General features: G+C 72.7%; 51 protein-coding genes and 3 pseudogenes (1 of these 54 running past the window's edge). 18 read left to right on the top strand and 36 right to left on the bottom strand.

Annotated elements, in window-relative coordinates:
• A protein-coding gene (locus tag ACYF6T_RS32180) for an abortive phage infection protein (protein ID WP_461700884.1) crosses the window boundary here: on the bottom strand, positions 1-148 show its start. 944 nt of this gene lie to the left of the window's left edge; the window shows 148 of its 1,092 coding nt (coding positions 1-148); it begins with the start codon at positions 146-148; the stop codon falls past the left edge of the window.
• An 84-nt stretch (positions 149-232) separates the two neighbouring features.
• Between ACYF6T_RS32180 and bla the strand changes: the two genes are divergently transcribed.
• Positions 233-1,141: a class A beta-lactamase gene (gene bla / locus ACYF6T_RS32175; protein ID WP_461700913.1), complete on the top strand. Its 909-nt coding sequence runs from the start codon at positions 233-235 to the stop codon at positions 1,139-1,141.
• A 23-nt stretch (positions 1,142-1,164) separates the two neighbouring features.
• Here bla and ACYF6T_RS32170 read toward each other — a convergent pair whose 3' ends face one another.
• Genes ACYF6T_RS32170 through ACYF6T_RS32145 form a run of 6 tightly spaced genes read right to left on the bottom strand, consistent with a single transcriptional unit; the run spans position 1,165 to position 7,795 of the window.
• A complete protein-coding gene (locus tag ACYF6T_RS32170) occupies positions 1,165-2,244 on the bottom strand; it encodes a DUF6879 family protein (RefSeq protein WP_461700883.1) in 1,080 nt (359 codons plus the stop codon).
• On the bottom strand, positions 2,241-3,215 hold the full coding sequence (locus tag ACYF6T_RS32165) for an SCO2521 family protein (protein WP_461700882.1): 975 nt from the start codon (positions 3,213-3,215) through the stop codon (positions 2,241-2,243). The genes ACYF6T_RS32170 and ACYF6T_RS32165 overlap by 4 nt, the downstream gene beginning before the upstream one ends.
• A gap of 1 nt (position 3,216) precedes the next feature.
• Positions 3,217-4,182, bottom strand: coding sequence for an SCO2522 family protein (locus ACYF6T_RS32160; protein WP_461700881.1), 966 nt, complete (start codon positions 4,180-4,182; stop codon positions 3,217-3,219).
• Positions 4,179-5,096 carry an SCO2523 family variant P-loop protein gene (locus ACYF6T_RS32155; protein ID WP_461700880.1) on the bottom strand — a complete coding sequence of 306 codons (918 nt, stop codon included), beginning with the start codon at positions 5,094-5,096 and terminating at the stop codon, positions 4,179-4,181. The genes ACYF6T_RS32160 and ACYF6T_RS32155 overlap by 4 nt, the downstream gene beginning before the upstream one ends.
• Position 5,097: 1 nt before the next feature.
• Positions 5,098-6,951, bottom strand: coding sequence for an SCO2524 family protein (locus tag ACYF6T_RS32150; protein WP_461700912.1), 1,854 nt, complete (start codon positions 6,949-6,951; stop codon positions 5,098-5,100).
• Between the two features lie 31 nt (positions 6,952-6,982).
• Positions 6,983-7,795 (bottom strand): SCO2525 family SAM-dependent methyltransferase, encoded by an 813-nt coding sequence (locus tag ACYF6T_RS32145; protein WP_461700879.1) that lies wholly within the window; start codon positions 7,793-7,795, stop codon positions 6,983-6,985.
• 100 nt (positions 7,796-7,895) lie between these two features.
• Here ACYF6T_RS32145 and ACYF6T_RS32140 point away from each other — a divergent pair, with 100 nt between their 5' ends.
• Positions 7,896-8,378, top strand: coding sequence for a GNAT family N-acetyltransferase (locus ACYF6T_RS32140; RefSeq protein ID WP_461700877.1), 483 nt, complete (start codon positions 7,896-7,898; stop codon positions 8,376-8,378).
• A 3-nt stretch (positions 8,379-8,381) separates the two neighbouring features.
• Here ACYF6T_RS32140 and ACYF6T_RS32135 read toward each other — a convergent pair whose 3' ends face one another.
• Complete coding sequence (locus tag ACYF6T_RS32135) at positions 8,382-8,813, bottom strand: phosphatase domain-containing protein (RefSeq protein ID WP_461700876.1); 432 nt, start codon at positions 8,811-8,813, stop codon at positions 8,382-8,384.
• Between the two features lie 67 nt (positions 8,814-8,880).
• Positions 8,881-9,592 (bottom strand): annotated as a pseudogene (locus ACYF6T_RS32130) (FadR/GntR family transcriptional regulator).
• Between the two features lie 228 nt (positions 9,593-9,820).
• On the opposite strand from ACYF6T_RS32130, the gene ACYF6T_RS32125 reads away from it, so the two are divergent.
• The 5 genes and pseudogenes from ACYF6T_RS32125 to ACYF6T_RS32105 all read left to right on the top strand — a co-directional run bounded on the left by ACYF6T_RS32125 (position 9,821) and on the right by ACYF6T_RS32105 (position 16,326).
• Positions 9,821-11,416, top strand: coding sequence for an ABC transporter substrate-binding protein (locus tag ACYF6T_RS32125; protein WP_461700874.1), 1,596 nt, complete (start codon positions 9,821-9,823; stop codon positions 11,414-11,416).
• A gap of 4 nt (positions 11,417-11,420) precedes the next feature.
• Positions 11,421-12,380, top strand: coding sequence for an ABC transporter permease (locus ACYF6T_RS32120; RefSeq protein WP_461700873.1), 960 nt, complete (start codon positions 11,421-11,423; stop codon positions 12,378-12,380).
• A pseudogene (locus tag ACYF6T_RS32115) lies at positions 12,380-14,387 on the top strand (dipeptide/oligopeptide/nickel ABC transporter permease/ATP-binding protein). Before ACYF6T_RS32120 ends, ACYF6T_RS32115 begins: the two are co-directional and overlap by 1 nt.
• Positions 14,384-15,400 carry an oligopeptide/dipeptide ABC transporter ATP-binding protein gene (locus ACYF6T_RS32110; protein WP_461700872.1) on the top strand — a complete coding sequence of 339 codons (1,017 nt, stop codon included), beginning with the start codon at positions 14,384-14,386 and terminating at the stop codon, positions 15,398-15,400. The pseudogene ACYF6T_RS32115 and the gene ACYF6T_RS32110 overlap by 4 nt, the downstream one beginning before the upstream one ends.
• The gene (locus ACYF6T_RS32105) at positions 15,400-16,326 is read left to right on the top strand and encodes a dihydrodipicolinate synthase family protein (RefSeq protein ID WP_461700911.1); all 927 of its coding nucleotides are present in this window, start codon (positions 15,400-15,402) and stop codon (positions 16,324-16,326) included. Before ACYF6T_RS32110 ends, ACYF6T_RS32105 begins: the two co-directional genes overlap by 1 nt.
• Before the next feature lie 6 nt (positions 16,327-16,332).
• Here the strand turns inward: ACYF6T_RS32105 and ACYF6T_RS32100 are convergent, their stop codons facing one another.
• From ACYF6T_RS32100 to leuA, 6 genes and pseudogenes are all read right to left on the bottom strand, one after another.
• Positions 16,333-17,508, bottom strand: a complete 1,176-nt coding sequence (locus tag ACYF6T_RS32100) for a sialidase family protein (protein WP_461700871.1) — start codon at positions 17,506-17,508, stop codon at positions 16,333-16,335.
• Entirely contained in the window at positions 17,505-18,170 is a 666-nt protein-coding gene (locus ACYF6T_RS32095) for a response regulator (protein ID WP_461700870.1), read from the bottom strand. Before ACYF6T_RS32095 ends, ACYF6T_RS32100 begins: the two co-directional genes overlap by 4 nt.
• Entirely contained in the window at positions 18,167-19,372 is a 1,206-nt protein-coding gene (locus tag ACYF6T_RS32090) for a sensor histidine kinase (protein WP_461700869.1), read from the bottom strand. The genes ACYF6T_RS32095 and ACYF6T_RS32090 overlap by 4 nt, the downstream gene beginning before the upstream one ends.
• Before the next feature lie 22 nt (positions 19,373-19,394).
• Positions 19,395-19,718, bottom strand: a pseudogene (locus ACYF6T_RS32085) (MMPL family transporter); the annotation flags it as partial.
• A gap of 204 nt (positions 19,719-19,922) precedes the next feature.
• On the bottom strand, positions 19,923-20,618 hold the full coding sequence (locus ACYF6T_RS32080) for a TerB family tellurite resistance protein (RefSeq protein ID WP_461700868.1): 696 nt from the start codon (positions 20,616-20,618) through the stop codon (positions 19,923-19,925).
• A gap of 184 nt (positions 20,619-20,802) precedes the next feature.
• Positions 20,803-22,524 carry a 2-isopropylmalate synthase gene (leuA, locus tag ACYF6T_RS32075; RefSeq protein WP_461700867.1) on the bottom strand — a complete coding sequence of 574 codons (1,722 nt, stop codon included), beginning with the start codon at positions 22,522-22,524 and terminating at the stop codon, positions 20,803-20,805.
• 319 nt (positions 22,525-22,843) lie between these two features.
• On the opposite strand from leuA, the gene ACYF6T_RS32070 reads away from it, so the two are divergent.
• The 4 genes from ACYF6T_RS32070 to ACYF6T_RS32055 all read left to right on the top strand — a co-directional run bounded on the left by ACYF6T_RS32070 (position 22,844) and on the right by ACYF6T_RS32055 (position 26,807).
• Positions 22,844-23,917 carry a M4 family metallopeptidase gene (locus ACYF6T_RS32070; protein ID WP_461700866.1) on the top strand — a complete coding sequence of 358 codons (1,074 nt, stop codon included), beginning with the start codon at positions 22,844-22,846 and terminating at the stop codon, positions 23,915-23,917.
• A 21-nt stretch (positions 23,918-23,938) separates the two neighbouring features.
• Positions 23,939-24,205 carry a protealysin inhibitor emfourin gene (locus tag ACYF6T_RS32065; RefSeq protein ID WP_461700865.1) on the top strand — a complete coding sequence of 89 codons (267 nt, stop codon included), beginning with the start codon at positions 23,939-23,941 and terminating at the stop codon, positions 24,203-24,205.
• Positions 24,206-24,270: 65 nt separating this feature from the next.
• Positions 24,271-25,572, top strand: a complete 1,302-nt coding sequence (locus tag ACYF6T_RS32060; protein WP_461700864.1) for a GH1 family beta-glucosidase — start codon at positions 24,271-24,273, stop codon at positions 25,570-25,572.
• Positions 25,569-26,807, top strand: coding sequence for an MFS transporter (locus tag ACYF6T_RS32055; protein ID WP_461700863.1), 1,239 nt, complete (start codon positions 25,569-25,571; stop codon positions 26,805-26,807). The genes ACYF6T_RS32060 and ACYF6T_RS32055 overlap by 4 nt, the downstream gene beginning before the upstream one ends.
• A 33-nt stretch (positions 26,808-26,840) precedes the next feature.
• Here ACYF6T_RS32055 and ACYF6T_RS32050 read toward each other — a convergent pair whose 3' ends face one another.
• Positions 26,841-27,695: an NAD-dependent epimerase/dehydratase family protein gene (locus tag ACYF6T_RS32050; protein ID WP_461700862.1), complete on the bottom strand. Its 855-nt coding sequence runs from the start codon at positions 27,693-27,695 to the stop codon at positions 26,841-26,843.
• 119 nt (positions 27,696-27,814) lie between these two features.
• Between ACYF6T_RS32050 and ACYF6T_RS32045 the strand changes: the two genes are divergently transcribed.
• Positions 27,815-28,672: a helix-turn-helix transcriptional regulator gene (locus ACYF6T_RS32045; RefSeq protein ID WP_461700861.1), complete on the top strand. Its 858-nt coding sequence runs from the start codon at positions 27,815-27,817 to the stop codon at positions 28,670-28,672.
• Here the strand turns inward: ACYF6T_RS32045 and era are convergent.
• Positions 28,652-29,605 carry a GTPase Era gene (era, locus tag ACYF6T_RS32040; protein WP_461700860.1) on the bottom strand — a complete coding sequence of 318 codons (954 nt, stop codon included), beginning with the start codon at positions 29,603-29,605 and terminating at the stop codon, positions 28,652-28,654. The two genes, ACYF6T_RS32045 and era, sit on opposite strands and share 21 nt — an antisense overlap.
• A gap of 139 nt (positions 29,606-29,744) precedes the next feature.
• Between era and ACYF6T_RS32035 the strand changes: the two genes are divergently transcribed.
• Positions 29,745-31,070: an ammonium transporter gene (locus ACYF6T_RS32035; RefSeq protein WP_461700859.1), complete on the top strand. Its 1,326-nt coding sequence runs from the start codon at positions 29,745-29,747 to the stop codon at positions 31,068-31,070.
• A complete protein-coding gene (locus ACYF6T_RS32030; RefSeq protein WP_461700858.1) occupies positions 31,067-31,405 on the top strand; it encodes a P-II family nitrogen regulator in 339 nt (112 codons plus the stop codon). Before ACYF6T_RS32035 ends, ACYF6T_RS32030 begins: the two co-directional genes overlap by 4 nt.
• Here the strand turns inward: ACYF6T_RS32030 and ACYF6T_RS32025 are convergent.
• The 5 genes from ACYF6T_RS32025 to ACYF6T_RS32005 form a co-directional block, all read right to left on the bottom strand.
• Positions 31,299-32,315, bottom strand: coding sequence for a WxL protein peptidoglycan domain-containing protein (locus ACYF6T_RS32025; RefSeq protein WP_461700857.1), 1,017 nt, complete (start codon positions 32,313-32,315; stop codon positions 31,299-31,301). The genes ACYF6T_RS32030 and ACYF6T_RS32025 overlap by 107 nt on opposite strands.
• A 62-nt stretch (positions 32,316-32,377) precedes the next feature.
• Positions 32,378-33,697 (bottom strand): beta-xylosidase, encoded by a 1,320-nt coding sequence (locus ACYF6T_RS32020; RefSeq protein ID WP_461700856.1) that lies wholly within the window; start codon positions 33,695-33,697, stop codon positions 32,378-32,380.
• 178 nt (positions 33,698-33,875) lie between these two features.
• Positions 33,876-34,352 carry a hypothetical protein gene (locus ACYF6T_RS32015; protein WP_461700855.1) on the bottom strand — a complete coding sequence of 159 codons (477 nt, stop codon included), beginning with the start codon at positions 34,350-34,352 and terminating at the stop codon, positions 33,876-33,878.
• Between the two features lie 208 nt (positions 34,353-34,560).
• Positions 34,561-34,914, bottom strand: a complete 354-nt coding sequence (locus ACYF6T_RS32010) for a cytidine deaminase (protein ID WP_461700854.1) — start codon at positions 34,912-34,914, stop codon at positions 34,561-34,563.
• Between the two features lie 28 nt (positions 34,915-34,942).
• Positions 34,943-35,758 (bottom strand): helix-turn-helix transcriptional regulator, encoded by an 816-nt coding sequence (locus tag ACYF6T_RS32005; RefSeq protein WP_461700910.1) that lies wholly within the window; start codon positions 35,756-35,758, stop codon positions 34,943-34,945.
• A gap of 147 nt (positions 35,759-35,905) precedes the next feature.
• On the opposite strand from ACYF6T_RS32005, the gene ACYF6T_RS32000 reads away from it, so the two are divergent.
• Positions 35,906-37,345: an MFS transporter gene (locus ACYF6T_RS32000; RefSeq protein ID WP_461700853.1), complete on the top strand. Its 1,440-nt coding sequence runs from the start codon at positions 35,906-35,908 to the stop codon at positions 37,343-37,345.
• On the opposite strand, the gene ACYF6T_RS31995 is transcribed toward ACYF6T_RS32000, so the two are convergent.
• Genes ACYF6T_RS31995 through ACYF6T_RS31980 form a run of 4 tightly spaced genes read right to left on the bottom strand, consistent with a single transcriptional unit; the run spans position 37,307 to position 40,549 of the window.
• Complete coding sequence (locus tag ACYF6T_RS31995; RefSeq protein ID WP_461700852.1) at positions 37,307-37,666, bottom strand: MmcQ/YjbR family DNA-binding protein; 360 nt, start codon at positions 37,664-37,666, stop codon at positions 37,307-37,309. The two genes, ACYF6T_RS32000 and ACYF6T_RS31995, sit on opposite strands and share 39 nt — an antisense overlap.
• A complete protein-coding gene (locus tag ACYF6T_RS31990) occupies positions 37,663-38,970 on the bottom strand; it encodes a hemolysin family protein (RefSeq protein WP_461700851.1) in 1,308 nt (435 codons plus the stop codon). Before ACYF6T_RS31990 ends, ACYF6T_RS31995 begins: the two co-directional genes overlap by 4 nt.
• A complete protein-coding gene (ybeY, locus tag ACYF6T_RS31985; RefSeq protein ID WP_142151884.1) occupies positions 38,967-39,464 on the bottom strand; it encodes an rRNA maturation RNase YbeY in 498 nt (165 codons plus the stop codon). Before ybeY ends, ACYF6T_RS31990 begins: the two co-directional genes overlap by 4 nt.
• 14 nt (positions 39,465-39,478) lie before the next feature.
• A complete protein-coding gene (locus ACYF6T_RS31980) occupies positions 39,479-40,549 on the bottom strand; it encodes a PhoH family protein (RefSeq protein ID WP_461700850.1) in 1,071 nt (356 codons plus the stop codon).
• A 277-nt stretch (positions 40,550-40,826) separates the two neighbouring features.
• On the opposite strand from ACYF6T_RS31980, the gene ACYF6T_RS31975 reads away from it, so the two are divergent.
• On the top strand, positions 40,827-41,549 hold the full coding sequence (locus ACYF6T_RS31975) for an FAD binding domain-containing protein (protein ID WP_461700849.1): 723 nt from the start codon (positions 40,827-40,829) through the stop codon (positions 41,547-41,549).
• Positions 41,550-41,907: 358 nt separating this feature from the next.
• Here the strand turns inward: ACYF6T_RS31975 and ACYF6T_RS31970 are convergent, their stop codons facing one another.
• From ACYF6T_RS31970 to ACYF6T_RS31960, 3 genes are all read right to left on the bottom strand, one after another.
• Positions 41,908-43,038 (bottom strand): carbohydrate kinase family protein, encoded by a 1,131-nt coding sequence (locus ACYF6T_RS31970; protein WP_461700848.1) that lies wholly within the window; start codon positions 43,036-43,038, stop codon positions 41,908-41,910.
• A gap of 105 nt (positions 43,039-43,143) precedes the next feature.
• Positions 43,144-44,433 carry a glucarate dehydratase family protein gene (locus ACYF6T_RS31965; RefSeq protein ID WP_461700847.1) on the bottom strand — a complete coding sequence of 430 codons (1,290 nt, stop codon included), beginning with the start codon at positions 44,431-44,433 and terminating at the stop codon, positions 43,144-43,146.
• Positions 44,430-45,326 carry a 5-dehydro-4-deoxyglucarate dehydratase gene (locus tag ACYF6T_RS31960; protein WP_461700909.1) on the bottom strand — a complete coding sequence of 299 codons (897 nt, stop codon included), beginning with the start codon at positions 45,324-45,326 and terminating at the stop codon, positions 44,430-44,432. Before ACYF6T_RS31960 ends, ACYF6T_RS31965 begins: the two co-directional genes overlap by 4 nt.
• A gap of 195 nt (positions 45,327-45,521) precedes the next feature.
• On the opposite strand from ACYF6T_RS31960, the gene ACYF6T_RS31955 reads away from it, so the two are divergent.
• Both ACYF6T_RS31955 and ACYF6T_RS31950 read left to right on the top strand, forming a co-directional pair.
• On the top strand, positions 45,522-46,304 hold the full coding sequence (locus tag ACYF6T_RS31955) for an IclR family transcriptional regulator (RefSeq protein WP_461700845.1): 783 nt from the start codon (positions 45,522-45,524) through the stop codon (positions 46,302-46,304).
• A 198-nt stretch (positions 46,305-46,502) separates the two neighbouring features.
• Positions 46,503-47,699 (top strand): MFS transporter, encoded by a 1,197-nt coding sequence (locus ACYF6T_RS31950; protein WP_461700844.1) that lies wholly within the window; start codon positions 46,503-46,505, stop codon positions 47,697-47,699.
• Here the strand turns inward: ACYF6T_RS31950 and ACYF6T_RS31945 are convergent.
• From ACYF6T_RS31945 to ACYF6T_RS31915, 7 genes are all read right to left on the bottom strand, one after another.
• Positions 47,696-48,685 carry an adenosine deaminase gene (locus ACYF6T_RS31945; RefSeq protein ID WP_461700843.1) on the bottom strand — a complete coding sequence of 330 codons (990 nt, stop codon included), beginning with the start codon at positions 48,683-48,685 and terminating at the stop codon, positions 47,696-47,698. The genes ACYF6T_RS31950 and ACYF6T_RS31945 overlap by 4 nt on opposite strands.
• Before the next feature lie 20 nt (positions 48,686-48,705).
• On the bottom strand, positions 48,706-49,611 hold the full coding sequence (locus ACYF6T_RS31940; protein ID WP_461700841.1) for a ribonuclease Z: 906 nt from the start codon (positions 49,609-49,611) through the stop codon (positions 48,706-48,708).
• A 6-nt stretch (positions 49,612-49,617) separates the two neighbouring features.
• Positions 49,618-49,971 (bottom strand): histidine triad nucleotide-binding protein, encoded by a 354-nt coding sequence (locus ACYF6T_RS31935; protein WP_461700840.1) that lies wholly within the window; start codon positions 49,969-49,971, stop codon positions 49,618-49,620.
• A 45-nt stretch (positions 49,972-50,016) separates the two neighbouring features.
• Positions 50,017-53,250 carry a S41 family peptidase gene (locus ACYF6T_RS31930; RefSeq protein WP_461700839.1) on the bottom strand — a complete coding sequence of 1,078 codons (3,234 nt, stop codon included), beginning with the start codon at positions 53,248-53,250 and terminating at the stop codon, positions 50,017-50,019.
• Between the two features lie 45 nt (positions 53,251-53,295).
• Entirely contained in the window at positions 53,296-53,865 is a 570-nt protein-coding gene (locus tag ACYF6T_RS31925; RefSeq protein WP_461700837.1) for a hypothetical protein, read from the bottom strand.
• Between the two features lie 66 nt (positions 53,866-53,931).
• Entirely contained in the window at positions 53,932-54,678 is a 747-nt protein-coding gene (locus tag ACYF6T_RS31920) for a 16S rRNA (uracil(1498)-N(3))-methyltransferase (RefSeq protein ID WP_461700835.1), read from the bottom strand.
• Complete coding sequence (locus ACYF6T_RS31915) at positions 54,675-55,751, bottom strand: nitronate monooxygenase (RefSeq protein ID WP_461700834.1); 1,077 nt, start codon at positions 55,749-55,751, stop codon at positions 54,675-54,677. Before ACYF6T_RS31915 ends, ACYF6T_RS31920 begins: the two co-directional genes overlap by 4 nt.
• Positions 55,752-55,889 lie beyond the last annotated feature (138 nt).

Genomic DNA, 55,889 nt, shown 5'->3' with positions numbered 1-55,889 from the left:
TCTCGCCCGCGCCGACGGTGTAGACGACTCCCCGGTGCCGCAGACCGTGACGTCCGGTGGCCGCCGCCGGCCGGGACGCGGCGGCGAGCGCGGCGGCCGCCGTCCCCGCGAGGAACCGCGCCCTGGTGATCCCCTTCGTCTGCTCCATCCCCTCACTGTGCCGGGCCCGCACCCGCCCCGCCGTCCGCCGAAGGTCTACGGCCCGGCAACCAAGGAATGACGCCGGGCGTCGATCACAGACGAAGACGGACGCCCGAACACAGCGAAGGAGACCGCGATCCCAGCCCGACGCACCCTGCTCGCCGCAGGCACCGCCACCGCCGCCGTCCTGCTGACCGGCGCACCCGCGCACGCCGGCACCACCGACCCCTTGCGCGCACTGGAGCGCGCCCACGGCGCCCGTCTGGGTGTGTACGCGCACAACGTGCGCACCAGGCGCACCGTCGTCCACCGCGCCGACGAGCGCTTCCCCCTGTGCTCCCTGTTCAAGACGCTGGCCACCGCGGCCGTCCTGCGCGACCTGGACCGGCACGGCGAGGTGCTCGGCCGCCGGATCCACTACACCGAGGCCGACCTGGTGGACGGCTCGGACCACACCCGGGAGCATCTCGCCGACGGCATGACCGTCGCCGAACTCGCCGACGTGGCCATCCGCTACAGCGACAACACCGCCGGCAACCTGCTGCTGCGCGAACTGGGCGGCCCCACCGCGGTCACCCGGTTCGCGCGGTCGATCGGCGACCCGGTGACCCGGCTCGACCGCTGGGAGACGGAGCTGAACTCGGCCGAGCCGTGGCGGGTCAGGGACACCACGACCCCGCGCGCCATCGGACGCTCGTACGCCCGTCTCGTCCTGGGCGATGTCCTGGCCCCCGACGACCGCGCCCTGCTGACGCACTGGCTGCTGACCAACACGACCAGCGGCAACCGGCTGCGCGCCGGGCTGCCGGCGACCTGGACGGTCGCCGACAAGACGGGCGGTGGCTCCTACGGCGCCGACAACGACGTGGGCGTCGCCTGGACCCCGGACGGCACCCCCGTCGTGATCGCCGTCCAGGTGACCAAGGACCGGCAGGACGCGGAGCTGGACCACGCGCTGATCGCGCAGACGGCGGCCTTCCTGGCCGGCGTGCTGGGCTGAGCCGGCCTGCCGGGCCGCTCCCCTCAGCCGGCGGACCCCGTCGGTTCGTCCGTCGGCTGCGGGAAGCCCTGGTGCGGCAGGCGCAGTGTGGCGTCCCACAGGCGGGTGAACTGCCTGAGGCGGTGCTCCACGTGTCCGGGGCGGGCGTTGAGGGTGGTCTTGGCGTTGACGTCCTTGGTGTCCTGGTCGATCTCGTAGGACAGCTCCCGGTCGAAGAGGATGAAGTCGCACTTCGTGCCGAGCTGCGCCCAGGGCGGCAGTTCGGACAGGGCGACCAGGCGGGCGTCGATGCCCAGGGCGCGCTGGTTGCTGCACAGGGCGCGCAGTTCCGCGTCGATGTCCTCGGGGTTGTTGGCGAGGAACAGCCGCCGTATCTCCACTCCGCGGGCGATGGCGTCGCTCTGCGCCTCCAGGTAGCGGGAGGCGGGTTCGCTGCCCCAGAAGTCGTGGTCGACGGAGGTGCTGGTGGCGTCCAGGCTGTGCTTGATGCAGTGGGTGAGGCCGATGAGCCAGTCCTGGTTCTCGCCCAGGCAGTCGGCGCTGCGGCTGCTGAGGTTCTCCAGCAGGCCCGCGAGCCGTTCGATCTCCTCGCTGGCGAAGGTCTTCAGCGTCTCGTTGTTGAGCTTGCCGCACTCGGTGGCCCGGCGCGCCAGCCGGATGACGGCGTCCGAGCGCAGCACCGAGCGGTCGACGTTGCTGAACAGCTCGGTGGCCGCGTTGATGCGCCGGAAGCGGTCGTCGACCAGGTCGGTGAGCGCGTTGTGGTGGCTGACCAGGTTCTCCTTGACGTCCCGGATCAGGCCGGACTGGCTGGTCTCCATCTCCTCCAGGCGTTTTTCGAAGTCGACCAGGTACTGCACGATGAGCGCCGCGCCGCCGATGACGACGGAGGCGGTCAGGTTCCACACGTCGCTCTGCTGTTTCTTGTCGAGCGCGTTGGTGACCAGCAGGGCGATGACGAAGACCAGCGCGGTCACGATGATCTTCACCAGCACCGGAGGCACCCGCAGTCCCCTCGGCTCGGGCCGAGGGGGCGTCGGGGCGGCCGGCGGCATGGTCGTCGTGGTGCTGGGCGTCGTCGTGCTCGCCGGTGCTCCGTTCATGTCTTCTCCCCCGTCGGGATTCGCAGGATCGGAAGGGCGTTGAGCAGGGCCAGTCGGTCCCGGACCCGTTGGACGAGGCTGTCCCACTGGCGGGTGAACCCGGGGTCCTGTTCCAGCACGTCCCACAGGGCGCGCAGGGCGCGGTCGCCGCGGGCGCGGGGCATCCACAGGTGGATGAGGTGTTCCACGGCGGGACGCAGGGCGGCCACCGCGGTGGGGCCCTCGACCGGCCCGAGCCGCCCGTCCAGCAGGCGGACGACCGTGGTGAGCAGCCAGTCGTGCAGGGCGAAGTCCTCGCACAGCGCGGCGACGGCGGCCGGTTCGGTGCCGGCCGGCACCCGCAGGCGTACGGTGCGCAGGTCGTCCTCGGCGAGGGTGAACTCCTCGAGGGCGGGGCCCTCGCCGTCCGCCGCGGTCAGGGCGGCCCAGCGCAGGCGGGTGCGGCGGGACTTCTTGAAGGGCACCTGCTGGTCCAGCAGCGGGTGCCGGACGAGGGGGGTGAGCACGCTGTCGGCGATCAGGCCGAGGTCGAGCTCGCCGGGCCGGGCGCCGGCCAGCACGCCTTGGGCGGCCTCCTGTTCGGGGAGCTTGCCGAACGGCTCGACCACTCCGGGCCGTATCAGGTAGTGCCCCCAGGGCCGGCGCCGGTCGGGCCCCTCGGCGGGGGTGCGGAAGTGGGCGGTGGTCTGCAGGACGCGGCCCTCGGTGAGGGCGGCGCGGACGGCGACGGTGCCGACCACGCGCACCTTGCCGCCGTTGGAGGTGGGCAGGCGGCAGTCGACGCCGGTGAGGGTCTGCGGGGAGAGGGCGTAGAGGTTGGGGCGTTCGGAGACCAGGACGCGTTCGTCGGCGCGCAGCCGGAGGAGCTGGGCGGCGGCCCGGGCGTCCAGCGGCTGCAGCGAGGGCAGCAGGCAGGTGCGGACCTCGCCGCAGGCCAGGACCGTGGGTGCCGCGTCCGGCGGGGCCGTCATGTCAGGGCTCCGAGTAGAACGCGTAGGAGACGCGCTCGGCGATCGAGTCGGGGATCGGGAGGCGTTCCTGGGCGGCGCGGTCGGCGGCCTGGGCGACGGCGCCGGCGTCGACGTGGGTCTGGTCCAGGATGATCCGCACGGCGTGCTCGACGGGCAGGAAGCGGGCGGGCAGCACGGAGCAGGTGCGGTAGGCGCTGAAGGGGGGCGCGGCGGGGTTGAGGCGGACGAGGGGCGGTAACTCGTCCCAGTCGCGCGGGAATCCGCCGGGGCCGGCGTCGCGCGGGGTCAGCACCGGTTCGCCCTCGTTGCGCAGCAGGCCGAGGCGGGCCAGCTGCCAGACGGCGGCGAGGAGGGGGCAGGACCAGGTGCGCTCGCCGTCCTTGCCGTCGTCCCACAGCTCGACGTCCAGGAAGATCGAGTGCCGACGGGCGGCGGTCTCGACGGGCGGCTGCCAGGCGGGCGCCTGCCGCATGGCCTGCGGGGTGCGGGCGGCGGGGCTGCGGCGGCCGTTGGCGAGCCAGCCGCTCAGGCTCACCGGGGGGCGGGCGCCGTGGCTGCCGGGCGGGGGCGACTCGACGAGGCGGGCGGTGACGGCCTGGGCGAGCGGGACCTTGTCGGCGACGGCGCAGCCCGACTCGCGGGCCAGGTAGTCGATGGCGAGCCCGGCGCGTTCGGCCTCGGCGAGGACGAGCGGCAGCAGCTCGGCCGGGGTGGAGAAGCGGGTGAAGTAGTCGTCGACGAGGAAGCAGGTGCTGATCCTCGGGCGTTTGCCGCCGGCGCGGGCGGTGAGGTCGGCGCGGGCCGCCTCCGCCCAGGGCCGCACCCGCGCGAAGTGCTCGCGCAGTCGCTCGGCGCCGCCTTCGAAGTCCTCCATGTAGAGGTGCCCGAGCTCCAGGGAGAGGTGGGAGAGCGGCACGGCCTGGGTGCGGGGCTGTGCCGTGGTCTCCCGGAAGACTGCGTCCGTCACGGCTGCCCCCAGTGGATGTCGTCGGTCAGCCGGCGGGCGATCTCCTCCAGGGCGTCCAGCGTGTCCTTGGTGGCGATCTGGGTGCCGACGACCTCCTCCTCGGTGATGAGCTGCTCCTGCCATTGCAGGATGGGCTCCAGCGGTACGGTGCCCAGCAGCACGCTGTCGCCGACGCCCCGTTCGGCCGCGAGCCGGCGCAGGCGTTCGTCGGCCTTCTGCATCCACACGGACTGGGCGGGCGTCACCCGGGACCACAGCGAGGAGTCGGGGTCGGGTACGGCGGCCCGCACGAACCGGACCAGGGACCTGAGCCGTTCCCGGTCGTGCCCCTGGGTCGCGCCGCAGTCGAGCAGGCCCCGGTCGCCGAAGACCAGCCCGGCCGCGGCGATGACGTGCTGCCGGGTCCAGCGGTGGAAGACCACCCAGCGGGACTCGATGGCACGCAGCTCGGGCAGCGCGGTGACCTTGAGGATCATGTCCATCGCGTAGCTGCGGCCGGCGCTGAGGTCGACGAGGATCAGGTCGAACTCGCTCTCCAGGCGCAGCAGCAGGTCCGCGCAGCGCTGGACGGCGTCGTCGTCGACGGCGAACTCGCCGCCTCCTATGTCGCCGGGCAGCAGGACGAGCCGGCCGATGCCGGTGGGCATGCGGCGCAGTACGGGGTGTTCGGTGCGGCGCCAGACGTCGATGCGGGCCGGTTCGCCGCTGTCTCCGGTGAGGTAGTCGTGCAGTCCGCCGCTCTCGACGCCGCGCAGCACGTCGGGGACGTCGAAGACGGCGGGCGCGGTGGGCGAGCCGAAGTCGAAGTCGACGTAGGCCACGTCGTCGCCGGCCAGGGCCCGCTGGTAGGCGAGGTTGGCGCTGGTGACGGAGCGGCCGGTGCCTCCCTTGTCGGAGGCGGCGAAGACGAGCACGTCACACCTCCCCGGAGGCCGCGCCGCGGGCCTGGGCGAGGGTGTCGAGTTCGGCGAGGACGCTCAGCGCCAGGGCGCTCGCGGTGCCGGGCTGGCTGCCGGCGAGTTCGTCGGCGCGGCGCAGCCGGATCTCGATCTGGCGCAGGGACTTGACGAGGTCGCTGTCGGCGACGGCGGCCGACTGCATCTGCTCCTTGCCGAAGCGGTGGGTGGCCTCGGAGAGCAGGGCGGTGGCGAAGGCGGCGAGTTCGGGGCTGCGGATGGGCTCACGCGCGTAGAAGTTGTGCGCGACGACCATGCACTCGGTGAGGCGTTCGGTGATGCTCCAGGACACCGGGCCCTCGGGCTTGGGCGCGGTGGGGTAGACGGCGCTGGCGTCGTCCCACAGGTCGGTGCCCTCGCCGTCCTCGATGCGCCGCTGCCACAGGTGCTCGAAGGTGTCCTCGGCGAGCCTGAGCAGCCGGTCCTGGGTGGGGGTGGTGCGGGAGAGGGCCGCCAACTGGACCGTCCGTTTCAGCAGTTGGGCGGAGAAGTCGGTGACCGTCCACTGCAGGGGCGGGCCGAGGCGCTCGCTGCCCTGCAGGGGCAGGGTGATGCCGGGGCTGTGCAGGACCAGGGACGGGTCGTCGCGGGTCAGGGGGCTGGTGATGCGGCCGCGCTCGGCGAGGCGTTCCATCACGGAGACGGTGCGGGCGAGTTCCTCGTCGCCGGCGCGGCGGCGGACCAGGTCGTGGACGACGAGGGAGGCGACGGAGAGGGAGAAGTACTCGGATTCCAGGCGCTGGAAGGTGGTGCGCCAGGGGATGTCCTCCAGCGGCCAGCGCTCGCCGCTGAACCGGGCGATCTCGGACCAGTACTGCTGGGTGACCGTCCAGCGCAGGCGCAGCGCCTCGGCGAGCATCTGCTGCTCCTCGTTGAGCAGGCCGAGGGTGAGGGTGCGGTCGGAGGAGAGGTCCTGGATGCCGTCGAGGGCGACGACGGTGAAGTACAGGTAGGGCACGGGGTCGGCGACGCCGGGTGCCGTGGAGCCGAGGTGTTCGCCGGTGCCGCCGGCCTGCTCGACGGCGGGCGCGTCCTTGACCACGCCCCAGGCCCAGCCGCACTCGAACATCATGCTCTCGTCCCTGAGGCCGTCGGCGACGTCGATGCCGAGCGTGATGCGGTTGGCGATGGTGGCGCGCAGGGCGCGGAAGCGGGTCTGGAACTGCTGCAGGACGGCGCGTTCGGACAGCCGGCGCTGGCCGAGGGTGCGGCACAGGCGCCGGCCCTGGGTGGTGTCGGCGTCGAAGACGTTGACGGTGAAGGAGCGCAGCAGGCCGACCATGGCGGCGGTGAGCCGCTCGCTGGTGGCCCTGCGCAGGTCGTCGACGGCTTCCCGTACGTCGGAACGGACCGTGGTCTGCGCGAACTTGTCGAGGAAGCCGAGGGTGGCGAGGCAGAGGGTGACGGACATGGAGAAGGAGTCGACGACGCCCAACTGGCGTTGTTCCTCGGTGATGTCCTGCTGGGGGTCCTGGGAGGTGAAGTAGTAGCCGCCGGCGAAGGCGGGGGTGCCGTCGGGGGTGGTGTGCCGGCGCATGAACTCGCCGAGGGCGGTGACCAGGGCCGTCGGGATCTCGGTGCGCCCGCCGGCGGAGCGGAGGGCGCGCTGGACGTCCTTCTGGGTGGTGTCGGGCTCGTCGAGGCGGAACTCGGGGATCTCGGTGGCGGGGTACATCAGGCACAGGAGCCGCTCGGCGTCGGCGACGCTGCTGAGACCTCCCCAGTCGCCCCAGACCCAGCGGCCGCCGTCGAAGGAGTGGCGGGCGATCGCCTGCCAGATCTCCAGCAGATGGACTCTCGGCTTGATCTGCATCCCCATGCCCCTCCCACAGGTCGCGCCAGTATCAGCTTGTGGCGTCCCGCTTCCCGCAGGCCAGAATGATTCCCGTGTGGCCGGGCCGCACCATATGGCTCACTTCGCTCAGCCGTCGCGTCTCGACCTTCTCGGCGAAGTTGCGGAAGCTTTCCTTCACCTGTGCCTCGTCGACGTCGCAGGCCGGGAAATGACGGTTGCCGACGTCATACCCGGTGGAGCCCTCCATGAACGCGGCGGCGAAAGGCGCGCCGGGGGCGAGGATCCGCATGAAGCATTCGACCGCGCGACGGAACTCGTCGTGCGAGGTGGAGATGGATTCGGCCACGAAGAACATCGTTCCGATCTGCCAGCGGCCGTCGAGACGGCGAGAACCGAACAGTCCGCGGCGCCGCAGTCTGAACAGATCTCCCTTTTCGACGCGGGTCACGGTGCGGAATTTATCGGTCCACTCGCCGTCGATGCGGTCGTAGGCCTGGTCCTTGCGCAGGACCTCCCAGAAGCTGTCCCAGGCCGGGTCCACACGGTTTTGCTGGTCACGCAGGTAGCGGACGTTCTTGGGGGCGCGCTCGAAAAGGGTGATCTCCCGGCACCAGGGCAGCATGGTCATCGCGGGATAGAGATTGGCCCCTGCACCGATGTCAATACCCAGAACCGGTCGTTCTACATACTCGCCATGCTCGCGGAAATGATCGCTGAAGTGGTTCCGGACGAACGAGAGGATCTCCGCATCCGCGTCGAGAAGTGCGCGGTAATTCTGGTCGAGATAGGCGCTGGGGTCGAAGTCATCCCATGGTGCGTCGGCATTGAGCACGTGGGAGTCGACCGGAGCTCGGGAGGTCATGCTCCAACCTACCAGACGGAGACAGTCCAATTCACAATAACGTACGTGTTTGCGAGAGTGTCCAGGTCGACAAAATGACTTAGTTCTTTCTGGAGGCGCCATGACCGCACTGCCCGCGCGTCGAGCCACCCGCCGGCGACTTCGGCTCAGGCGCGTCACGGAGGCGGATCTCGACGCGCTGGCCCTGCTCGACCGGGAGACCTTTCCGGAGGAGCCGTATCCCTACTTCGTGCTCCGGCAGATGTACGACGTCTACCCCGACCACCTGCTCGTCCTCGACGACGGCACCGAGCTGAAGGGGTACGTGCTGGTGGGGACCGCGCCGGACCGGAGCCGGAGCTGGATCCTGGGGCTCGGCATCACGCGGGACGAGCGCGGGCGCGGGTACGGCCGGCGGCTGATGCTGAAGGTGCTGGAGATGCTGCGGGGCCTTCAGGTGCCGGAGGTGCTGCTGACCGTGGCGCCGTCGAACACGGCGGCGATCCAGCTCTACGAGACGCTGGACTTCAAGGCCGAGGACAGCGTCCGCGAGGACTACTTCGGCCCGGGTGCCGACCGGCTGGTGATGCGCCGCCGGCTGTGACGGTCAGCAGAAGCGGCGCACGTACGCCCGCTGCCAGGGCGTCTCCACCGCCCGCCGGTCGTAGTGCGCCCGTACGTACGCCACCGCCTCCCGCCCCGGCACCCCGTCCAGCACCGCCAGACAGGCCAGCGCCGTCCCGGTCCGCCCCCGCCCGCCCCCGCAGGCGACCTCGACCCGCTCACCGGCGGCCCGCTCCCACACCTCGACGAGGGCGGCGCGGGCGGCGGCAGGGTCGGCGGGGAGCCGGAAGTCGGGCCACCGGATCCAGCCGGACTCCCAGGGGACGGGCGCGGGCCGGCGCCCGAGCAGATAGAGCCCGTACGAGGGAAGGGGCTCGGCCGGGTCCAGCGGGCGCCGCAGACCACGCCCCCGCACGAGCCGCCCCGACGGCAACCGGAGCACGCCCGCGTTCCGCTCGCTCCACCGCTCCCCCATGCGCCCCTCCTCGACCGACGTGCCCCCATCGCACCACATCCGGCGCCCGGCGGGTCCGCCCACGGCCTCACCCGGACCCTCGGACCTCCTTCGAGGCGGTGGTGCCGACGTCGTGGAAGTGGATCGCCACGGCGCGGCGGGCGCTCTCGGCGTCGTGGGCGCGCAGGGCCGTGACGATGTCCCGGTGGCGGCGGGCCGTCACCTCGGCCGGCGGGTCGCCGGTGCGGCCGCGGGCGCCGGTGACGCGGCGGAACACCGTCCAGAACGCGCCGAACAGCTGCGGCACCAGCGCGTTGCCGAGCGGGGCGTACAGCAACTCGTGGAACCCGCGGTCGAGTTCGAGGAAGGGCAGCCTGGCCCGCCCCGCCGCCTCCATGCGGTCCACCACCGCCTCCAGCCGGTCCGGGTCGGCTTCCGTGAGCGTCGCGGCCACCCGGAGGATCAGCCCCTCCTCCAGCACCTCGCGCACCTGGAGGATCTCGGCGAGCGCGCCGGTGCCGTCGTCGTGCCGGGCGAGGGTGCGGAAGGTCGGACCGTCGACGAGCGGGGCGAGCGAGGCCCGGCCGACGCAGGTGCCGTGACCGTGCCGGATCTCCACGATGTCGAGGGCCTGGAGCGCCTTGAGGGCCTCCCGCACGGAGTTGCGGCCGACGCCGAGGTCCGCCATCAGCTCGGTCTCGGTGGGCAGCGGGGCGCCGGGGCCGACCCGCCGGTCGAGGCAGCTGGACGACCGCACGCCGGCTCCGGTGGTTCCTGGGCTCCCCGGCCATGCGCGGCATCGTGGGGGCGTCGGACATCCCACGTCCCACCTCTGGTCTGACGACGAGTCAATCCGGCCATTTCGCAACGCCATTGGTCCGACCTGTGACGGTTGCACCCATTCGTGTGTGATGCCTTGACCGTCCCATCGGCCCCACCTAGGGTCGCCGCTGAGCGCAGGACGTAGGACGTCGTACCTCCCGGGCGTACCTCCTCGCCGTATCTCCTCACCCTTCGCTGGAGGCACCGTGCACCGCCGGACCTTCCTGAAGTACACCGGCGCGCTGGGCGCGTCCGCCGCCGTCTCCGCGTCGCTCTCCGCCTGCTCCTCGGGGCCGCAGTCCACGAACGACACGGGCGGCGGCGGCAAGGACCGCACGCTGACGGCGGTCATCGGCTACGGCAACGACGGCTCCTGGGACCCCACCCAGACCGCGTCCGCCTTCTGCATGGCCGCCAACAACCACATCTACGAGGGCCTGCTCGACACCGACCCCATCTCCCGCGAGCCGTACGCGGCGCTCGGCACCGAGGTGCCCCGGGACCTCGACGCGACCTCTTGGAAGTTCACGCTGCGCGAGGGGGCGACGTTCCACGACGGCCACCCGGTCACCGCCGACGACGTCGTGTTCGTCTTCGACCGCATCCTCGACCCCGGCACCCAGACCCTCGCCAAGGGCTTCTTCGCGAGCTGGCTGAAGGAGGTCCGCAAGATCGACGACCGGAACGTCGAGCTGGTGCTCGCGTTCCCCTTCCCCGAAGGGGTTTCGCGGCTCACGCTGGCCAAGATCATGCCCCGGCACGTGTTCTCGCGGCCGGGCGCCTGGGACGACGCCGTCAAGGGCAGAGCGATCGGCTCCGGACCGTACCGGCAGACCGCGCACCACCCGAAGTCGAACACCACCTTCGCCGCCTTCGACGCCTACAACGGCCCGCGTCCGCCGGCGTTCCGGACGATGAACTGGCTGACGATCGTCGACGCCGCCCCGCGCGTGGCGCGGATCTCGGGTGCCGGCGCCGGCGCGCAGATCGCCGACAACATCCCCTACGCCAACATCGAGCAGCTCAGGAGCAGCGGTCTGTCCGTCGCCGGCGGGGCCGGGATGAACAACCTGTTCCTGATGTTCAACACCCGGCACAAGCCCTTCGACGACGTGCGGGTGCGGCAGGCGCTGCACTACGCCATCGACACCGAGAAGATGGTGCAGGTGGCCCTGAAGGGGCACGGCAGGCCGTCGTCGTCGTTCCTCAACGAGGGCAATCCCGCCTACCGCAGGGCCAGGACGGTCTACGACCACGACCCCGACCGGGCGAAGGCGCTGCTGAAGGCCGCCGGGGTGAGGAACCTGAAGATCGACCTCCTGGCCGTGAACGTGAGCTGGATCGTCGACTGCCTGCCGACCATCAAGGCGTCCTGGGACGCGATCGGCGTCCCGACGACCCTCTTCCCGCAGGAGACGACCGCTGTCTTCACCAAGATGGACCAGAAGCAGGACTACCAGGTGGTCGCCGCCGCCTCCAACCCCAACCAGTTCGGCCTCGACGCCGACCTGATCATGCACTACAACTACGGTCCCGCCAACCTCTGGATGGGCTACACCCGTTGGGCCGGCGACCCGGTCGCCAAGCGGCTGTTCAGGGACATGGACCGGGCCACCCGGGAAGCGGACCCGGAGAAGAAGAAGACGATGATCCAGGACTACATCGACATCGTCGCCGAACAGGCCGTGCTCTACCCCGTGGTCCACAACGAGCTGATGACGGCGTGGGACCCGAGGAAGCTCACGGGCATAAGGGCACAGCCGTATCCGGGCATCAACCTCCTCCAGGCCAAGTGGGTCTAGCGCGATGACCGCGGTCGTCCGCATCCTGCTCCGCCGCCTCGCCCTGCTGGTGCCGCTGATGCTCGGCATCGTGCTGTTCGTGTTCCTGGTGATGCGGTTCTCCGACGTCGACCCGGCCTCCGCGTTCTTCCAGGGCGCCAACCCCACCCCGCGGCAACTGCACGACTTCCGCGAGCGCAACGGCCTGCTGGACCCGCTGCCGGTGCGCTACGTCCACTTCGTCGGCGACCTGCTCCACGGCGACATGGGCACCAGCGCGCTGACCCGGGCGCCGGTCGTCGACCAGGTGACCACCGCGCTGCCGCTCACCCTCCAGCTGACCTTCCTGGGCCTGGGCGTCGCGGTCGTGCTGTCCCTGCTGGGCGGGGTGACGGCGGCGATCCACCGGGACCGGCTGCCGGACCAGATCATCCGCGTCGTCTCCCTGACCGGCGTCGCCGCGCCCGCCTTCTGGCTGGCGCTGCTGATGATCCAGTACCTGGCGGTCGACCTCGGCTGGTTCCCGACCGGCGGCTACATCAACCCGGCCGACTCCCTCACCGGCTGGCTGCGGACGATGGCCCTGCCGGCGCTCGCGCTCTCCCTGCCGGTGGCGGCCCAGCTGACGCGGGTGGTGCGGACGTCGGTGGTGGAGGAGCTGGACAAGGACTACGTCCGCACGGCGATCGGCAGCGGGCTGCCCCCGCGGGTGGTGGTGGGCCGCAACGTGCTGCGCAACGCGCTGATCAACCCGCTCACCGTGCTCGGCCTGCGCGTCGGCTACCTCCTCGGCGGCGCGGTCGTCATCGAGACGATCTTCTCGCTGCCCGGCATGGGCAAGCTGATGATCGACGCCGTCAAGAACGGCGACCCGGCCGTCGTCCAAGGCGTCGTGCTGACCACGGCGACCGGCTTCGTCGTCGTGAACCTCGTCATCGACGTCCTGTATCTGCTGGTCAACCCACGCCTGAGGGAAGCGTCCTGATGTTCACACGCGCCCGGCTCACCGAGGCCCTGGCCCGCCCCGGCGTCCGCCTGCGCGGCCTGCGCCGGCTGCCGCCGCCGTCCAGGGCCGCCGTCTGCTTCCTGGCGCTGGTGGTCCTGGTGGCCCTCCTCGCCCCACTGCTCGCCCCGGACGACCCGCTCGACCAGCAGGCCCCGGTCGACGGCACCGGGCATCCGTCCGGCGCGCACTGGATGGGCCAGGACAGCCTCGGCCGGGACATCCTCAGCCGGCTGATGTACGGCGCCCGCTGGTCGCTGGCCATCGGGCTCGGCGCGACGGCGCTGGCGCTGGTGGCGGGGGCGCTGATCGGCGCGGTCGCGGCGACCTCCCGCAGGGCCGTGGACGAGACGCTGATGCGCTGTCTGGACGTGGTGATGGCCTTTCCCGGCATCGCGCTCGCCGCCGTGCTGGTGGCCGTGTTCGGCGGTGGGATCACCGTCCTGATCTGCGCGATCGCGTTCCTGTTCACGCCCCCGGTGGCGAGGGTCGTGCGCGCCAACGTCCTGGACCAGTACGGCGAGGACTACGTCACGGCGGAACGGGTGATCGGCGCCCGCACGCACCACATCGTGCTGCGGCACGTGGCCGTCAACTGCCTCGCCCCGGTGCTGGTGTTCTGCACGGTCCAGGTCGCCGAGGCCATCGTCTTCGAGGCGTCGCTGTCCTTCGTCGGAGCGGGCGTACGGCCCCCCGACCCGTCCTGGGGCAGCGTCATCGCCGACGGCAAGAACATGGTGCTGACCGGGGGCTGGTGGGCCACCGTCTTCCCCGGGCTGCTGATCCTGGTGACCGTGCTGTCGCTGAACATCCTCTCCGAGGGCGTGTCGGACGCGTGGGCGGCCCCGCGGCCCGCCCCGGGAGGTGGCGGCGGGGCGGGCCGAGGACCGGCTCCAGGCCCCGGAACCGGGCAGCGGCGAGGTGCTCGCGCTGCCCGGCCTCGCGGAGGCGGCCGAGCGGCTGCGGACCCGGCGCGCCGCGGAGGCGGCCACGGGCCCCGCACCCCTTCAGGGTGCGGCACGACCCCCGGTTCTGGCCGTCGAGAACCTCGCCGTCGGCTTCCCCGACCGGCACCACGGCGTCGACATCGTCGACGGCATCGGCTTCGAGGTGTACCCCGGTGAAGTCCTGGGCCTGGTCGGCGAGTCGGGGTGCGGGAAGTCGCTGACCGCGCTCGCGGTCATGGGCCTGGAGCCCAAGGGCGCCCGGGTGCGCGGCCAGATCCGCTTCGACCAACGGGATCTGGTCGCCGAGCCCATGCGGGCGCGGCGCCGGCTGCTGGGCCACGAGATGGCGATGGTCTACCAGGACGCCCTGTCCTCACTGAACCCGGCGATGACCATCCGCGCTCAGCTGAGGCAGGTCGTACGGCGCGGCGGCCACCGCAGCCCCGCCGAACTCCTCACCCTCGTCGGCCTCGACCCCGGCCGCACCCTGCGCAGCTACCCGCACGAACTCTCCGGCGGCCAGCGCCAGCGCGTCCTGATCGCCATGGCCCTCTCCCGCGACCCGAAGCTGATCGTCGCCGACGAGCCGACGACCGCGCTGGACGTCACGGTCCAGGCGCAGGTGATGGACCTGCTGCTGCGGCTGCGCGCGGAGCTGGGCTTCGCGCTGATCCTGGTCTCGCACGACCTGGCGCTCGTCGCGGACGTCACCGACCGGGTGGTGGTGATGTACGGCGGGCAGATCGTGGAGACCGGCGTGACCGCGGACCTGGTGGAGGCGCCGGCCCACCACTACACGCGCGGGCTGCTGGGCAGCGTGCTGTCGCTGGAGTCGGCCGCCGCGCGGCTGACGCAGATCAAGGGCGTCGTCCCCGCCCCCGCCGACTTCCCCGCGGGCTGCCGCTTCGCCGACCGGTGTCCGCTGGCGAGCGAGGTCTGCCGCACGACCCCGCCCGACCTGACGGGCACCCGCACCCACACGGCGGCCTGCCACCACCCGGCCGTCGACCTCGTGACGACGCGGACGGAGGCGGCCCGGTGAACGCGATCGTCGAACTGGCCGGCGTCCACGTCCTGCACCGGGCGCGCGGCGGCGGCCTGTTCGCCCGGGACCGGGTGCACGCCCTGACCGGCGCGGACCTCGCCGTCGCGCCCGGCGAGACGGTGGGCGTGGTCGGCGAGTCCGGGTGCGGCAAGTCGACGCTGGCGAGGGTGCTGGTCGGCGTCCAGCGGCCGACGTCCGGCACGGTCTCCTTCCAGGGCCGCGACCTGTGGGCCATGCCCCCGGCCGAGCGGCGCAAGGCCGTCGGCACGGGCGCCGGCATGGTCTTCCAGGACCCGTCGACCGCCCTGAACCGCCGGCTGACCGTCCGCCGTGTCCTGCGCGACCCCCTGGACGTGCACGCACGCGGCACGAAGGAGCAACGGGAGGAGCGGGTACGGGAGTTGATGTCCCTGGTCGGCCTGCCCGGCGCGCTCGCCGAGGCCCTGCCCGGCCAGTTGTCCGGCGGCCAGCGCCAACGCGTCGCGATCGCCCGGGCGTTGGCCCTGGACCCGGCCCTGGTGGTGGCGGACGAGCCGACGAGCGCGCTGGACGTGTCGGTGCGCGCCCAGATCCTCAACCTCCTGCTCGACCTGCGGGAACGCCTCGGCCTGGCCCTGGTGTTCGTCTCGCACGACATCCAGACGGTACGGCGGATGAGTGACCGCGTGATCACCATGTACCTCGGCCGGATCGTCGAGGAGTGCCCGGCCGCCGAGGTCACCGACCGCGCCCGCCACCCGTACACCCGCGCCCTGTTCTCCGCCACGCCCGGGCTGCTCGATCCCGTCGACCCGATCCCGCTGACCGGCCCGGTCCCCTCGGCGACCCGCCCGCCCAGCGGCTGCCCCTTCCGCACCCGCTGCTGGAAGGCCGACGACCTGTGCGCGGCGGACATGCCCGGCTTCTCGACCGCGTCGACCGCCGGACACCGCTACCGCTGCCACCATCCTGTAGGGGAGGACCAGTCGACGCGCGACCTCGTGCGCCAGAGCAATACCAGGGAGCCATGATGACCTTCCCCTCCCCTCTCACCGGTGTCGTCCCGCCCGTGTGCACGCCCCTGACGCCGGAGGGCGAGGTGGACGTGCCCTCGCTGCTCCGGCTGGTCGACCATCTCGTCGGCGGCGGGGTGGACGCGCTGTTCGTGCTGGGCTCCTCGTCGGAGGCGGCGTATCTGCGCGACCGGCAGCGCCGGCGGGTGGTCGAGGCGGTGGTGGCCCACGCCGGCGGGCAGCTGCCCGTGCTGGCGGGGGCGATCGACATGACGACGCCGCGCGTCCTGGACCACGTCGAGTCCGTCACGGCGGCGGGCGCGGACGCGGTGGTCGTGACGGCGCCCTTCTACGCCCGCACCCACCCGGCCGAGATCGCCCGCCACTACCGGCTGGTCGCCGCGGCCTGCCCCGTGCCGGTCATCGCCTACGACATCCCGGTCTCCGTGCACACCAGGCTGCCCGCGGACGTGGTCCTGGAGCTGGCCGCCGACGGCACGCTCGCCGGCCTGAAGGACTCCAGCGGCGATCTGGCGGGCTTCCGCGAGGTCGTCACCGGCGCCCGCGCCCACGCCGGCTTCAGCGTGCTGACCGGCTCCGAGCTGGTCGTCGACTCCGCGCTCGCGCTGGGCGCCCACGGGGCCGTGCCCGGCCTCGCCAACGTCGACCCGCACGGCTACGTCCGCCTCGACCGGCTGTGCCGGGCCGGCGACTGGCAGCGGGCGCGGGCCGAACAGGAGCGGCTGTGCGCCCTGTTCGGCCTGGTGCGGGCCGGGGACCCGGGGCGGATGGGCGGCGGCTCGGCGGCGCTGGGCGGGTTCAAGGCGGCGCTGCACCTGCGCGGGATCATCGACTGCCCGGCGACCGCGGAACCCCAGGTCCCGCTGGCGCCGGAGGAGATCGAGCAGGTCGGCAAGTTCCTGGCCGCCGCCGGGCTGCTGTAGGACCGTCTAGATGACCAGCCGGTGGAACTCGATCGTCTCGTACGGCCCCGTCCCGCCCGTCTCGTACAGGATGCCGACCGTGTGCCGGCCCGGCTGCGTCAAGTCGCTGTAGGCGGCCGGCCGCTGGGACAGCGTCAGTGCCTTGGTGAAGGTGGCGCCGCCGTCCTGGCTGCGCCACACCGCCATCGCGCGGCGGGCGCCCGGAACGGACGGCCCCGAGAACAGCAAGGGGCGTCGTGCGCCGCGGAGTTGCAGGACACTGCCCTCCACCACCGGCACGTCGTTCAGCGTGGGCTGGACGGCGTAGGGGCGGTCGAGACTGCGGCCGCCGTCGCCGGAGTAGGTGTCGAGGCGGTTGCCGGGGCTGGTGCCGTTCTGGTCGCGGGCACTGAAGTAGAGGCGGCCGTCGGGAAGTTGGGCGGCGGTGGACTCGTTGGCGTTGTCCACGCCGTCGTAGCTGTCGTCGACGAAGCCGAGGTGCCAGGTGCGGCCGTGGTCGTCGCTGTAGAGGGCGTGGGCGCCGTAGTACCTCGCCTCCTGGCCGGTGTCGGCGGAGCCGGGCGGCGGGGCGGCGGAGTGGTCGGCGGGGATCACCAGGCGCCCGGCGTGCGGGCCGCGGGTCAGCGCGAGCGCGTGCCCCGGTCCCGTCGCGTACCAGCGCCAGCCGCGCGGCTTGACCTCGTCGGTGATGTCCCGGGGCGGGCTGAAGTGCCGCCCGTCGTCCCGGCTGCGCTGCACGAACACCCGGCGGCTCTGCGCCGCGGTGACCTCGCCGCGCATGATCTGCGCCTCCGTGACGAGACCGCTGTTGTACGAGGTGACGAGGACGACGTCGCCGGTGGCCGGGTCGACGACGGGGGCCGGGTTGCCGCGGGTGTCCCCGTTTCCGGCGGCGACCACCTCCAGCGGGCCCCAGGTGCAGCCGCCGTCGGGGGAGCGCCGCAGCACGACGTCGATGTCGCCGGAGTCGGCGGCGCTGTCGTTGCGGCCCTCGGCGAAGGCGAGGACCGTGCCGCGCCGGGTGGTGACCGTCGCCGGGATGCGGTACGTGTCGTGGCCGTCCTCGCCCGCCGTGTAGGGCACGGACGTCGTGCAGGCCGGGGCGGTGGAGGCGTGCGCGGTCGCCGTGGTGGGGGCGAGCAGGCCGAGGGTGACGAGGAGGGTGCGGCTCAGGAGGGTCACGGTCCCATCGTTCCCGGGGTCACCAGTCCCGACTCGTAGGCCACCATGACCAACTGCGCCCGGTCCCGCGCCCCGAGCTTGCCCATGATCCGGCTGACGTGGGTCTTGGCGGTGAGCGGGCTCAGGGTCAACGCCTCGGCGATCTCGGTGTTGTTGAGCCCCCGCGCGACCAGCGCCAGCACCTCCCGCTCCCGTTCGGACAGGCACTCGGGGCCGCCGGTCGCGGGCGCCTGCGGGGCGCGCAGGAACCGCTCGATCAGCCGTGCCGTGGGCCCCGGCGACAGCAGGGCCTCGCCCGCGGCCACCGTCCGGATGGCGTCGAGGAGTTCGGCCGGACGGGTGTCCTTGACCAGGAACCCGGAGGCGCCGGCGCGCAGGGCCTCGACGATGTTCTCGTCGGTGTCGTAGGTGGTCAGGACGAGGATGCGGACGTCCGTGAGCGCGGGCTCCGTGGCGATGCGCCGGGTCGCCTCGATGCCGTCCAGGTCGGGCATGCGGATGTCCATCACGACCAGGTCGGGGCGTTCGGCGCGGGCCAGTTCGACGGCCTCGCGGCCGGTGGCCGCCTGTCCGACGACCTCCATGTCCGGCGCCGACTCCACCAGCATGGCGAACGCGGCCCGCACCAGGGTCTGGTCGTCGGCGAGCAGTACCCGGATCATCTGCTGTCCTCCAGCGGCAGTACGGCCCTCACCTCGAAGCCTCCGTCGGCACGCGGCCCGGCGTCGAGTGTGCCACCGACGCTGCGTGCCCTCTCCCCCATGCCGACCAGCCCGAATCCGGGGGTGTGGCCGGGCAGGGGGCCGGTGCCGTCGTCGGTGACGGACAGGTGCAGGGCGCCGTCGGCCTCGTGCAACGCGAGCTGGACGGCGGGTTCGGGGCCCGCGTGGCGGACGGCGTTGGTCAGCGCCTCCTGGGCGATGCGGTAGGCGGCGGCGCCGACGGCGGGCGGGGCGTGGGTGACGCGCACGTCCTGTTCGACGCGGGCGCCGGCGAGGCGGGCGGCCTCCACCAGGTCGGGCAGTCCGTCGAGGCCGGGCAGGGGGCCGCGGGCGTCGCCGTGCTCGCCGGCGCGCAGCACCTCCAGCGTGGTGCGCAGTTCCCCGCGCGCGCTGCGGCAGGTCTCGGCGATGTCGTCGAGGGCCTTGGCGACCGTCTGCCGGTCCAGCCGCTCGGGGTCGGCGGCCAGGACGTGGGCGGCGACCGAGGTCTGCACGCCGATGAGGGTGATGCTGTGGGCGAGCAGGTCGTGCAGGTCGCGGGCGATGCGCAGGCGTTCCTCGGCGACCCGGCGGCGGGCCTCCTCCTCGCGGGTGCGCTCGGCGCGTTCGGCCCGTTCGACGATTCCGGCGACGTACTGCCGGTAGTAGCGGACGTCGACCCCGCAGAAGAGGACCGCGATCACCCAGCCGGAGACGCGCAGCAGTTCGACGGCCTGGTGGGCGCTGACCGTGAGCATCACGGTGAAGGCGACGGCGAGGACGAGGACGCCGGTCAGGGCCGTGCGCACGGGGCGGCTGGTGACGGCCACCGTGTACAGGGCGGTCATGACGACGGGGGTCGGCGCCTGGTGGTTGTTGTCGAGGGCGTGGTACGGCATGGCCAGCGCCCCGGTCGCCAGGAGCACCGCCAGCGGGTGGCGGCGCCGCCACACGAGGGGCACGTGGGCGGCGAGCAGCAGCGTCCAGCCGAGTGCGTCGGGGCGGTGGGCGGGGTCGGTGAGGAGCGCGAGGGCCACGGCCGCCGTCGCGAGGGCGGCGGCCAGGACGGCGTCGTTGCGGGTGCCGTGGGCGGCGGTGCGCGGATCACGGCTGATCACGGCCATGATCCGCTCGCCGGTGGTGGGGTGCTGCACGGTGTTCATCTTCCGGCAGCCGGCGGCCGCTTCACACCGGCTCCGGCAGACGTTCCGCCGGCTCCGGCCGCGGCTCGCGTGCCAGCCGCCCCGGCCACCACACGCGCCGCTTCAGCAGCACGCTCGCCGTGGTCACCAGGTACGTCCGCACCAGGAAGGTGTCCAGCAGCACCCCGACCGCGATCACGAACCCGAGCTCGACGAGCCCGACCAGCGGCAGCGTGGTCAGCACGGCGAAGGTCGCGGCGAGGACGACACCGGCCGAGGCGATCACCCCGCCGGTGGTGCGCAGCGCCGTCAGCGCGGCCGTCTGCGGCGCGGCACCGGCGCGGGACTCCTCGCGCATGCGGTGCATGAAGACGCGCCGGCCGAGCAGGACCAGCAGCGCCGGCAGCAGGGCGGTCCCCATGGACGCCATCTCCCTCCGGTCGGTCGTCTGGATGGCTTCCAGACTCCCGGCGCGGCGGGGGCGGATCGTCGGGCGCGGGGGCGAGGTGCGGGGTACTGCGGCGGGTGACCGGGCGGGGCCATTACTCCCCGGGGAGTATCAGGGGGAGGGTCAGGACGGCGTGCGGGCCGCCGCCAGCAGGCGGGTGACGTCGTCGGCGCAGATGGTCAGGGCCGCGCCGACCGTGGTCAGCACGTCGCGTTCGGCCGGTGTGTAGGGGCCGTCGGCCAGGGCGATGCGGGCGCCCTGGAGCAGGATCGACTCGCGGCCCACGGGGGCGAGGTGCGGGGCGAGGGGGTCGAGGGCCTCGTGGAGTTCTATGGCGAGGCCGGCTCCGCAGGACTGGCCGTAGGTGCGGCCGGTGTCGGCGGCCAGGGCCTCGACCAGTGCGGCCAGCTGTTCCTCCGTGCAGTCGTCGAAACCGGCCGCGCGCACCGCGCCGGCGGCGGTCTCCAGGGACGTACGCGAACAGGTGCCGCCCGCGGCCAGCACCGCGAGGGCGACCGTGTGGACGGCGTCGCGGAGCATGGCGGAGAAGCGGGTGGTGGTGGGGTGGTCGAGGACGTCGGTGCCGAAGTGGCGGCGGCAGGCGGCGCACTCGACGACCGGGCCGGTCTCGCCGCGCGGCAGCACCGGGACGCCGAGGAGGGTGAAGCGGCGGCGGCCGGTCAGGCGCTGGTAGTTGCGGTCGCCCCCGCACCCCGGGCAGAAGAACTCGCCGTCTCCGACGGGCGTCCACGCGGTGCGGGTGCCCAGGAGGCGCGCAGGCCTGGCGGCTCGGCCGTTTCGTCCCCGTACAGGCAGCACGTCGCACCTCCGTAACCCCGCGGCAACATCGCCGCGCTTGCGTGATGTTAGCCACATCGAGGAGGCGTAGTCAGCACCCTGGACGAGACCTTTCCGTGACCTCCACGTCCGGGTGGCCGATAAACGACGGGGCCTTGATCGCCGTATACAGCGATCAAGGCCCCGAAACCACCGGTCAGAGGGGTTATCGCGCCGCGCGGTTGACCGCGGAGACGACCGCCTTGAGGGACGCACGCGTCGTGTTCGCGTCGATTCCGATTCCCCACAGAACCTTGCCGTCGATCGCGCACTCGATGTAGGACGCGGCCTGCGCGGAGGCGCCCTCCGACATCGTGTGCTCCTGGTAGTCCAGCAGACGTACGTCGATGCCGATGGACTGCAGGGCGTCGAAGAAGGCCGAGATCGGGCCGTTGCCCGAGCCGGTCAGGACGGTGTCCTCGCCGTCGACGCTCGCCTCGACGGTGAGGGTGTCCACGCCGTCCGTGTCGGTGGTCGACTGACCGGTCTTCACCTGGATACGGCCCCAGGGGTTGTCCGGGTTCGGCAGGTACTCGTCCTGGAAGACCGCCCAGATGTCGGCGCCGGTGACCTCGCCGCCCTCGGCGTCCGTCTTCGCCTGGATGATCTTCGAGAACTCGATCTGCATCCGGCGGGGCAGGTCCAGCTTGTGGTCGTTCTTCAGGACGTATGCGATACCGCCCTTGCCGGACTGCGAGTTGACGCGGATGACGGCCTCGTAGGAGCGGCCGACGTCCTTGGGGTCGATCGGCAGGTAGGGCACCGCCCACTCGATGTCGTCGACGGTGACGCCCTTGGCCCTGGCGTCGGCCTCCATCGCGTCGAAGCCCTTCTTGATGGCGTCCTGGTGGGAGCCGGAGAAGGACGTGTAGACCAGGTCGCCCACGTACGGGTGGCGCGGGTGGACCTCCATCTGGTTGCAGTACTCCCACACCCGGCGGATCTCGTCGATGTCGGAGAAGTCGATCTGCGGGTCGACGCCCTGGGAGAAGAGGTTCATCCCCAGCGTGACCAGGTCGACGTTGCCGGTGCGCTCGCCCTGCCCGAACAGGCAGCCCTCGATGCGGTCGGCGCCGGCCATCAGCGCCAGCTCGGCCGCCGCCACCGCCGTGCCGCGGTCGTTGTGCGGGTGGACGGACAGGCAGACGTACTCGCGCCGGGAGAGGTTGCGGTGCATCCACTCGAAGCGGTCGGCGTGGGTCGAGGGGGTCGAACGCTCCACGGTCGCCGGCAGGTTGAGGATGATCTCGCGGTCCGGACCGGGCTGCCAGACGTCCATCACCGCCTCGCAGACCTCCAGCGCGAAGTCCAGCTCGGTGTCGGTGAAGATCTCCGGCGAGTACTGGTAGCCGAACTCCGTCTCCGGGCCCAGCAGCTTCTCGGCGTACTCCATCACCAGCCGGGTGCCGTCCACGGCGATCTGCTTGATGTCGTCCTTGGAGCCGCGGAAGACGACCCGGCGGAAGACCGGCGCGGTGGCGTTGTACAGGTGGACGGTCGCGCGCTTGGCGCCCTTCAGCGACTCCACCGTGCGCTCGATCAGGTCCTCGCGGGCCTGGGTCAGCACGGAGATCGTCACGTCGTCCGGGATCGCGCCCTCTTCCTCGATGATCGAGCGCACGAAGTCGAAGTCGGTCTGCCCGGAGGCCGGGAAGCCGACCTCGATCTCCTTGTAGCCCATCTTGACCAGCTGGTCGAACATCCGGCGCTTGCGCTCGGGCGACATCGGGTCGATCAGGGCCTGGTTGCCGTCGCGCAGGTCGGTGGAGAGCCAGCGGGGGGCCACGGTGACGCGCTGGTCGGGCCAGGTGCGGTCGGGGATGTCGACCTGCTCGTACCGGCCGTACTTGTGGATCGGCATGGTGCTGGGCTGCTGGCGGTTCGCCATGATTGCGGGGCTCCTCAAGGTGTCCGGAAGGACGGCCGACGACGCAACGCGAAGCTCCGCGGGGAGGGAGTCGACCTGGACTACAGGCCCTCGCCGCGGCAGCTAAGAAGAAGCAGCCCGAAACGCATGATGCGCAGCATGCTAGTCGGTCCGCTCCGGGCGCGGGGCTCCGTATCAGTATGCGGGACCGGCGGAACGAAGAGGACAAAACGTGCTCTATACCACTCCGTCACGGACTGTATGCCCGGCTGTCCCGATATTTCACCAATCATGGTGGCGGGTAGTGACACGCACATAACCCAGTGCAAGGGTTCCGGGCATGACGAAGACCAACGGGGGCTTCGAGCCCGTCTTCTGCACCATCGTGCCGCCCCATGTCCTCGACAAGCTGGCCCAGCACGAGGACCCCGCGCTCGCCGGACCCGCCCGCGCGTCCCTGGAGCACGACGCCTACGTCCGCACCCACCGCCGCCTGACCACCGTCATCGGCGCCCCGACCCTCGCCCCGCCGGCCGGCGCCGCCGCGGGCAAGCCGCACCGCACGATCTACGACGCCAAGCACCTGGAGACCCTGCCGGGCCGCAAGGTCCGCTCCGAGAGCGACGCCCCGGGCAAGGACGCCACCGTCAACCGCGCCTACGACGGCCTCGGCGCCACCTTCGACTTCTACCTGAAGGCGTACGGGCGCACCTCCATCGACGGCGAGGGCATGCCGCTCAACGCCAGCGTCCACTACGGCGAGAACTACGACAACGCCTTCTGGGACGGCACCCAGATGGTCTTCGGCGACGGGGACAACGAGATCTTCGTCGACTTCACCATCCCGGTCGACGTCATCGGCCACGAGCTGACCCACGGCGTCACCCAGCACACCGCCAACCTCACCTACTTCGGCCAGCCGGGCGCCCTGAACGAGTCGGTCTCCGACGTCTTCGGCTCCCTGATCAAGCAGTACCTGCTCGGCCAGACCGCCGCCGAGGCCGACTGGCTGATCGGCGCCGGCCTGCTCGCCCCGCGCGTCACCGGCAAGGCGCTGCGCTCCATGAAGGAGCCGGGCACGGCCTACGACGACGACGTCCTCGGCAAGGACCCGCAGCCGGCGACCATGGACGACTTCGTCCGCACCGGCCGCGACAACGGCGGCGTCCACATCAACTCCGGCATCCCCAACCACGCCTTCTACCTGGTCGCCACGGCGCTCGGCGGGCACGCCTGGGAGAAGGCCGGCCAGATCTGGTACGACGTCCTGACCGGCGGCCAACTCAAGAAGGACGCCCTGTTCGCGGACTTCGCCAAGCTCACCGTCGCCGCCGCCAAAGCCCGCTACAGCGAGGGCGAGGAACTCCAGGCGGTGCTGAAAGCCTGGGAGCAGGTCGGGGTGCGCACGGCGTAGTTCCGTACTAGACACGGACCCATGCGTATTCGAGTGAGGCGCACGGGCGGATTCGCGGGCATCGAGCGCAGCGCCGAGGTGGACACCTCGGGGCGGCCCGACGCACACGAGTGGCAGACCCTCGCCGAGAAGGCGATCGCCGACGGGCGGCGCACGCCGCCCGTCGGGGTTCCCGACGGTTTCAGCTACGAGATCACGGCGGGCGGCAGGACGGTGTACGCGGCCGATCCCCGGCTCACCGAGGAGCAGCGGCAGCTGGTCTCCCGGGTGCTGAAGGAAGGCGCGTAGAGCCGTAACAGGTCCTTCACGCACGGGCGTTGACTTCCTTACTGGCCGGTAAGGATGATCCGCGCATGACGAACCCGATACCTCAGTTCCCGGCGGGCTTCCTGTGGGGCGTCTCCACCTCCGCCCACCAGATCGAGGGCGCGGCCGACGAGCGCGAGCCGTCCGTGTGGGACGCCTTCACGGCCGAGCCGGGCCGGGTCAAGGACGGCTCGACGGCGGCCGTGGCCTGCGACCACTACCACCGCTACCGCGAGGACGTGGCCCTGCTGGCGGACCTGGGCGTGGACGCGTACCGCTTCTCCGTCTCCTGGCCGCGGGTGAACTCCCCGGGCGGGCTGGACTTCTACGACCGCCTCGTGGACGAGCTGTGCGCGGCGGGCGTACGTCCGGTGCCCACCCTCTTCCACTGGGACCTGCCGGTGACCCTGGACTGGCTGGAGCGGGACACCGCGGACCGGTTCGCGGAGTACGTGTCCGTGGTCGCCGAGCGGCTGGGCGACCGCGTCAAGAAGTGGATCACCCTCAACGAGCCCGCGGAACACACCCTGCTGGGGCACGCGCTGGGCGCCCACGCGCCCGGGAAGCAGCTGATGTTCGACGCGCTGCCGGTCGCCCACCACCAGTTGCTCGCCCACGGCCTCGCCGTACGGGCGCTGCGCGCGGCCGGGGCCGCGGACATCGGGATCGCCAACTCGCACGGCCCGACCTGGCCGGCCTCCCAGGAGGCGGCCGACGTGGAGGCGGCGGGCTTCTACGACCTGCTGCTCAACCGCCTGTTCGCCGAGCCCCTCCTGCTCGGCCGGTACCCGGAGGGGCTCGGCGCGTTGATGCCGGGCGACGTGGAGGCCGACCTCAAGGTCATCGCCGAACCCCTCGACTGGTACGGCGTCAACTACTACGCGCCGACCAGGGTGGGCGCCCCGCAGGGCGCGGACATCGAGTTCGGCGGGCTGACGATCCCCGCCGAACTCCCCTTCTCGGTACGGGACATCGAGGGCGTCCCGGTGACGGACTTCGGCTGGCCCGTGGTACCCGAGGGCCTGACGGAGCTCCTCACCGGCTTCCGCGACCGCTACGGCGACCGCCTGCCGCCCGTCGTCATCACCGAGAACGGCTGCAGTTACGACGGCCTCGACGACCAGGACCGGATCGCCTACCTCGACGGCCACGTCCGGGCGTTGCACCGGGCGGTGGAGGCGGGCGTCGACGTGCGCGGCTACTTCGTGTGGTCGCTGCTGGACAACTTCGAGTGGGCCGAAGGGTACGCGCGCCGGTTCGGGCTGGTCCACGTGGACTTCGCGACGCTCGCGCGGACGCCGAAGGCCTCGTACGGCTGGTACCGGGAGCTGCTCCGGGCCCAGCGGTGACCTCGGCCCTGGCGGAGCCCGCCGAACAGGTCGGCAAGGGCTGGACGGCGGCGCTGTCGCTGGCCAACGTGGCGATCTGGGTGGGCTGGTACGGGCCCCTGCAGATCCTGCTGGCCCGGCAGGCGGAGGACTTCGCCCCCGGCACCGGGATGTCGAAGGAGACGCTGCTGGCGTGGGTGACGGGCGCGGGCGCGCTGGTGTCGCTGGCGGCGAACCCGTTCTTCGGCGCGCTGTCGGACCGCACCACGGCACGCTGGGGCCGCCGTACGCCGTGGGTCGTGGCCGGGGCGGCGGGCGGGGCGCTGTCGCTGCTGCTGCTCGCCGGCGCGGGCGGGGTGGGGGTGATGGCGCTCGGCTGGTGCCTGGTCCAGCTGACGCTGAACGCCTCCTTCGCGGCCGTGACGGCGGCCGTGCCGGACCGGGTGCCGCGGCGGCAGCGGGGCGCGGTGGGCGGCTGGCTGGGCGCGGCGCAGATCCTCGGGGCGGTCGCCGGGACGGGGCTGGCGACGGCGGCGGGCTCTCTCGCGGCCGGCTATGCGGCGTGCGCGGTGTTCGCGCTGGCGGGCGTGCTGCCGTACGTCGTGCGGTACGAGGATCTCAGGCTGGCGGTGGCCGACCGGCCGGCGTGGTCCGCGCGGGACTTCCTGCGCGGGTTCTGGATCAGTCCGCGCCGTCACCCGGACTTCGGCTGGGCCTGGCTGACCCGTTTCCTGATCAACCTCAGCAACGCGCTGGTGATCCTCTACCTCCTGTACTACCTGCGCGACGGCCTGCACCGCCCCGACCCGGAACAGGGCGTGCTGGTCCTGACGGCGGTGGACAGCGTGGCGCTGCTGGCGACGGTCGTGGTGGGCGGCGTCTGGTCGGACCGGGTGGGCCGGCGCAAGCCGTTCGTGCTGTGGTCCGGGGTGCTGATGGCGGCGGCCACCGCGCTGCTGTCCGTCTGGCAGACCTGGCCGAGCGCGATCCTCGCGGCGGCGCTGCTGGGGGTGGCTCTCGGGGTGTTCATGTCGGTCGACTTCGCGCTGATGACGGACGTGCTGCCGAAGGCGCTGGACCGCGGCAAGGACCTCGGGGTGATCAACGTCGCCAACGCCCTGCCCCAGGTGGCGGCGCCCGCCCTCGCCGCGCCGATCGTCACCTACCTGGGCGGATACCGGGTGCTGTATCTGGTGGCGGCGGCGATCGGGCTGGCGGGGGCGGTGCTGGTGGGGCGGATCAGGGGCGTGGAGTGACCCCTTCGTGGATCTGGTGACCCCTTCGTGGATCTACAGCGCGCCCGCGTCCCGGGCGGTGTACACCGACGGGAACAGGGGCCGGTAGCCCAGCTCGCGGCGGATGCGGTCGGTGGACATGATCGCGAGGAACGGGTCCGGGTCGGTGCGGGTGTGCAGTTCCGCGGGCGGCTCCACACCGTTGAGCTGGTGCAGCTCCACCGCCGTCACGGGCGTGTCGTCGGCGATGTTGTAGATCCGGCCGGCGATCCCCGGGGCGTGCAGCAGGCGCAGCAGGCCCTGGGCGACGTCCGCGTGGTGGCCCATGTGCAGCCGCTGGGCCGCCGCCCAGTGCCCGGCCCAGCGCAGGACGTCCCCGAGGTGCGGGTCCCCTTCGCCGTACACGAAGGGGAGCCGGCCGACGCGGACGTCCATGCCGTCCATCGCCAGCAGTTCCCGCTCGGCCGCGGCCTTGGACTCCGGGTAGGCGCCCCACATCGCGCCGCCGGGCCTGCTCTCGTCGTCCTCGGTCAGCGGGCGGCCGCGTCCGGTGCCGTACACCAGCCCGGTGCTGACCTGCACGAAGCGCCGGACGCCGGCGGCGCGGGCGGCCCGGCCCAGTTCGATGGCCGCGTCCCGGTTGACGGCCCGCGCCTCCTCGTCCGGCACGCCGCGGAAGGCGGCGGCGACGTTGATCACGGCGTGCACGCCGGCGACCGCCTTGCCGAGGGCGTCCGTGTCGCGCAGGTCGCCGACGACGACCTCGGCGCCCAGGTCGGCGAACGGCTCCCCGCGGGCGGCGTCCCGCACCAGGACCCGTACCCGCTCCTCGCCCCTGCTCTGCGCCAGCAGCCTCGGCACGAAGCGCCGTCCGACCTGTCCCGTGGTCCCTGTCACCAATGTCAGCATGTGCTGCTCCTCTCGTCCCGGCCCAGCCTTCAGCGGGGACGCCGGTGCCGGGAGAGACCCGTCGATCGGGGGATCGGCAGACCCTGGATAAGCCGGGCGGCCTCGCGCACGCTTGAGGGGTGAACCGAGCCGAACTCGCCGACTTCCTGCGCCGCGGCCGTGCCCGCCTGGACCCGTCCGACGTGGGCCTCGCGCCCGGCGCCCGCCGCCGCACGCCGGGGCTGCGCCGCGAGGAGGTGGCCCAGCTGGCCGGCATGTCGGTCGACTACTACACACGCCTGGAGCAGTCGCGGGGGCCGCGCCCGTCCCGCCAGATGCTGACGGCGATGGCGCGGGCGCTGCGGCTGACGGACGCCGAGCACGACCATCTGTTCCACCTGGCCGGGGAGGAGCCGCCGCGGCGGGAGACGGCGTCGGCGCACGTCCGGCCGGGGCTGCTGCTGATCCTGGACCGGCTGTACGACACCCCGGCGCAGCTGGTGAACGACTGCGGTGAGGTGCTGGCGCAGAACGCGATGGCGAAGGCGCTGATCGGCGACGTGATGTCCCGGCCACGGCGGGAGCGGAACCTGGTGCGGCGCTTCTTCCTGGAGCCTACGGCGCGCCGGCTGTTCCCGGACGAGGACCACGAGCCGCACGCGCGCTCCCATGTCGCCCACCTCCGCGCGCTGACCGCCGCCCGGCCCGACGACCCGGAACCGGCCGCGCTGGTCGCCGAACTGCGGTCTGCCAGCGCGGAGTTCGCGCGCCTGTGGGGCGAGCACGAGGTGTCGCTGCGCGACCGCGCGACCAAACGCTTCCAGCACCCCCTGGTGGGCCTGCTGGAGCTGGACTGCGAGGTGATGCTCAGCCACGAGCACCACCACCTGCTGATCGTCCACACGGCCCGCCCGGGCACGGAGTCCTACGAACGCCTGCAGCTGCTGCGGGTGGTGGGCCTGCAGAACCTGACCCCGTCAGAAGCCCAGACGCCGTAGCTGCTTGGGATCCCGCTGCCAGTCCTTCGCCACCTTCACGTGCAGGTCCAGGAAGACCGGGGTTCCCAGGAGGGCCTCGATCTGTTTGCGGGACTTGATGCCGACCTCCTTCAGGCGCTTGCCCTTGGGGCCGATGATGATGCCCTTCTGGCTGGGGCGTTCGATGAACAGGTTGGCGTGGATGTCGAGGAGCGGCTTGTCGGCCGGGCGGTCCTCGCGCGGGAGCATCTCCTCGACGACCACCGCGATGGAGTGCGGCAGCTCGTCGCGGACGCCCTCCAGGGCCGCCTCGCGGATCAGCTCGGCGATCATGACCTGCTCGGGCTCGTCGGTGAGGTCGCCCTCGGGGTAGAGCGCCGGACCCTCGGGCAGGAGCGGCACGAGGAGGTCGGCCAGCAGGCTCACCTGCTTGTCCCCCACCGCCGACACCGGCACGATCTCCGCCCACTCGATGCCCAGCTCCTTGCCGAGCTGGTCGATGGCGATCAGCTGCTCGGCGAGGGCCTTGGAGTCGACGAGGTCCGTCTTGGTGACGATCGCCACCTTGGGCGTCTTGCGGATGCCGGCGAGTTCCTTGGCGATGAAACGGTCACCGGGCCCGATCTTCTCGTTCGCCGGCAGGCAGAAGCCGATCACGTCCACCTCGGCCCACGTCGTGCGCACGACGTCGTTGAGCCGCTCGCCCAGCAGTGTGCGCGGCTTGTGCAGCCCGGGGGTGTCGACCAGGATGAGCTGGGCGTCCTCCCGGTGCACGATGCCCCGCACGGTGTGCCGCGTGGTCTGCGGCTGGTTCGCGGTGATCGCCACCTTCTGCCCGACCAGAGCGTTCGTGAGGGTGGACTTGCCCGCGTTGGGGCGGCCCACGAAGCAGGCGAAGCCGGCGCGGTGGACGGCCTCGGCCGGCTGCTCGGATGACTGGGTACGAACACTCATGGCGTTCATTGTCCCTGATCCCCGGAGTCCCGCCGCACGGTGAGATTTCGGTAACCCCGGCGCAACGAAACGTCACGGAAACACAGCCGTACGCAACCGGAAACGCACGCCGGTGACCCTCTGACGAGCCCCCACCCCGTTGGAGACGACCGTGACGACCTTCGCCGCCGCGCACGCGGACACCGGTGACACCGCCTGGCTGCTCGCCGCCACCGCCCTCGTCCTGCTGATGACCCCGGGTCTGGCCCTCTTCTACGGCGGCATGGTCCGCACGAAGAGCGTGCTGAACATGCTGATGATGAGCTTCGTGTCGATCGCCCTGGTGACGGTCGTGTGGCTGGCGGGCGGCTACTCCCTCGCCTTCGGCGACGACGTCGGCGGCGGACTGATCGGGAGTCTGCGGCACGCCGGCATGGCGGGCCTGGGCCCCGGCAGCCTGCACGGCACCGTCCCCACCCTGCTGTTCGCCACCTTCCAGCTCACCTTCGCGATCATCACGGCGGCCCTGGTCAGCGGCGCGATCGCGGACCGGGCGAAGTTCTCGGCATGGCTGGTCTTCGTCCCCGTGTGGGCACTGCTCGTATACGTTCCGGTGGCGCACTGGGTCTGGGGCCCGGGCGGCTGGATCCTGGACCGCCTCGGCGCCCTGGACTTCGCCGGCGGTCTGCCCGTCGAGATCACCTCGGGCGCCTCCGGGCTCGCCCTGTGCCTGGTCCTCGGCCCGCGGCTGGGCTTCAAGAAGGACGCCATGCGCCCGCACAACCTGCCCATGGTCGTGCTCGGCGCCGGTCTGCTGTGGTTCGGCTGGTTCGGCTTCAACGCCGGCTCCGCGCTCGGCGCCAACGGCCTGGCCGCCGCCGCCTTCCTCAACACCCTCGCCGCCGGCTGCACCGGCCTGCTGGGCTGGCTCTTCGTCGAGCAGAAGCGCGACGGCCACCCCACCACCCTGGGCGCGGCCTCCGGCGCGGTCGCCGGCCTGGTGGCGATCACGCCGTCCTGCGGCTCGGTCTCCCTGCTCGGCGCCCTGGTCGTCGGCCTCGCCGCCGGCGTCGTGTGCTCCTACGCCGTGAGCTGGAAGTTCAGGCTGAACTACGACGACTCCCTGGACGTCGTCGGCGTCCACTTGGTCGGCGGCGTCATCGGCACCCTGCTCATCGGGCTCTTCGCCGAGAAGGCGATGACCGGCGGGACGGAGGGCCTGTTCTACGGCGGCGGGCCGGGCCAGCTGGGCAGGCAGCTGGTGGCGGTGGTGGTCGTCGCCGCGTACGCCTTCGCCGTCACCTACGGGCTCGGCAAGCTGATCGACAGGACGATGGGCTTCCGGGCGAGCGAGGAGCAGGAGCACACCGGCCTGGACCTTACGGTGCACGCCGAGACCGCATACGATCACGGCGTCCTGGGCCACGGCGCCCCGGTCAGCTCCTCCGCCGTCCACTCCGCGCAGAAGGTCAAGAGCCAGGCATGAAGCTCATCACCGCGATCGTCAAGCCGTACCGCCTCGACGAGGTGAAGACCGCCCTCCAGGAGCTCGGCGTGCAGGGCCTCACCGTGACCGAGGCCAGCGGGTACGGCCGTCAGCGCGGCCACACCGAGGTCTACCGCGGCGCCGAGTACCAGGTCGACCTGGTGCCCAAGGTGCGCATCGAGGTCGTCGTCGAGGACTCCGACGCGGACGCCGTGATCGACGCGATCGTCAAGGCCGCGCAGACGGGGAAGATCGGGGACGGGAAGGTGTGGGCACTGCCGGTGGAGACGGTCGTACGGGTGCGGACGGGCGAGCGCGGTCCCGACGCGCTCTGACGAACAGCGTCGTCCCCACCGCGGTCACCGCCACCAGGACCGCCGCGACCAGCCACGGCAGAGCGAAGAAGGACGCGCTCGCCGACTGCCGGGTGCCCTTGGCGCTCGCGGTCAACGTCACGTCCCCCCAGTCGAGTTGGGGTGCGTCGCGCCAGGGTTCGGTGAGGCGGACGCGCTGGCCGGGCAGCAGTTCGGAGGGGACGCGCGACAGGTCGCGGGCCAGCAGGGTGCGGCCGAACAGGCCCTTCGCGCGCAGCTCGACCTTCGGGTCCAGGGTGACGTTGCCGGTGTTGTGGAGGGTGTAGGAGATCGTCGCGCCGCTGTCGCCGAGGCCGGGCACCAGCGGCTGGTGGTGGGTGACGTGGACGTGCTCCACGGCGATCGCGGCGAGGGTGGGGCCGCCCACCCGGAGGTAGACGCGGGCGCCGACGGCCCGCCGCACGCCGAGCGCGAGGGAGCCCTGGCCCGGGTCGACCCGCTCGTCGAGGGCGACCAGCGCGCCCGGGTGGTCGCCCGGTTCGGCGCCCTCGGGCACCCGCAGCGTGAATGGCACGGTGACCTTGGCGTGCGCGGGGACGGTGACCCGCGCCCTGGTGAGCTTCGCCCACGCCCCGACGCCCCGCTGCCGCTCGTTCAGCGTGCGCACGGCGAACCCGCCGTCGCGGGCGGTGTTGTAGGCGTCCGCCGCGTACAGCCGGAAGGTCAGCGGCCCGGCGGTCTTGTTGGCGACGACCACCTTGTCGGTGACCGACTGGCCGGGATCGACGGAGAGGTAGAAGTACGGGCGGGCCGCGATCCGGGAGGCGGCCGGATACACCGACCAGCTGCCGTTGTCGGCGGCGTGCGCGGGCGCGGGCGCGGCGAGGGCGCCGAGGAGGAGGCCGAGCAGGAGGACGTACAGCGTGCGCATGGGTGCGGACCCCCACGGGTGGCTACGACGGGTGGGACGGGCGGGTGCGGACGCCCGTACGCTCAGGTGAGCGTGAGGGTGAGCACGCCCGAGTAGGAGCCGGGAGGCGTGAACGCCGGTACGTCCAGCGAGAGCCGGGCGTCCGCGGTGAACTCGCCGCCGGTGAGCGTGCCGTTGGGGGTGGACGCCAGGGTCGCGCCCGAGGTGCCGACGGTGCCCGCCGAACCGGCCTGGCAGGTGCTGGGGCTGCCCGCCTTGGTGGCGCAGGCCGGGCTCCAGCTCAGCCTGCCCGCGTCGATCTTGGCGCCGGGTCCGGTGAAGTCGGTGACCTTGCCGGTGAGCGACCAGCCGGCCGGCCCGCCGCGGAAGTCCTGCACGGTCACGGTCTGCAGCGCGCCGGTCGACGCCCCGCCCTTGCCGAAGTCGACCGCCGACAGCGCGACGGCGTCCCCGGCCTGGGACATGGACAGCGTGCCCGCCTTCACGGTCGTCGTCAGCTTCTGACTGCCCGCCGGGACGGGCGTGTTGTCGATGACGGTGTACGCGGCCGGGCCGGCGCCCAGCGCGTCGCTCCACGCGCCGCCCTCGTAGGCCACGACCCCGGTCGTCGTCTTGTCGTTGACGACCAGCGGGCCGCTGAAGGTGCCGTCGGCGCCCGCGGTGACGGTCGCCGTGTCCGCGGTCTGGGTCGAGCCGGAGCGGCCGGCCAGGGTCACCGTGGCGCCCGGCGTGAAGTGGCTGCCGTCGACGGTGACGCTGTCACCGGGGTTCCCGGAGGCCGTGCGCAGGGAGATGGCACGGTTGTTGACCGGGGTGCCGGTGTCCGTCGCGGTGACGGTCTGCGACACCGGGGCGGGCGGGTTGGTCACCGTGCACGGGGTGTCCAGTTCGAGGATGTAGCTGGTGTGGATGTTGTAGTCGCCGGGCGAGAGCGTGATGGCGCCGGGCCTGGTCACCTCGAAGGTGCCGGTCATGGAGAACGACGGGAAGGCGCCGTTGCCCGGCACCGGGTCGTTCTTCTTGGGCCCGGTGACCGTGACGTCGCCGGTCTGCGCGCCGCCGAGGGTGACCTTGCCGGTGGGGGTCATGATGTCGGCCGGCAGGGCCAGGGCGGTCGGGTTGTTGGCGGCCGGTTTGACCACCGTGTAGGTCACGGTGACCGTGTCGCCGACCTTGGGCGTGGAGTTGTCGACCGAGACGGCGGCGGTGGTGGTGCCGTCGATCGGCGGGATGCCCGCGACCGCGGGCGGGATGCAGTGCGTGGCGAAGTCCACGTTCGTCGACGCGGAGGCCGGACAGGCCAGTGCGCCGCCCGCGGTGACCGCGAGCGCCGCACCCCCGAGCAGCGAGGCCCAGCGGCGTCTTCGGGTTGTCGAACCCATGGGTGTGCCCCCTTCCTTGTGCGCTCAGGGGGCATTGATGTGGGGATTGCGTGAGAAGTCAATGGAGATGGCGCAACTGAACTGATGGACCGTCAGTTTCACAGGAGGGGTGGCAACCGACGGTCCACGCAGCCCAGTTCGCGTCTGCTGCCGCTTGCCGGTCGGCCGGAGACGGCCGTCAGTCGAAGACGAACGGCCCCGGCGACTGCGGCCCGGTCGCCGTGCAGGTGACGGTGACCCCGAAGACGGTCAGCTGCAACGAGCCGCCGTAGGCCTCCAGGCTGTCCCCGGCGGCGACGGTGCCGTCGAGCGGGCCGACGGTGACCGGGTCGCCGGCGGCTGTGGCGGGGTTCTCGGTCCCGCTGAACGTGGCCGTCCCGCCGGTGGTGTTGTTCACCAGGGTGAGCGTGGAGGAGATGGAGTCCTCCGACAGGGCGATCGGCGCCGTGACGGCCGAGGTGACCGTGATGGTGGCCGCCGTGCCGTCCTGGGTGGCCGTGAGCGTGGCCTCGCCGCTGCCGAAGCTGCCGCAGTCGGCGGAGATGGTCGCGGTGTCCGGGGTGACCGCCGCCGCCGTCGGCGCGAAGGCGAGGCCGGTGACCGCGAGGGCCCCGACCGCCAGTGCCGCACCTGTACCGATTCGCTTGCCTCTCATGGGGGTTCAGCTCCCTTCCCGAGTACGGGAACGTCTGGGGGGAATGGGGGGTGGCTGGAGGCCGTCCCGACGGAAACGCCCACGGCAGGCGGGTGCGGACGCGCTGCGCGGCTCGACATCTGACGGACCGTCGGAACTGACGTTCCCATTGATGCGCGAGGGAAGAGGAACTGCAAGCCGCAATTCCGGCCATGTGTTACCGCAGGTATCAACCCGCGGTGACGGTCGAGCGCACGGTGCCGTCCGGGCCCGCCACCAGCACCGGGGTCCCGGCGCCGCCCAGGTCCCGTACGGCCGCCCGGTCCTGCGCCGAGGCCGATTCCGCCTCCGTCACCACCGCCGCCGCCTCCAGCGACTTCGCCCCCGACGCCACCGCCATGGCCACCGCCGTGCGCAGCGCGCTCAGCTTCAGCGACGGCAGGTCCACGGTGGCGGCGACATAGGTACGGCCCGTGTCGTCCCGTACGGCCGCCCCCTCGGGCACGCCGTTGCGGGCCCGCGCGGAACGGGCCAGGGTGACGATCTTGCGGTCCTCGGGGTCGAGCGCGTTGCTGTCGGTCATGATCCGAGCATACGAAGCCCGGCCCCGCTCAGCCCGCCACGGGGTACATCGCCCCGCGCCGGCCCTCCGGGGAGGCCAGCCACTCCAGCTTGGCCGCGGTGTTCGCCTCGTCCAGCGGCGTGTGCAGCACGATCGTCAGATCCGGGCGGGCCGGCACCCTGAGAGCCGTCGACTCCAGGCACAGCAGGCCGACCAGGGGATGGTCGAGCTCCTTGCGGATCTGCCCCGCGTCCTCGATGTCCCGCCGCTCCCACAGCGCCGCGAACTCCGGGCTCACCCCGGTCAGTTCGGCCAGCAGCTCCTGGAAGCCCTCGTCGTCGGGCCGGGCCGCGCTGGCCGCCCGGAACTGTGCGACGACCGTGCGCGCGTTGCGCTGCCAGCTCTTGGAACGCGAGCGGTACATCGGGTCGGTGAAGAAGTCGACCAGGCAGTTCTGCGTGATCCCCGGCCGCATGCCGAGCACCCAGCCCGCGGCGTCGTTGTACATCACGCAGTTGTAGTACACGTCCATGATGTGGGCCGGATACGGCATCCACGTGTCGATCAGCCGCCGCAGCCCCTCGCACCCCTGGTCGGGGGCCGGCCTGGGCGTCGGCGGGTTCAGCCCGGCGAGCAGGTACAGATGCCGCCGCTCCACGTCGCTGAGCCGCAGCACCCGCGCCACCGCGTCCAGCACCTGCGGGGAGACGGAGATGTCCCGCCCCTGCTCCAGCCACTGGTACCAGGACGGCCCGACGCCGGCGAGGACGGCGACCTCCTCACGGCGCAGCCCCGGCGTGCGGCGCCGTGCCCCGCCGTCCGGCAGCCCGACCTCGGCCGGGGAGACCCGGGCCCGCCGGCTCATCAGGAACTCGCGCAGCTCGCTTCGCCGTTGGGTTCTGAGCGTGTCCTCGGGCACGTACCGACTCCCCCTCGTCCTTGCCTGGTGGTGCCACCACCAGGACAACCTGCCGCTCCCCACGACTATTCCACTGCCAGCAGGCTCTTGGGCATGGCGATCGACACCACCCCTCCCGCAACCTCCGCGACGCTCGGCACCCCCCGGCTGTCGACGCGCGACAAACTCGTCCTGTTCGTCCTGTGCGCGGCCCAGTTCATGGTCGCCCTGGACTTCTCCGTGCTGAACGTGGCCCTGCCCGTCCTCGGCACCGACCTCGGCATGAGCCCCTCCGCCCTGCAGTGGGCGGTCACCGCCTTCGCGCTCCCCTCCGGCGGCTTCCTGCTGCTGTTCGGCCGCGTCGGCGACCTCTACGGCCGCCGCAGGCTCTTCCTGGCGGGCCTGGCCCTGTTCGGCGCCGCCTCGCTGCTGGCCACCCTCGCCTGGGACCCGGCGTCGTTCCTGGCCGGCCGTGCGCTGCAGGGCCTCGGCGCGGCGGCGATCGTACCGACCGGCATGTCCCTGCTGACGACGACCTTCCCGGAGGGCCCGGCCCGCGACCGCGCCCTGGGCATCTCGGGGACGCTGCTCTCGCTGGGCTTCACGGTCGGCATGGTGGCCGGCGGTGTCCTCACCGACACGCTCGGCTGGCGCTCCACGATGGGCCTGCTCACGCTGTTCGCGCTGATCGTGCTCCCGCTGGCCCCCGCCCTGCTGCCCGAGTCCCGCACCCCCGAGCGGCCGCGCCTGGACGTGCCCGGCGCGGTCACCGTCACCGGCGGCCTGCTCTCCCTGATCTACGCCCTGTCGACGGCCGCCGGCCACGGCTTCGGCCACGCGGACGTCGTCATCACGCTGGTCACCGGCCTCGTCCTGCTCGCTGCCTTCGTCACCGTCGAGTCCCGTACGGCCGCTCCCCTGGTCTCCCTGCCCATGCTGCGCCGCCGCACGGTGGCGTGGGGCAACATCGGCGGCCTGGTCACCTTCTCGATGATGTCGACGGTCGTCTTCGTGCTGACCCTCTACCTCCAGGAGACCCTGCGGCTGTCGGCCTTCGAGACCGGCCTGGTCTTCGGCGTCCAGGGCGTCCTGTCCGCGGTCGCCGGCACCTACGCCCCCCGCGTCATCGGCCGCCTCGGCGCCCGCCGCACCCTGGTCCTCTCGCTCGCCGGCCAGGGCGCCCTGATCGCCGCCCTGCTCGGCCTGACCGACCGCGCCTGGTCGGTGTGGCTCGCGGTGACCGCCGTCTCCCTGGCCAGCATGTGCCACCTGGGAGCGATCATCTCCTACGGCCTGACGGTCACCTCCGGCGTCCCCGACGACGAACAGGGCCTGGCCACCGGCCTGGTCACCTCCACCCAGCAGGTCGGCATCACCGTCGGCATCCCCCTGCTGGGGGTCCTCGCCACCACCTCCGGCGACCTGCTCTCGGGCGTCCACACGGTGCTGGCGATCGACGCGGTGGTGGTGCTGGCGGCCGCGGCCCTGGTGGCGGTGGGCCTGCGGGCGGGCCGCTCAGGGGCGGTCGAGCCGCAGCCGGTCGGCGCGCGGTAGACCGGCCACCACCAGGTCGTACGAGTCCTCCACGAGCTCCCGGACCAGCCGGTCCGGGAGCTCGCCGTCGACCGTGACCGTGTTCCAGTGGCGCTTGTTCATGTGGTAGCCGGGGACGATCAGGCCCGGGTGGTCGGCGCGCAGCCGGACCGCGTCCTCGGGGTCGCACTTGAGGTTGACGGTCAGCGGGCGGGCGCCGAGGTTGGTCAGGGCGAACATCTTGCCCAGCACCTTGAAGACCGAGGTCTCCGGGTTGAACGGGAAGTCCTCCACCGCCGCGTTGAAGGACAGGCAGAAGTCGCGCAGTTCCTCCGGGCTCACTCCGCTTTCGCCTCCTCCTCGGGCGGGTCGAGGTCGCCCACCGGCTCCACCAGCACCGTCACGATCTTGTTCCGGCGGCCGGCCGCCGCCTCCGCCGTCAGCCGCAGCTCACGCCCGTCGGGCAGCCCGACCACGCTCGACGCCCCCGCGATGGGGACCCGGCCCAGCGCCTTGGCCAGCAGGCCGCCGACGGTCTCCACGTCCTCGTCGTCGTACTCGTCGAGTCCGTACAGCTCGCCCAGGTCGGTGATGTCGAGACGGGCGGTGACGCGGTAGCGGTCGTCGCCGAGGTCCTCCACGGGCGGCAGTTCACGGTCGTACTCGTCGGTGATCTCGCCGACGATCTCCTCCAGGATGTCCTCGATGGTGACGATCCCGGCCGTGCCGCCGTACTCGTCGATGACGACGGCGACGTGGTTGCGCTGCTGCTGCATCTCGCGCAGCAGGTCGCCGGCGTTCTTGGTGTCGGGCACGAACGCGGCGGGCCGCATGGCCGTCGACACCAGCTCGCTCTCCGCCTCCCGGCTGATGTGCGTGCGGCGCACCAGGTCCTTCAGGTACACGATCCCGACGATGTCGTCCTCGCTCTCGCCGGTGACCGGGATGCGGGAGAAACCGGAGCGCAGGGCGAGGGTGAGGGCCTGACGGATCGTCTTGTAGCGCTCGATGACGACCAGGTCGGTGCGCGGGACCATGACCTCCCGCACCAGCGTGTCGCCGAGTTCGAAGACCGAGTGCACCATCCGGCGCTCCTCGTCCTCGATCAGCGACTCCTTCTCGGCGAGGTCGACGAGCGCGCGCAGCTCCGCCTCGGAGGCGAAGGGGCCGCGGCGGAAGCCCTTGCCCGGGGTGAGGGCGTTGCCGATCAGGATGAGGAGGTTGGGGACCGGGCCCATGATCCGCGCGAGCGGCACCAGCACGTACGCCGCCGCGGTGGCCGTGTTCAGCGGATGCTGGCGGCCGATGGTGCGCGGGGAGACGCCGACGGCGACGTACGACACCAGGACCATGACGCCGATCGCCGCCAGCAGCGCGCGGGTGGTGCCGTCGACGGAGCGCAGACAGGCGTACGTCACCAGGGCCGCGGCCGCCATCTCGCAGGCGACGCGGACCAGGAGCGCGACGTTCAGATAGCGGGTCGGGTCGGCGGCGACCTGCGCGAGCTTGGCGCTGCCGCGGCGGCCGGAGCGTACGGCCTCCTCGGCGCGGAAGCTGGAGACGCGGGCGAGGCCCGCCTCCGCGCAGGCGGCGAGCCATGCCACGACGACCAGGGCGACCGCGCCCGCGACGATCTGCCCGGTCATGAGACGGTCGGGGCCGGGGACGGGCCGGTCAGGCCCTTCTCCGCGCGCCAGCCGTCCACGATGGCCGCCTGGAGGCCGAACATCTCGGCCTTCTCGTCCGGTTCCTCGTGGTCGTAGCCGAGCAGGTGCAGCACGCCGTGCACGGTGAGCAACTGGAGCTCCTCGTCCATGGAGTGCTGCGTCGGGGCCTCCTCGCCCTGCTTCTTGGCGACCTCGGGACACAGCACGATGTCACCGAGGAGGCCCTGCGGGGGCTCGTCGTCGTCCTTGCTGGGCGGCCTGAGCTCGTCCATGGGGAAGGACATGACGTCCGTCGGCCCCGGCAGGTCCATCCACTGGATGTGCAGCTGCTCCATGGCGTCGGCGTCCACGACGATCACCGAGAGTTCGGAGAGCGGGTGGATGCGCATCCGTGCGAGTGCGTAGCGGGCGATGTCGAGGATCGCCTGCTCGTCGACCTCGGTTCCGGACTCGTTGTTGACGTCGATCGACATGGCGCTGTGTCTGTCTACTTCCCCTTGTGCCCGGCCTTGCCCCGGCCGCCCTTGTGGGTGCCGTTCTCCGTGCCGTGCTTGCTGTCGTACTTCTCGTACGCGTCGACGATACGGCCCACCAGCTTGTGCCGTACGACGTCGTGGGACGACAGCCGGGAGAAGTGGACGTCCTCCACGCCTTCGAGGATGTCCTGCACCTGACGCAGGCCCGACTTGGTGCCGGTGGGCAGGTCGACCTGGGTCACGTCGCCCGTGATCACGATCTTCGAGTCGAAGCCGAGCCGGGTGAGGAACATCTTCATCTGCTCGGGCGAGGTGTTCTGCGCCTCGTCGAGGATGATGAAGGCGTCGTTGAGCGTACGGCCGCGCATGTACGCCAGCGGCGCGACCTCGATCGTGCCCGCCGCCATCAGGCGGGGGATCGAGTCGGGGTCGAGCATGTCGTGCAGCGCGTCGTACAGCGGGCGCAGGTAGGGGTCGATCTTCTCGTAGAGCGTGCCGGGCAGGAAGCCCAGGCGCTCCCCGGCCTCGACCGCGGGGCGGGTCAGGATGATGCGGTTGACCTGCTTGGACTGCAGGGCCTGCACCGCCTTGGCCATGGCGAGGTAGGTCTTGCCGGTGCCGGCGGGGCCGATGCCGAAGACGATCGTGTGCTTGTCGATCGCGTCGACGTACCGCTTCTGGTTGAGGGTCTTGGGGCGGATGGTGCGGCCGCGGGAGGACAGGATGTTCTGCGTCAGTACCTCGGCCGGGGTCTCCTGGCCGTCGCTCGTCCCGTTCTCGCTCGCCTTCAGCATGGCGATCGAGCGTTCCACTGCGTCCTCCGTCATCGGCTGCCCGGTGCGGAGCACCAGCATCATCTCTTCGAACACGCGCGAGACGAGGGCGACCTCGACCGGGTCGCCGACCGCGCTGATCTCGTTGCCCCGGACGTGGATGTCGGCCCCCGGGAAGGCCTTCTCGATCACGCGCAGGAGGGCGTCGCCGGACCCCAGGACGGTCACCATGGGGTGCTGGGCGGGGACGGTGAACTGTGCTCTCGCCTGCCCCTGCGCGGGGGTGTGAGCTGTGGGTGTCTGAGTCATGGGCCGGCTCTGTAGGCCTTGCTCGTCCTCCTCGTAACGACTCGCCCGCCACAGGGGCGGCCTGGCGATTTCCAGGGTACGCCGGGGGACTGACAACGCCGTAGGCCTTTTCGTGAGGGGCGCGCAGGGCGCGGGCGGGGCGCGCGGGCGCCCTGTGTGAAGCGGTGAGCCCCGCATGCTCCCCCCGCGTGCGTGGGCATGCTTCGCGCCGTCAGTGCCACACGTGTCGGGGCGGCGCCGGTGATCGTCGGCGGCGTCCGGGGAAAGCAGGTCGACGGTGCTTCTGCGGCTGCCCACGTCCATATCCGAGGCCCGGCAGTGCCTGTCCGAGGGGGCGGTGCCGGTCGGCGGCGCCACCCTGGTCTGGGCCGCCTGGCAACGGGACGGGTTCCCGGAACAGGCCGTGTCCCTGCGGCGGCTGCCGGAGGCCAACGTGCTCGGCGCCGGGGAGCTCGGGGCGGCGGTGCTGCTGCACCAGGTCGACGAGCGGGTGCCGCAGGTGCTGCACCGGGCGGCGGCCGGGGTGGGCACGGGCGCGGTGCGCCGGACCGCGACGGTCGGCGGGAACATCGTCGGCAGCACGCTGCGCTGTCTGCTGCCGGCGGCCGTGGTGCTGGACGCGCGGGCGGTGGCGCTGGCGGCGGACGGGCCGTTCGAGACGGACCTCGCCGAGCTGGTGGCCAAGCAGCCCCTGCTGTTGAGCCTGCGCTGGCGGGAGCCGGTGGCCAGCGGTTACCGCAAGCTGTCCGAGGCGCCGGGCGGTCCGCCGCCGCTCGTCGTGGCCACGGCCGTGCACGCCCCCGAGGGCGGCCGGCCCGAACTGCGTGTCGCCGTCCGCGACGGCTACGAGGTCCTCGCCGGAAGCACGCCCTGCGACGCGACCCCGGAGGCCGTGCTCGACACCCTGGGCGACACCCCCCTCGGCACGCTCCCCCCACCGGCCCGCGAGGTGGTACGCGAACAGGTCACGCACATCCTCTCCCACACACCCGACCGCTGACACCCACACCACCACCGCACAATCCGCCGACGGCCAGGCCGCCCCGCACACCCGACCGCGCCAACGCCCAGACCGCCGCCCCACGATCCGCCAACGCTCAAGGCGCCGCCCACAGACCACCGCCCCACCCGGCCACTGCCCCGCAGCCGCCGGCCTCGCACCGCCGCCCCGCACACCCGACCGCGCTAACGTCCAGACCGCCGCCCCTCCAGCCGCTGATCCGCAGCCCGCCGACCTCGGGCCGCCGCCCCGCAGACCCTCAGCCTCAGGCCACCGGCCCGGCGGCAGACCGCCGACGGTCAGGCCGCCGACTCCCAGAGCAGCAGCCTCCGGTCGGCGGCCCTCGCGTCGTCGGTGCTCACGCCGGTCTGAAGCCGATTGTCGGTACTGCTCGGCGTAGGGGCCATGGTCGGCCCGCGTCCTCGGGGAGCAGGCGGTTCAGGAACGCGTAGCGGTGCAGGGCCTCGGGGTCCTGGCCGTCGACGGACTGGACCTTGTGCCACCAGGCCGCGATCTCGGACCAGCCGGGCGCCGAGAGGGAGCCGCCGAACTCCTGCACGGACAGGGCCGCGGTCAGGCCCGCGAAGGCCAGGCGGTCGGCCAGCGGCCAGCCGGCCAGCGTGCCGGTGACGAAGCCGGCGACGAAGACGTCCCCGGCGCCCGTGGGGTCGAGGGCCTCCACGGCGATGGCGGGGACCTCCGCCGTCTCCCCGGTCCGCCGGTCCACGGCGTACGCCCCCTCCGCGCCGAGGGTGACCACCGCGAGCGGCACATGGTCGGTGAGGGCGTGCGCCGCGGCGCGCGGACAGGAGGCGCCGGTGTAGCGCATGGCCTCCTCGGCGTTCGGCAGGAACGCCTCGCAGTGTTCGAGGTCGGCCAGGCCCGCCAGGTCCCACGCACCGGTGTCGTCCCAGCCGACGTCGGCGAAGACGCGGGTCCCCTTGCGCGCGGCCTGGGCGATCCAGGGGGCGCGTCTGCCGGGCTCCAGCGAGGCCACCGCGGCCCGGGCGCGCGGCGGGCAGTCGGGGGCCGGCTCCTCCGGAGGAGGCTCGTGGCCGTGGGAGACCATCGTGCGCTCCCCCTCGTACGCCATGGAGACGGTGACCGGGGAGTGCCAGCCCGGGACCGTCCGCGACGGCGAGAGGTCGATGCCCTCGCCGCTCTCCAGGGCGTCCCAGCAGTACTCCCCGTAGTGGTCGTCGCCGAAGGCCGCCGCGAGGGACGTGCGCAGGCCGAGGCGGGCCAGGGCGGTGGCCATGTTGGCGACGCCGCCGGGGCTCGACCCCATGCCGCGCGCCCAGGACTCGGTCCCGCGCACCGGGGCGGAGTCGAGCCCGGTGAAGATGATGTCCAGGAAGACCGTGCCCGTCAGGTACACGTCCCAGGGAGGATCGTCCGGCGTGCGCAGCGCGGCCAGGGGGTCGACCCGGGCCTGGCACTGCGGTCCCTCGGTGATGGGCGACGGTCCCTTTCCGTTGGGCGCGATCACGGTGCACTCCCTGACATGGTGCGGATCAGGCCAGTGTGCACCACACCACCGACAACGGGCCGCCGCTCCCGCCCCACCCGCCCGTCGCGTCCTCCTGCGGGGCGTCTACCAGCGCGGCACCGCCGGCGTCCGCCACCCGGGGTCGGCGATCCGCATCGCGGCCGCGTCGTCGCGCTCGCGCAGCGAACCGTCGTCCGCCAGCCATCGCCGGTGCAGCGCGGCGAGCCGGTCCCGGTCGAGTTCGACGCCGAGACCGGGCGCGTCGGAGACGGCGACCTTGCCGCCGTCGAAGGCGAGCCGCTCGGTGAGGACGTCCTCCGACTGCCAGGGGTAGTGGGAGTCGCAGGCGTGGTGGAGACCGGGGACGGTGGAGGCGACGTGGGTCATCGCGGCCAGGCTGATCCCGAGGTGGGTGTTGGAGTGCATGGAGACGCCGACACCGAACGTCCGGCAGATGGCTGCGAGTTGCCGGGTGTTGCGCAGTCCGCCCCAGTAGTGGTGGTCGGAGAGCACGACCTGGACGGCGTCCCGGGTGAACGCCTCCTTGATCTCGGCGAACGTCGTCACGCACATGTTGGTGGCCAGCGGCACGTCGGTGCCGGCGGACACCTCGGCCATGGCGGAGATGCCGAGCGCCGGGTCCTCCAGGTACTCCAGGACGTCCGCCAGCTCCCTGGCCACCTTCAGCGAAGTCTCCACCGACCAGGCGCCGTTGGGGTCGAGCCGCAGTGGGTGGCCGGGGAAGGCGTCCGCCAGGGCCCGTACGGCGGCGATCTCCTCCTCCGGCGGGAAGACGCCGCCCTTGAGCTTGAACGAGGTGAACCCGTACCGCTCCTTGAACAGCCGCGCCTGCGCCACCACCCCGGCGGGGTCGAGGGCGGCGCCCCAGTCGTCCTTCTCGCAGGCCACGCCCTCGGGGTGGCCGGCCCACTTGTAGAACAGGTAGGCGCTGTACTCGACGGCGTCGCGCACCTTGCCGCCCAGCAGTGCGTGCACGGGCAGTCCGAGGGCCTTGCCGAGGGCGTCGAGGCAGGCGACCTCGAAGCCGGAGACGACGGACAGGCGCAGCTTGTCGGCGGTCTGCACGCCCCGCAGCCCGCCGACGTCGACCTGCCCGGAGACCCGGGAGGCGTCCACGGCGACCTCGTCGGCGATCACGAACAGCCCGTTCAGGTCACTGATCTGACGTCCGATCAGCTTTTCGGCGAACGGCCGCGCCAGCTCCAGGTACTTGGTGTCGCCGTACGTCTCGCCCACGCCGGTGATCCCGTCGGCGGTGACCACCTCCACGATCAGCCGGGGGGTGTACGGCTGGTGCACGCCCTGGGTGTTGAGCAGCGGGGGGTCGGCGACGAGGATCGGCGTCAGCCGTACGTCGGTGATCGTGAGGTTCACAGGGCGGCTCCTACGAGGTCGAGGCCGGCGGTGAGCAGGGCCTCCAGGTCGGCCAGGTCGGCGGGCGAGGGGTCGGTGAGCGGGGCGCGCACGGGGCCGACGGGGCGTCCGCGCAGCCGGGCGGCCGCCTTCACCAGCGAGACGGCGTACCCGGGGACGCGGTCGCGGATCTCGACGAGCGGGACGTAGAAGTCGCGCAGCAGCTTGTCGACCGCGCCCTGGTCGCCGTCCTTCAGGGCGGCGAAGAAGGCGTTCGCGATCTCGGGGGCGAAGGCGTGCACGGCGGAGGAGTAGGCGGGGACGCCGACGGTGGCGTAGGCGCGGGCCTGGATCTCGGCGGTGGCGGCGCCGTTGAAGAACAGGAAGCCCTCGGGGGCGGCGAGGGTGAGGCGTTGCAGCCGGTCGAGGTCGCTGTGGCCGTCCTTGAGGCCGATGACGGTCGGGAGGGCGGCGATGCGGCGCAGCGAGGCGGGCGTGTAGGCGACCTGGCCGCGCTGGTAGGCGATGAGCGGGAGCCGGGTGCGGGCGGCGAGGTGCTCCAGCTGGGCGACGAGCCCGTCCTGCGGGGCGGCGACCAGGTAGTGCGGGAGCACCAGCAGCGCGTCGGCGCCGGCGTCCTCGGCGATCCGCGCGAACCGGGCGGCCTGTGCCCAGCCGTAGCCGACGCCGGCCACGACGGGCACCCGGCCGGCCGCCTCCTCGACGGCGATGGCGACGACCTGGCGGTACTCGTCCTCGTCCAGCGAGAAGAACTCGCCGGTGCCGCAGGCGGGGAAGACGGCGCCGGGTCCGGTCGCGAGCTGCGCCGCGACGTGGGCCCGGAAGCCGTCGGGGTCCAGCGAGCCGTCCGCGGCGAAGCTCGTGAGCGGGAACGACAGCACACCGCGCGCCATGCCGTCGCTCAGCCGCCGGGCGGTGCGGATCGGGTCGCTGGTGTCGTTCGTGCCGGCCGTGCCGTCGGTGTCGTCGACGTCGAGGCTCACCCTCGGTCATCTCCCCATGTAGATGTCATCTATGTATGAAGACAAAGGCTAGGTACACGAACGGCACCCGTCAATGGCGCGGCGCCGCCCGACTACCATCGGCACATGTCTGAGTCAGGGGGCGTCCGCGAGGTGAAGTCGGCGGCGCGCACGGTCGAGCTGCTGGAACTGCTGGCCGAACGCGGCGACCGCCCGGCCCGTCTACAGGAGCTCGCGGACGCGCTGGAGGTGCCGCGCAGCTCCATGTACGCCCTGCTGCAGACGCTGATCGGCCGCGGCTGGGTCCGCACCGACATCACCGGCTCGCTCTACGGCATCGGCATCCACGCCCTGCTGACCGGCACCAGCTACCTCGACTCCGACCCGCGGGTGCGCGTCGTACGGCCGTACCTCGACGAGGCGTCCGAGGCGCTCGGCGAGACGATCCACATGGGGCGGCTGGACGGGCGGGACGTGGCGTACCTGGCCACCCGGGAGTCGCACGAGTACCTGCGCACCATCAGCCGGGTGGGGCGCCGGCTGCCCGCGCACGCGGGCGCGCTGGGCAAGGCGCTGCTGGCCGAACGCTCGGACACGGAACTGCCCGACGGTCCCTACGAGGCCCTCACCCCCCACTCCCACACCAGCCGCGCGTCCCTGGCCGCCGACCTCGCGGAGGTCCGCGACCGCGGCTACTCCGTCGACCGGGAGGAGGGCGTGCTCGGCATCGTCGGCTTCGGCTTCGCGCTGCGCTACGACTCCCCCGCCCAGGACGCGATCAGCTGCTCGGTCCCGGTGGCCCGGCTGACGCCGGGGCGGGAGGAGCGGATCGTGGCGGTGATGCGGGAGATCAGGGCCAAGGTGGAGGCGTCGGTGCCGGCGGGCGGCGGGGCGGTGCACTGGCGCTGACGGGCCGGAGAGGCCCGACGAAAGCGCCCGTTTACCCGGCCTCTCCCACCCCAAACGCGAACGTGCGCCACATCACACCCCCCGTCCTTCTTCCACAACCGCGTGCTTGATACAACTTGCTCGCGCGTTCCCGTCCGTCGACGGCCTGCGCCCCACCCCCTTCGTGAGCCGCTTCTTTCGCATGCCCTGGGAACGCCCGTGTCCGCCCCCCGCACCACCGCCTGGCCCCTCGTCGCCCTTTTCACGGCCGGGTACCTCGCCCCCTACCTGCTCCCCACCACCGTCGGCCGACTGGACTCGGGACTGCCGCTGACCGCCACGCAGGCCGGTGCCGTCGGCAGCGCGCTGCTGCTGAGTTCGGCGTCGGCCGGGTTCGCGCTGGCCGCCCGGGTGGACCGGATCGGCCCCCGCACCCTGGCTCGCGCCGGCCTCGCGCTCGCCGTCGCCGGTTACGGCACTGCGGCCCTGACGACCACCGTGTGGGCCGTCGTCGCCGGCGCCGTGCTCGGCGGCTTCGGCTCCGGTACGGCCACCACGGTCGCCGCCTCCGGCATCGCCGGCCGCCCCGACCCGCACCGCGTCACCACGCTGGGCCTGCTCGGCGTCTCCGCGCTCGCCGGCGCCGTCTATCTGACGGTCCCCCGCCTCGGTCCGGGCCACGGCCTGCCGCTCGCCGCGATCGCCCTCACCGCCCTCGCCGTGTGGCCGCTCACCGGCCGCCTCCCGGTCCGCGCCGCGCTCCCCCAGGCCGCCCGCACCGGCACCCGCCTCCCCCACCCGCGCTCCGGCCTGCTCCTGGCCGCCGCCATGCTCTGCTGGTCCCTCGCCCAGAACGCGCTGTGGGGCGTCAGCGGCCGCATCGGCCTCGTCCAGGCGCACCTGTCGGAGGCCACCGTCGGCGCGGTCTTCGCGGTGGCCCTCGGCGCCGGACTGCTGGGCGTGACGGTCGCGGGCGCGGCCGGCCCCCGCCTCGGCCGGGCCCTGCCGGTCGGCGCCGGCACCGCGCTCATCGCCGGCTGCATCGCCGTCAGCGCCTCGGCGACCGGCCTGGCGTCCTTCGCGTCGGGCGAGATCGCCTGGAACCTGCTCTACCCGGTCGTGCTGTCCTACGTCATCGGCCTGGCCGCCTCCCTGGACCCCCGCGGACGCTGGGCGGTCCTGGTCGGCTCGGCGTCCTCCCTGGGCACGGCGGCGGGCCCCCTGACGGGCAGCCTGCTGGCGGCACGGGCCGGGTTCCCGGTGATGGGGGCGGTGCTGGCCGCCGGACTGCTGGTGATCGCCGTGCCGATGACGGCGGTCGCGCTGGGCAGGCGTTCCCTCCCGGTGGTGGAGATCCCGGTGGACCTCCCGGTGGAGACACCCGCCCCGCGGGACTACGACACCACGGCCGCCTAGAACGCGTAGGCGTCGACCTCGGCGAGGTACCGCGCCCTCTTCTCCTCGTCGTCCTCCAGGAAGGACGCGAGGAAGGAGTTGCGGGCCAGCGCGCGCAGGCGTTCCTCGTCCAGTCCCAGCGCCGAGCGCACCGCGTCGAAGTTGTCGCCCGCGTACCCGCCGAAGTAGGCCGGGTCGTCTGAGTTGACCGTGCACATCAGGCCCGCGTCCAGCATGGCCGGCAGCGGGTGGTCGGCGAGGGTGTCGACCGTGCGGAGGCGGACGTTGGAGAGCGGGCACAGGGTGAGCGGTATCCGCTCGCGCACGAGCCGCTCCACCAGCGCCGGGTCCTCCACGCACCGCAGCCCGTGGTCGACGCGCTCGACGCCGAGCACGTCCAGCGCCTCGGTGATGTACTCCGGCGGGCCCTCCTCACCGGCGTGGGCGACCCGTCGCAGCCCCAGCGCGGCGGCGGCCTCGTAGACCTCGCGGAACTTCGCCGGCGGATGCCCGACCTCGGCCGAGTCCAGGCCCACGCCGGTGATCCGGTCCAGGTACGGCTTCGCGGCCCGGAGCGTCTCCAGGGCCGACTCGGCGGACTCGTCGCGCAGGAAGCAGAGGATGAGCCGGGTGGACACGCCGTGCCGCGCCTCGCTGCTCCCCAGCGCGCGCCACAGGCCCTCCACCACCGTGTCCAGGTCCACGCCCCGCGCGAGATGGGCCTGCGGGTCGAAGAAGATCTCCGCGTGCCGGACGCCCTGCGCGGCGGCGCGGGCGAGATAGGCGTCGGCGAGGTCCGCGAAGTCCCGCTCGGTGCGCAGGACGGCCATCAGCTCGTAGTACAGGTTCAGGAAGGACTGGAGGTCCTCGAAGTCGTACGCCTTGCGAAGCTCGTCGGTGTCGGCGTACGGCAGCTCGACGCCGTTGCGGGCGGCGAGCTCGAAGGCGAGCTCCGGCTCCAGGGTGCCTTCGATATGGAGGTGCAGTTCTGCTTTGGGGAGGGGCATCGCAGTATCGTACGGGTGATTTATCTGCGTTTCGGAACCGGCACCCTCAGTAGATCGTGCGCTACGGTCAGCTCCCCCTCGAACCCCGCCGCCCGCGCCTGCCGCTCGAACTCCTCGGGTTCCGCGTACCGCTGGCTGAAGTGGGTCAGGACGAGGTGGCGCACGCCCGCGTCCCGGGCCGCCCGCGCCGCCTGACCGGCGGTCAGATGGCCGTGTTCCTCGGCGAGTTCGACGTCCTCGTCGAGGAAGGTCGACTCGATGACGAGCAGGTCGCAGCCGTCCGCGAGCGCGTGCACGCCCTCGCACAGCCGGGTGTCCATGACGAACGCGAACCGCTGCCCCCGGCGCACCTCGCTGACGTCCTCCAGCGAGACGCCGTTCAGCGAGCCCTCCCGCTGGAGGCGGCCGACGTCCGGGCCCGCGATGCCGTGCGCGGCGAGCCGGTCGGGCAGCATACGGCGGCCGTCGGGTTCGGTGAGGCGGTAGCCGTAGGACTCGACGGGGTGCGAGAGGCGGCGGGCGTCGAGCGTGTAGGCCGGGGTGGTGGCGAGGACGCCGTCCGCGGCGACCGGCGCCTCGGTGATCCGCACGGTCTCCCGGTACGCCGTCGCGTACCGCAGCCGGTCGAAGAAGCGCTGCCCGGACTTCGGGTAGTGGGCGGTGACCTCGTGCGGGACCCGGTCGAGGTTGACGCGCTGGATGACGCCGGCCAGGCCCAGACAGTGGTCGCCGTGGAAGTGGGTGACGCAGATGCGGTTCAGGTCGTGCGCGGCGACCCCGGCGCGCAGCATCTGGCGCTGGGTGCCCTCGCCGGGGTCGAAGAGGAGGCCCTCGCCGTCCCAGCGCAGCAGGTAGCCGTTGTGGTTGCGGTGCCGGGTGGGGACCTGGCTGGCCGTGCCCAGCACCACCAGTTCGCGTACGGACACGGCGACTTACCCGGGGGGCCACTGCATGCCGCGGCCGCCGAGGACGTGGGCGTGCGCGTGGAAGACGGTCTGGCCGACGCCGGCGCCGGTGTTGAAGACGACGCGGTAGCTCTCCAGCTTGTCCTCGTCGGCGACCGCCTGGGTCTCGCGCAGGACGTCGGCGGCGAGTCCGGGGGCGTGGGCGGCCAGTTCGGCGGCGTTCGCGTAGTGCGCCTTGGGGATGACCAGGACATGGGTGGGTGCCTGGGGGTTGATGTCCCGGAAGGCGACGGTCGTCTCCGTCTCGCGGACGACCGTCGCGGGGACGTGCCCTTCGACGATCTTGCAGAACAGACAGTCGTCCTGCGGCTCGCCTGTCATGGTGCCTCCGGTGTGATCGAGTACGAGGGCATCGTAGCGAGTGCGTCAGTCCAGGCTGGGAGGTGTCTTCGCGGGCGTCTCCGCCAGCGCCTCCAGCGCGATCCGCACCGCCTCGTCCAGTTGGGCGTCCCGGCCCGCCGCCCAGTCCTGCGGGCGCTGCACCACCTCGACGTCCGGCTCCACGCCGCGGTTCTCCACGCCCCAGCCGTAACCCTCCAGCCAGATCGCGTACTTGGGCTGTGTGACGAGGGTGCCGTCGACCAGGCGGTAGCGGCTGTCGATGCCGATCACCCCGCCCCAGGTGCGGGTGCCGACCACCGGCCCGATGCCGAGCGCCCTGATCGCCGCGTTCACGATGTCGCCGTCGGAGCCCGACCACTCGTCGGCGACGGCCACGACGGGGCCGCGGGGGGCGTCCTGCGGGTAGCTGTAGGGGCGTCTGCCGCGCGGCAGGCCCCAGCCGACGACGCGCCGGGCGAGCTTCTCGACGACGAGCTGGGAGGTGTGGCCGCCGGCGTTCTCGCGCACGTCGACGACGAGGCCCTCCTTGGCGACCTCCACGCGCAGGTCGCGGTGGATCTGGGCCCAGCCGGGCGCCTGCATGTCGGGGACGTGGAGGTAGCCGAGGCGGCCGCCGGAACGTTCGTGGACGTGGGCGCGGCGGTCGGCGACCCAGGCGTGGTAGCGCAGCGGGGTCTCGTCGGCGATGGGGACGACGACCGCGTGGCGCAGTTCGCCGCCGCCGGCGGGCGAGACGGTCAGCTCGACGGGCTTGTTCGCGGTGCCCGTCAGCAGCGGGCCGGGGCCGGTGACCGGGTCCACCGGGCGGCCGGCGACCGCCACGATCGCGTCGCCCGCGCGCACCGCGACGCCGGGCGCGGCCAGCGGGGAGCGCGCCTCGGGGTCGGAGGTCTCGGCGGGCAGGACCCGGTCGACGCGCCAACTGCCGTCCTGGTGACGGGAGATGTCGGCGCCGAGCAGGCCCTGCCGGGCACCGTGGCCGTAGCCGCCGCGCGGGTAGACGTAGGCGTGCGAGGTGCCGAGTTCGCCGTGCACCTCCCACAGCAGGTCGATCAGGTCGCTGTGGGTGGCGACCCGGTCGAGCAGGGGCCGGTAGCGGTCGAGGACCGCGTCCCAGTCGACGCCGCCCATGTCGGGGCGCCAGAAGTGGTCCCGCATGATGCGGCCGTTCTCGGCGTACATCTGCCGCCACTCGGCCGCCGGGTCGACGGTCTGGCGGACCCGGCCGAGGTCGACGGTGATGTTGGCGTCGCTGTCGTCGTCGTTCGGGGCGCGCCGGTCGCTGGGGACGACCTTGAGCCGGCCGTCGGTCCACAGCAGGATGCGTTTGCCGTCGCCGCTGACCTCGAAGGCGTCGGCGTCGGCGGCGAGGTGCTCGACGCGCTGCTGGACGTGGTCGAAGCGCTCCAGCTCGGTCTTGGGGTCGGGGTCGTCCGGGGTGGCCCGGGAGGCGCCCAGGACGCCGTGCACCGGGTGGCGCAGCCACAGCACGCCGTCCTTGGCGGCCCTCAGGCCGCTGTAGCGGGCGGCCTCGACCGGGAAGGGCACGATGCGGTCGGCGAGGCCCTCCAGGTCGACGCGGGTGGCGGGGGTGCCCTCGCTGTCGGGGGTCTCGTCCTTGTCGGGGGCGTCGAAGGGGCGGCCGTGGCGCTGCGGGCCGAACGGCGAGGGGGTGGTCGCGGCCAGGGTGATCAGGTGCGGGCGGGCGCCGGCCAGGAAGGCGAGGTCGAAGACGTGCTCGTCGTAGACCGGGTCGAAGGAGCGGCTGGAGAGAAAGGCGAGGTGCTTGCCGTCGAGGGTGAAGGCGGGGTCGTAGTCCTGGAAGCGCAGCGGGGTGGCCTCGGTGACCGCCAGGTCGGCGGTGTTGGCGAGCTTGAGCTGGCACAGCGGGCGCGGCCCGGGGTGGGACCAGGCGAGCCAGGCCGAGTCGGGCGAGAAGACCAGGCCGGAGACCTCGCCGTCCTCGCTGCGGTCGACCTCGCGCACCTCGCCGGTCTCCCGCTCCACGAACAGCAGCCGCCCGTCGTGCGAGGCGACCGCGGCCCGGCTGCCGTCGGGTGCCATGGCCAGCTCCAGGACCCGGCCGAGCTGCCCGGCGGCGAGCCGGCGGGGGGTGGCGCCGGGCGCGAGACCGGTGGCCGGGGCGAACTCCAGGGCGTCCTCGCCCTCGGCGTCCGTCACCCACACGACCCACTCCTCGCCCTCGGCCCGGAAGGTGCGCGGCAGCCGGGCCCGGACGCCGGGTTCGGCGGCCAGCGCGCGGGCCGGGCCGGAGCGGTGGGTCACCCAGTGGACGGCGCCGCGCACACAGACCGCGCTGCCGCGCGCGGTGTGGTCGGGGGCGGCCGAGCCGAACCAGCGGGACGCGTTGACCGGGTACGGCTGGAGGTCGACGCGCTGCCCGCCGAGCCGGACGTCGAGGCGGCGGGGTTCGGCGCCGTCGAGGTCGTCCAGGAGCCAGAGTTCACCGGCCGAGCAGTAGACGACGCGGCTGCCGTCACCCGATGCGTGGCGGGCGTAGAAACCGTCGAGGGGGGTGTGGCGGCGCAGGTCGGAGCCGTCGGCGAGCGAGGAGTACAGCGCGCCGACGCCCTCGTGGTCGGAGAGGAACGCGATCCTCCCCCACTCTCGGCTTCGCTCGAGCGGGGGGACCCCCATGCCCGCCCACACCGGGCATTCGATGTTGCCGTCGAGGTCGGCGTGGAGCCTGACGAACTCGCCGTCCCCGCCGGAGTCGATCCACAACTTGCCCGCCGTACCGCCCCGGTAGCGCTTCCAGCGGGCGGCCTCCAGGCCCATGGGCGCGGACAGCAGGACGGTCTTCGGGCCGTACGCGACGTCACCGACCGGACCGTGGGGCAGGGTGGCGGCCGGCCCGCCGTCGAGCGGGACGGTCCGGGCCCAGGTGCGGCGCAGGCCGGCCTGCCCCTGCGCGCTGATCGCCAGGACCTCGCCGCCGGGTGTCCAGCCGCGCACGGCGGTGCGCCAACTGCCCCAGTACGTCAGCCGTCTTGACGGCCCGCCGGCGACCGGGGCGACATGCACCTCGGGCGCCCCGTCCCGCGTCGACGTCCAGGCGACCGTCGTGCCGTCGGGCGAGATGCGCGGCTGGGTGACCGGTACGTTGTCGGCGCTGACCCGCCAGGCCCGGCCGCCGTCGAGGGGGGCGAGCCAGACGTCGTCCTCGGCGGTGAACGCGACCAACTCGCCGTGCAGATGCGGGTGGCGGAGGTATGCGGGAGGTGCGGACTGCGTCACCCGATCACTCTATGCAGTCGAGGCGTCGACGGACAGGCGTTTGGATCACTTGCCCTGCACCGGCCAGCACTGCGGATCGCCCTTGCACCAGATCGTCCGGGTGACGGTCACGGTGACGGTGGGGCCGGGCTGCCCGTAGGTCGGGGTGGTGTTGCCGTTGCCGACGGGCGAGGGCGTGCCGTTGCAGTCGCCCAGTCCGCTGACGTGGAACCACGTCCGGCCGCCGACCTTCGCGGTCAGGTCGCCGCGCACACAGGCGCCGTCCACGGCACGGGTGATCTTGCCGGTGACGGTGATCTCCTTGCCGTCCTTGGTCTGGCCCTGGCAGTCGACGTTGGCGACGGTGGTCTCGCTCGCCGAGGGCGTCGACTGACCGGGCGTGTACGCCTTGTCGTTGTTGCCGTAGTTGGCCGTGCAGCTGAGCCACTGCACGTCGACCTTCTGCCGTTCGAGTTCCTTGGTCACGGTCTGGTCGGTCGTGTACGCCACGGACGCGGAACTCAGTCCGGTCGGATCACAGGCGACGACCCCGCCGACGGCCACCACGGCCAGCCCCGTCACGGCGGCCACCCGCGCCCCACGCGTACGCAGCCGAACCGACGTCCATCCCCACATGCAGGGCAGCCTGCCACCAGGTGCCGCCCGGCGGTAGAGCGCATACGGTCATTGCGGGCGCCGGTGCTACGACCAGCGGCCGGTGCGGCCCAGGAGCAGGGCTGTCGCCGCGGTGCCGGCGGTCGAGGTGCGCAGCACCGTGGGGCCGAGGACGTACGCCTTCGCGCCGGCCTCCTCGAAGAGCGCCAACTCGTCCTTGGAGACGCCCCCTTCGGGTCCGACGACCAGCACGATCTCCCCCTCGGCGGGGAGGTCGGCGGTGGCCAGCGGTGCGCTGCCGTGCTCGAAGTCGGAGTGCAGCACGGCGGCGAGGTCGGCTTTGGCAAGAAGTGCGGCAACCTGCTTGGTCGTCGCCGCGTCCGCGACCTCCGGGAAGCGGACCCGGCGGGACTGCTTGCCGGCCTCGCGCGCGGTCGCCCGCCACTTGGCGAGCGCCTTCAGCCCGCGCTCGCCCCTCCACTGCGTGATGCAACGCGCCGCCTGCCAGGGCACGATGGCGTCCACGCCGACCTCGGTCATGGTCTCCACGGCGAGTTCACCGCGGTCGCCCTTGGGCAGGGCCTGCACGACGGTGATCCGGGGCCTCGGCGCCGGCTCCTCGGTCACCGGGGCCAGCCGGACGACCAGTCGGTCCTTGCCCTCCACGCCGGTCACCTCGCCCACCGCGTGCCGGCCGGCGCCGTCGGTGAGGACGACCTCCTCGCCGGGCTCCAGCCGCTTCACGGAGACGGCGTGCCGGCCCTCGGCGCCGTCCAGGACGTACGGCCCGCCGCCGGCCGGCAGGTCCTGCGCCACGAACACCGGCGCGGTCATCGCAGGTCCCCCTTGCCCGACAACGCTGTCCTGGCCGCGTCGAGTTCGGCGGCCAGCACCTCCACCAGCTGTCCGGCGGGCAGCTCACGGGCCATGCGGTGACCCTGCCCGGCCCACAGCGCCATGCCCTGCGCGTCGCCGGACGCGGCGGCCTTCTTGCGCAGCGGTGAGGTGAGGTGGTGCACCTCGGGGTAGGCGGCGGGGGCGTACGGGCCGTGCTCGCGCATGAAGCGGTTGACCAGGCCGCGGGCCGGGCGGCCGGAGAAGGCGCGGGTCAACTCCGTACGCGTGAACAGGGGGTTGGTCAGCGCCTGCTTGTGGACGGCGCTCGCGCCGGACTCGGCCGCGGCGAGGAAGGCCGTGCCGAGCTGGGCCGCGCCGGCGCCCGCGGCGAGGACGGCGGCGATCTGGCTGCCGCGCATGATGCCGCCGGCGGCGACGACCGGGATGCCCACGGTCTCGCGGACCTGGGCGATCAGGGAGAGCAGGCCGATGCCGGCGGCGTCGTTCTCCGGGGTGTCCCGGTGGGTGCCCTGGTGGCCGCCGGCCTCCACACCCTGCGCGATCACCGCGTCGGCGCCGGCCCGCTGCACGGCGAGGGCCTCCTCGGCGGTGGTCGCGGTGACCAGCGTGAAGGTGCCGGCGCGGCGCAGGGAGTCCAGCACGTCGCGGGTGGGGACGCCGAAGTGGAACGACACCACCGGTACGGGGTTGTCGAGCAGGACGGCGAGCTTGGCGTCGTAACCGTCGTCGCGGCCGCTGTCGGGGTCGCCGAGCTCGGTCTCGTACCAGGCGGCCTCGCCGGCCAGCTGGTGGGCGTACATCTCGACGGCGCCGGACTCCGCGTTGTCCGGCTGCGGCATGAAGAGGTTCACGCCGAAGGGGCGGCTGGTCAGGCTGCGCAGCTGCTTGATCTCCTGGTACATGCCGTCGGCGGTCTTGTACCCGGCGGCGAGGAAGCCCAGCCCGCCCGCCTCGCACACGGCGGCGGCGAGCCGCGGCACGGAGACGCCGCCCGCCATCGGAGCCTGCACGATCGGATGGGGGAAGAGATCGGTCAGTGCGGAGGACATGACCGCATGTTGTCACGTCCTCCGAACAAGTCCGAATCGGCCGGCACCGTGGCAGGCACCGGCAGTGCACAGCCCGTCCGGCGCTTGAGGACGAGGCCGTTCAGGCCGAAGCGGGGGTCTGGGGGCGGCAGCCCCCAG

The sequence above is a fragment of the Streptomyces sp. 7R007 genome (genome assembly GCF_054850255.1).
The sequence above is the reverse complement of the archived record's forward strand: the minus strand, read 5'-3'. Positions and strand labels throughout refer to the sequence as shown.

Coding starts and splice junctions, on each gene's coding strand:
- ACYF6T_RS32170 (WP_461700883.1), bottom strand. CDS start 2,244: ATGAACGGAGCACCGGCGAGCACGACGACGCCCAGCACCACGACGACC.
- ACYF6T_RS32165 (WP_461700882.1), bottom strand. CDS start 3,215: ATGACGGCCCCGCCGGACGCGGCACCCACGGTCCTGGCCTGCGGCGAG.
- ACYF6T_RS32150 (WP_461700912.1), bottom strand. CDS start 6,951: ATGCAGATCAAGCCGAGAGTCCATCTGCTGGAGATCTGGCAGGCGATC.
- ACYF6T_RS32145 (WP_461700879.1), bottom strand. CDS start 7,795: ATGACCTCCCGAGCTCCGGTCGACTCCCACGTGCTCAATGCCGACGCA.
- ACYF6T_RS32140 (WP_461700877.1), top strand. CDS start 7,896: ATGACCGCACTGCCCGCGCGTCGAGCCACCCGCCGGCGACTTCGGCTC.
- ACYF6T_RS32135 (WP_461700876.1), bottom strand. CDS start 8,813: ATGGGGGAGCGGTGGAGCGAGCGGAACGCGGGCGTGCTCCGGTTGCCG.
- ACYF6T_RS32120 (WP_461700873.1), top strand. CDS start 11,421: ATGACCGCGGTCGTCCGCATCCTGCTCCGCCGCCTCGCCCTGCTGGTG.
- ACYF6T_RS32105 (WP_461700911.1), top strand. CDS start 15,400: ATGACCTTCCCCTCCCCTCTCACCGGTGTCGTCCCGCCCGTGTGCACG.
- ACYF6T_RS32095 (WP_461700870.1), bottom strand. CDS start 18,170: ATGATCCGGGTACTGCTCGCCGACGACCAGACCCTGGTGCGGGCCGCG.
- ACYF6T_RS32090 (WP_461700869.1), bottom strand. CDS start 19,372: ATGAACACCGTGCAGCACCCCACCACCGGCGAGCGGATCATGGCCGTG.
- leuA (WP_461700867.1), bottom strand. CDS start 22,524: ATGGCGAACCGCCAGCAGCCCAGCACCATGCCGATCCACAAGTACGGC.
- ACYF6T_RS32070 (WP_461700866.1), top strand. CDS start 22,844: ATGACGAAGACCAACGGGGGCTTCGAGCCCGTCTTCTGCACCATCGTG.
- ACYF6T_RS32065 (WP_461700865.1), top strand. CDS start 23,939: ATGCGTATTCGAGTGAGGCGCACGGGCGGATTCGCGGGCATCGAGCGC.
- ACYF6T_RS32060 (WP_461700864.1), top strand. CDS start 24,271: ATGACGAACCCGATACCTCAGTTCCCGGCGGGCTTCCTGTGGGGCGTC.
- ACYF6T_RS32050 (WP_461700862.1), bottom strand. CDS start 27,695: ATGCTGACATTGGTGACAGGGACCACGGGACAGGTCGGACGGCGCTTC.
- era (WP_461700860.1), bottom strand. CDS start 29,605: ATGAGTGTTCGTACCCAGTCATCCGAGCAGCCGGCCGAGGCCGTCCAC.
- ACYF6T_RS32030 (WP_461700858.1), top strand. CDS start 31,067: ATGAAGCTCATCACCGCGATCGTCAAGCCGTACCGCCTCGACGAGGTG.
- ACYF6T_RS32025 (WP_461700857.1), bottom strand. CDS start 32,315: ATGCGCACGCTGTACGTCCTCCTGCTCGGCCTCCTCCTCGGCGCCCTC.
- ACYF6T_RS32020 (WP_461700856.1), bottom strand. CDS start 33,697: ATGGGTTCGACAACCCGAAGACGCCGCTGGGCCTCGCTGCTCGGGGGT.
- ACYF6T_RS32015 (WP_461700855.1), bottom strand. CDS start 34,352: ATGAGAGGCAAGCGAATCGGTACAGGTGCGGCACTGGCGGTCGGGGCC.
- ACYF6T_RS32010 (WP_461700854.1), bottom strand. CDS start 34,914: ATGACCGACAGCAACGCGCTCGACCCCGAGGACCGCAAGATCGTCACC.
- ACYF6T_RS32005 (WP_461700910.1), bottom strand. CDS start 35,758: ATGAGCCGGCGGGCCCGGGTCTCCCCGGCCGAGGTCGGGCTGCCGGAC.
- ACYF6T_RS32000 (WP_461700853.1), top strand. CDS start 35,906: ATGGCGATCGACACCACCCCTCCCGCAACCTCCGCGACGCTCGGCACC.
- ACYF6T_RS31990 (WP_461700851.1), bottom strand. CDS start 38,970: ATGACCGGGCAGATCGTCGCGGGCGCGGTCGCCCTGGTCGTCGTGGCA.
- ybeY (WP_142151884.1), bottom strand. CDS start 39,464: ATGTCGATCGACGTCAACAACGAGTCCGGAACCGAGGTCGACGAGCAG.
- ACYF6T_RS31980 (WP_461700850.1), bottom strand. CDS start 40,549: ATGACTCAGACACCCACAGCTCACACCCCCGCGCAGGGGCAGGCGAGA.
- ACYF6T_RS31960 (WP_461700909.1), bottom strand. CDS start 45,326: ATGGCGCGCGGTGTGCTGTCGTTCCCGCTCACGAGCTTCGCCGCGGAC.
- ACYF6T_RS31955 (WP_461700845.1), top strand. CDS start 45,522: ATGTCTGAGTCAGGGGGCGTCCGCGAGGTGAAGTCGGCGGCGCGCACG.
- ACYF6T_RS31945 (WP_461700843.1), bottom strand. CDS start 48,685: ATGCCCCTCCCCAAAGCAGAACTGCACCTCCATATCGAAGGCACCCTG.
- ACYF6T_RS31935 (WP_461700840.1), bottom strand. CDS start 49,971: ATGACAGGCGAGCCGCAGGACGACTGTCTGTTCTGCAAGATCGTCGAA.
- ACYF6T_RS31925 (WP_461700837.1), bottom strand. CDS start 53,865: ATGTGGGGATGGACGTCGGTTCGGCTGCGTACGCGTGGGGCGCGGGTG.
- ACYF6T_RS31920 (WP_461700835.1), bottom strand. CDS start 54,678: ATGACCGCGCCGGTGTTCGTGGCGCAGGACCTGCCGGCCGGCGGCGGG.
- ACYF6T_RS31915 (WP_461700834.1), bottom strand. CDS start 55,751: ATGTCCTCCGCACTGACCGATCTCTTCCCCCATCCGATCGTGCAGGCT.